55 protein-coding genes, 26 tRNA genes and 1 other RNA gene (1 of these 82 running past the window's edge) are annotated in these 57671 nt (G+C 36.1%); 67 read left to right on the top strand and 15 right to left on the bottom strand.

Annotation, left to right across the window (positions count from 1 at the left end; translation table 11 throughout):
• Nucleotides 1-91 precede the first annotated feature (91 nt).
• The 29 genes from U8519_RS09670 (at nt 92) to U8519_RS09810 (ending at nt 6693) form a co-directional block, all read left to right on the top strand.
• A tRNA-Val gene (locus tag U8519_RS09670) sits at nt 92-164 on the top strand.
• A 4-nt stretch (nt 165-168) separates the two neighbouring features.
• Nucleotides 169-241 (top strand) — tRNA-Lys (locus U8519_RS09675).
• 23 nt (nt 242-264) lie between these two features.
• Nucleotides 265-347 (top strand) — tRNA-Leu (locus U8519_RS09680).
• 66 nt (nt 348-413) lie between these two features.
• Nucleotides 414-486, top strand: a tRNA-Thr gene (locus U8519_RS09685).
• Nucleotides 487-491: 5 nt separating this feature from the next.
• Nucleotides 492-563: transfer RNA gene (locus U8519_RS09690), tRNA-Gly, on the top strand.
• A gap of 14 nt (nt 564-577) precedes the next feature.
• Nucleotides 578-663: transfer RNA gene (locus U8519_RS09695), tRNA-Leu, on the top strand.
• A gap of 13 nt (nt 664-676) precedes the next feature.
• Nucleotides 677-750: transfer RNA gene (locus U8519_RS09700), tRNA-Arg, on the top strand.
• Nucleotides 751-761: 11 nt separating this feature from the next.
• Nucleotides 762-835 (top strand) — tRNA-Pro (locus U8519_RS09705).
• A 33-nt stretch (nt 836-868) separates the two neighbouring features.
• Nucleotides 869-942, top strand: a tRNA-Met gene (locus U8519_RS09710).
• Nucleotides 943-950: 8 nt separating this feature from the next.
• Nucleotides 951-1024: transfer RNA gene (locus U8519_RS09715), tRNA-Ile, on the top strand.
• Between the two features lie 34 nt (nt 1025-1058).
• A tRNA-Met gene (locus U8519_RS09720) sits at nt 1059-1132 on the top strand.
• Nucleotides 1133-1148: 16 nt separating this feature from the next.
• Nucleotides 1149-1222 (top strand) — tRNA-Asp (locus tag U8519_RS09725).
• A 46-nt stretch (nt 1223-1268) separates the two neighbouring features.
• Nucleotides 1269-1339, top strand: a tRNA-Gly gene (locus tag U8519_RS09730).
• A 14-nt stretch (nt 1340-1353) separates the two neighbouring features.
• Nucleotides 1354-1428: transfer RNA gene (locus U8519_RS09735), tRNA-Ile, on the top strand.
• An 8-nt stretch (nt 1429-1436) separates the two neighbouring features.
• A tRNA-Ser gene (locus U8519_RS09740) sits at nt 1437-1524 on the top strand.
• Between the two features lie 8 nt (nt 1525-1532).
• A tRNA-Glu gene (locus tag U8519_RS09745) sits at nt 1533-1604 on the top strand.
• Nucleotides 1605-1657: 53 nt separating this feature from the next.
• Nucleotides 1658-1747 (top strand) — tRNA-Ser (locus U8519_RS09750).
• 31 nt (nt 1748-1778) lie between these two features.
• Nucleotides 1779-1852, top strand: a tRNA-Met gene (locus U8519_RS09755).
• Nucleotides 1853-1876: 24 nt separating this feature from the next.
• Nucleotides 1877-1950, top strand: a tRNA-Asp gene (locus U8519_RS09760).
• A 5-nt stretch (nt 1951-1955) separates the two neighbouring features.
• Nucleotides 1956-2028 (top strand) — tRNA-Phe (locus U8519_RS09765).
• Between the two features lie 4 nt (nt 2029-2032).
• Nucleotides 2033-2115, top strand: a tRNA-Tyr gene (locus U8519_RS09770).
• Nucleotides 2116-2121: 6 nt separating this feature from the next.
• A tRNA-Trp gene (locus tag U8519_RS09775) sits at nt 2122-2192 on the top strand.
• Nucleotides 2193-2210: 18 nt separating this feature from the next.
• Nucleotides 2211-2283: transfer RNA gene (locus U8519_RS09780), tRNA-His, on the top strand.
• Nucleotides 2284-2289: 6 nt separating this feature from the next.
• Nucleotides 2290-2361, top strand: a tRNA-Gln gene (locus U8519_RS09785).
• 19 nt (nt 2362-2380) lie between these two features.
• A tRNA-Cys gene (locus U8519_RS09790) sits at nt 2381-2451 on the top strand.
• 24 nt (nt 2452-2475) lie between these two features.
• Nucleotides 2476-2560 (top strand) — tRNA-Leu (locus tag U8519_RS09795).
• A gap of 371 nt (nt 2561-2931) precedes the next feature.
• Nucleotides 2932-3249, top strand: a complete 318-nt coding sequence (locus U8519_RS09800; protein WP_334330131.1) for a carboxymuconolactone decarboxylase family protein — start codon at nt 2932-2934, stop codon at nt 3247-3249.
• Between the two features lie 108 nt (nt 3250-3357).
• On the top strand, nt 3358-4836 hold the full coding sequence (locus U8519_RS09805; protein ID WP_334330132.1) for a DUF6056 family protein: 1479 nt from the start codon (nt 3358-3360) through the stop codon (nt 4834-4836).
• Between the two features lie 51 nt (nt 4837-4887).
• Nucleotides 4888-6693: a DUF2207 domain-containing protein gene (locus U8519_RS09810; protein WP_334330133.1), complete on the top strand. Its 1806-nt coding sequence runs from the start codon at nt 4888-4890 to the stop codon at nt 6691-6693.
• A 70-nt stretch (nt 6694-6763) separates the two neighbouring features.
• Here the strand turns inward: U8519_RS09810 and U8519_RS09815 are convergent, their stop codons facing one another.
• On the bottom strand, nt 6764-9070 hold the full coding sequence (locus U8519_RS09815) for a SpaA isopeptide-forming pilin-related protein (RefSeq protein WP_334330134.1): 2307 nt from the start codon (nt 9068-9070) through the stop codon (nt 6764-6766).
• A gap of 116 nt (nt 9071-9186) precedes the next feature.
• Nucleotides 9187-9507 carry a DMT family transporter gene (locus U8519_RS09820; protein ID WP_334330135.1) on the bottom strand — a complete coding sequence of 107 codons (321 nt, stop codon included), beginning with the start codon at nt 9505-9507 and terminating at the stop codon, nt 9187-9189.
• Between the two features lie 166 nt (nt 9508-9673).
• On the opposite strand from U8519_RS09820, the gene U8519_RS09825 reads away from it, so the two are divergent.
• Nucleotides 9674-10102: a GNAT family N-acetyltransferase gene (locus U8519_RS09825; RefSeq protein ID WP_334330136.1), complete on the top strand. Its 429-nt coding sequence runs from the start codon at nt 9674-9676 to the stop codon at nt 10100-10102.
• Nucleotides 10103-10121: 19 nt separating this feature from the next.
• Here U8519_RS09825 and U8519_RS09830 read toward each other — a convergent pair whose 3' ends face one another.
• From U8519_RS09830 to U8519_RS09845, 4 genes are all read right to left on the bottom strand, one after another.
• A complete protein-coding gene (locus U8519_RS09830; protein WP_334330137.1) occupies nt 10122-11306 on the bottom strand; it encodes an MFS transporter in 1185 nt (394 codons plus the stop codon).
• Nucleotides 11307-11577: 271 nt separating this feature from the next.
• Complete coding sequence (locus U8519_RS09835; protein ID WP_334330138.1) at nt 11578-12297, bottom strand: DUF3862 domain-containing protein; 720 nt, start codon at nt 12295-12297, stop codon at nt 11578-11580.
• A gap of 145 nt (nt 12298-12442) precedes the next feature.
• Nucleotides 12443-13813, bottom strand: coding sequence for an FAD-dependent oxidoreductase (locus U8519_RS09840; RefSeq protein ID WP_334330139.1), 1371 nt, complete (start codon nt 13811-13813; stop codon nt 12443-12445).
• A gap of 143 nt (nt 13814-13956) precedes the next feature.
• Nucleotides 13957-14316, bottom strand: a complete 360-nt coding sequence (locus tag U8519_RS09845) for an ArsR/SmtB family transcription factor (protein ID WP_334330140.1) — start codon at nt 14314-14316, stop codon at nt 13957-13959.
• Nucleotides 14317-14359: 43 nt separating this feature from the next.
• On the opposite strand from U8519_RS09845, the gene U8519_RS09850 reads away from it, so the two are divergent.
• Nucleotides 14360-14929 (top strand): cadmium resistance transporter, encoded by a 570-nt coding sequence (locus tag U8519_RS09850; RefSeq protein ID WP_334330141.1) that lies wholly within the window; start codon nt 14360-14362, stop codon nt 14927-14929.
• Nucleotides 14930-15176: 247 nt separating this feature from the next.
• Here U8519_RS09850 and U8519_RS09855 read toward each other — a convergent pair whose 3' ends face one another.
• On the bottom strand, nt 15177-16343 hold the full coding sequence (locus tag U8519_RS09855) for a site-specific integrase (protein ID WP_334330142.1): 1167 nt from the start codon (nt 16341-16343) through the stop codon (nt 15177-15179).
• 44 nt (nt 16344-16387) lie between these two features.
• The gene (locus tag U8519_RS09860) at nt 16388-16984 is read right to left on the bottom strand and encodes a helix-turn-helix domain-containing protein (RefSeq protein WP_334330143.1); all 597 of its coding nucleotides are present in this window, start codon (nt 16982-16984) and stop codon (nt 16388-16390) included.
• 136 nt (nt 16985-17120) lie between these two features.
• Between U8519_RS09860 and U8519_RS09865 the strand changes: the two genes are divergently transcribed.
• The 16 genes from U8519_RS09865 to U8519_RS09940 all read left to right on the top strand — a co-directional run bounded on the left by U8519_RS09865 (nt 17121) and on the right by U8519_RS09940 (nt 26649).
• Nucleotides 17121-17312 carry a helix-turn-helix domain-containing protein gene (locus U8519_RS09865; protein WP_334330144.1) on the top strand — a complete coding sequence of 64 codons (192 nt, stop codon included), beginning with the start codon at nt 17121-17123 and terminating at the stop codon, nt 17310-17312.
• A gap of 12 nt (nt 17313-17324) precedes the next feature.
• Complete coding sequence (locus U8519_RS09870) at nt 17325-17588, top strand: hypothetical protein (protein WP_334330145.1); 264 nt, start codon at nt 17325-17327, stop codon at nt 17586-17588.
• 80 nt (nt 17589-17668) lie between these two features.
• A complete protein-coding gene (locus U8519_RS09875; RefSeq protein WP_334330146.1) occupies nt 17669-17866 on the top strand; it encodes a hypothetical protein in 198 nt (65 codons plus the stop codon).
• Between the two features lie 244 nt (nt 17867-18110).
• Nucleotides 18111-18407 carry a hypothetical protein gene (locus U8519_RS09880; RefSeq protein ID WP_334330147.1) on the top strand — a complete coding sequence of 99 codons (297 nt, stop codon included), beginning with the start codon at nt 18111-18113 and terminating at the stop codon, nt 18405-18407.
• Nucleotides 18408-19220, top strand: a complete 813-nt coding sequence (locus tag U8519_RS09885) for a bifunctional DNA primase/polymerase (protein WP_334330148.1) — start codon at nt 18408-18410, stop codon at nt 19218-19220.
• Nucleotides 19220-20632, top strand: coding sequence for a virulence-associated E family protein (locus U8519_RS09890; protein ID WP_334330149.1), 1413 nt, complete (start codon nt 19220-19222; stop codon nt 20630-20632). Before U8519_RS09885 ends, U8519_RS09890 begins: the two co-directional genes overlap by 1 nt.
• 422 nt (nt 20633-21054) lie before the next feature.
• Nucleotides 21055-21414: a hypothetical protein gene (locus U8519_RS09895; protein ID WP_334330150.1), complete on the top strand. Its 360-nt coding sequence runs from the start codon at nt 21055-21057 to the stop codon at nt 21412-21414.
• A 2-nt stretch (nt 21415-21416) separates the two neighbouring features.
• The gene (locus U8519_RS09900; RefSeq protein ID WP_334330151.1) at nt 21417-22028 is read left to right on the top strand and encodes a hypothetical protein; all 612 of its coding nucleotides are present in this window, start codon (nt 21417-21419) and stop codon (nt 22026-22028) included.
• 15 nt (nt 22029-22043) lie between these two features.
• Entirely contained in the window at nt 22044-22526 is a 483-nt protein-coding gene (locus U8519_RS09905; RefSeq protein ID WP_334330152.1) for a hypothetical protein, read from the top strand.
• 82 nt (nt 22527-22608) lie between these two features.
• A complete protein-coding gene (locus tag U8519_RS09910; RefSeq protein ID WP_334330153.1) occupies nt 22609-23049 on the top strand; it encodes a hypothetical protein in 441 nt (146 codons plus the stop codon).
• Between the two features lie 665 nt (nt 23050-23714).
• On the top strand, nt 23715-23960 hold the full coding sequence (locus tag U8519_RS09915) for a hypothetical protein (RefSeq protein ID WP_334330154.1): 246 nt from the start codon (nt 23715-23717) through the stop codon (nt 23958-23960).
• A gap of 29 nt (nt 23961-23989) precedes the next feature.
• Nucleotides 23990-24229, top strand: coding sequence for a hypothetical protein (locus tag U8519_RS09920; protein WP_334330155.1), 240 nt, complete (start codon nt 23990-23992; stop codon nt 24227-24229).
• Between the two features lie 179 nt (nt 24230-24408).
• Entirely contained in the window at nt 24409-24870 is a 462-nt protein-coding gene (locus U8519_RS09925; protein ID WP_334330156.1) for a hypothetical protein, read from the top strand.
• 42 nt (nt 24871-24912) lie between these two features.
• Complete coding sequence (locus U8519_RS09930; RefSeq protein WP_334330157.1) at nt 24913-25140, top strand: hypothetical protein; 228 nt, start codon at nt 24913-24915, stop codon at nt 25138-25140.
• Between the two features lie 101 nt (nt 25141-25241).
• Complete coding sequence (locus U8519_RS09935; RefSeq protein ID WP_334330158.1) at nt 25242-25952, top strand: hypothetical protein; 711 nt, start codon at nt 25242-25244, stop codon at nt 25950-25952.
• Between the two features lie 100 nt (nt 25953-26052).
• Complete coding sequence (locus U8519_RS09940; protein WP_334330159.1) at nt 26053-26649, top strand: DUF4429 domain-containing protein; 597 nt, start codon at nt 26053-26055, stop codon at nt 26647-26649.
• A 620-nt stretch (nt 26650-27269) separates the two neighbouring features.
• Here U8519_RS09940 and ssrA read toward each other — a convergent pair.
• Both ssrA and U8519_RS09950 read right to left on the bottom strand, forming a co-directional pair.
• Nucleotides 27270-27637, bottom strand: a transfer-messenger RNA (tmRNA) gene (ssrA, locus tag U8519_RS09945).
• Between the two features lie 137 nt (nt 27638-27774).
• On the bottom strand, nt 27775-30279 hold the full coding sequence (locus U8519_RS09950) for an isopeptide-forming domain-containing fimbrial protein (RefSeq protein WP_334330160.1): 2505 nt from the start codon (nt 30277-30279) through the stop codon (nt 27775-27777).
• A gap of 245 nt (nt 30280-30524) precedes the next feature.
• On the opposite strand from U8519_RS09950, the gene U8519_RS09955 reads away from it, so the two are divergent.
• Both U8519_RS09955 and U8519_RS09960 read left to right on the top strand, forming a co-directional pair.
• A complete protein-coding gene (locus tag U8519_RS09955) occupies nt 30525-32456 on the top strand; it encodes a Dam family site-specific DNA-(adenine-N6)-methyltransferase (protein WP_334330161.1) in 1932 nt (643 codons plus the stop codon).
• 82 nt (nt 32457-32538) lie between these two features.
• Nucleotides 32539-33165 carry a DUF3862 domain-containing protein gene (locus U8519_RS09960; RefSeq protein WP_334330162.1) on the top strand — a complete coding sequence of 209 codons (627 nt, stop codon included), beginning with the start codon at nt 32539-32541 and terminating at the stop codon, nt 33163-33165.
• A gap of 50 nt (nt 33166-33215) precedes the next feature.
• Here the strand turns inward: U8519_RS09960 and U8519_RS09965 are convergent, their stop codons facing one another.
• Complete coding sequence (locus tag U8519_RS09965) at nt 33216-33830, bottom strand: YitT family protein (RefSeq protein WP_334330163.1); 615 nt, start codon at nt 33828-33830, stop codon at nt 33216-33218.
• A 235-nt stretch (nt 33831-34065) separates the two neighbouring features.
• Between U8519_RS09965 and U8519_RS09970 the strand changes: the two genes are divergently transcribed.
• The 13 genes from U8519_RS09970 (at nt 34066) to U8519_RS10030 (ending at nt 48342) form a co-directional block, all read left to right on the top strand.
• A complete protein-coding gene (locus U8519_RS09970) occupies nt 34066-34680 on the top strand; it encodes a LysM peptidoglycan-binding domain-containing protein (protein WP_334330164.1) in 615 nt (204 codons plus the stop codon).
• Nucleotides 34681-35374: 694 nt separating this feature from the next.
• Nucleotides 35375-36199: a MetQ/NlpA family ABC transporter substrate-binding protein gene (locus tag U8519_RS09975; protein WP_334330165.1), complete on the top strand. Its 825-nt coding sequence runs from the start codon at nt 35375-35377 to the stop codon at nt 36197-36199.
• Between the two features lie 30 nt (nt 36200-36229).
• Entirely contained in the window at nt 36230-37060 is an 831-nt protein-coding gene (locus U8519_RS09980; protein WP_334330166.1) for a MetQ/NlpA family ABC transporter substrate-binding protein, read from the top strand.
• Between the two features lie 27 nt (nt 37061-37087).
• Complete coding sequence (locus U8519_RS09985) at nt 37088-38425, top strand: M20/M25/M40 family metallo-hydrolase (protein WP_334330167.1); 1338 nt, start codon at nt 37088-37090, stop codon at nt 38423-38425.
• A gap of 2 nt (nt 38426-38427) precedes the next feature.
• Complete coding sequence (locus U8519_RS09990; RefSeq protein ID WP_334330168.1) at nt 38428-39489, top strand: methionine ABC transporter ATP-binding protein; 1062 nt, start codon at nt 38428-38430, stop codon at nt 39487-39489.
• Between the two features lie 3 nt (nt 39490-39492).
• Complete coding sequence (locus U8519_RS09995) at nt 39493-40182, top strand: methionine ABC transporter permease (protein WP_334330169.1); 690 nt, start codon at nt 39493-39495, stop codon at nt 40180-40182.
• A 330-nt stretch (nt 40183-40512) separates the two neighbouring features.
• The gene (locus tag U8519_RS10000; RefSeq protein ID WP_442892148.1) at nt 40513-41334 is read left to right on the top strand and encodes a MetQ/NlpA family ABC transporter substrate-binding protein; all 822 of its coding nucleotides are present in this window, start codon (nt 40513-40515) and stop codon (nt 41332-41334) included.
• A 189-nt stretch (nt 41335-41523) separates the two neighbouring features.
• Nucleotides 41524-42606, top strand: coding sequence for an ABC transporter ATP-binding protein (locus U8519_RS10005; RefSeq protein WP_334330171.1), 1083 nt, complete (start codon nt 41524-41526; stop codon nt 42604-42606).
• A complete protein-coding gene (locus U8519_RS10010; RefSeq protein WP_334330172.1) occupies nt 42599-43540 on the top strand; it encodes a carbohydrate ABC transporter permease in 942 nt (313 codons plus the stop codon). The genes U8519_RS10005 and U8519_RS10010 overlap by 8 nt, the downstream gene beginning before the upstream one ends.
• Entirely contained in the window at nt 43540-44370 is an 831-nt protein-coding gene (locus U8519_RS10015; protein ID WP_334330173.1) for a carbohydrate ABC transporter permease, read from the top strand. The genes U8519_RS10010 and U8519_RS10015 overlap by 1 nt, the downstream gene beginning before the upstream one ends.
• Nucleotide 44371: 1 nt before the next feature.
• Nucleotides 44372-45730 (top strand): ABC transporter substrate-binding protein, encoded by a 1359-nt coding sequence (locus tag U8519_RS10020; protein WP_334330174.1) that lies wholly within the window; start codon nt 44372-44374, stop codon nt 45728-45730.
• Between the two features lie 129 nt (nt 45731-45859).
• Entirely contained in the window at nt 45860-46279 is a 420-nt protein-coding gene (locus U8519_RS10025) for a CopY/TcrY family copper transport repressor (protein WP_334330175.1), read from the top strand.
• Complete coding sequence (locus U8519_RS10030; RefSeq protein WP_442892149.1) at nt 46279-48342, top strand: heavy metal translocating P-type ATPase; 2064 nt, start codon at nt 46279-46281, stop codon at nt 48340-48342. The genes U8519_RS10025 and U8519_RS10030 overlap by 1 nt, the downstream gene beginning before the upstream one ends.
• Nucleotides 48343-48454: 112 nt before the next feature.
• Here U8519_RS10030 and U8519_RS10035 read toward each other — a convergent pair whose 3' ends face one another.
• The 3 genes from U8519_RS10035 to U8519_RS10045 are packed head-to-tail and all read right to left on the bottom strand — an operon-like array spanning nt 48455 to nt 50365.
• Nucleotides 48455-48742, bottom strand: a complete 288-nt coding sequence (locus U8519_RS10035; protein WP_334330323.1) for a type II toxin-antitoxin system Phd/YefM family antitoxin — start codon at nt 48740-48742, stop codon at nt 48455-48457.
• A complete protein-coding gene (locus tag U8519_RS10040) occupies nt 48684-49679 on the bottom strand; it encodes a sensor histidine kinase (RefSeq protein WP_334330177.1) in 996 nt (331 codons plus the stop codon). Before U8519_RS10040 ends, U8519_RS10035 begins: the two co-directional genes overlap by 59 nt.
• Before the next feature lie 11 nt (nt 49680-49690).
• Entirely contained in the window at nt 49691-50365 is a 675-nt protein-coding gene (locus tag U8519_RS10045; protein ID WP_334330178.1) for a response regulator transcription factor, read from the bottom strand.
• 72 nt (nt 50366-50437) lie between these two features.
• On the opposite strand from U8519_RS10045, the gene U8519_RS10050 reads away from it, so the two are divergent.
• Nucleotides 50438-51214, top strand: coding sequence for an ABC transporter ATP-binding protein (locus U8519_RS10050; RefSeq protein ID WP_334330315.1), 777 nt, complete (start codon nt 50438-50440; stop codon nt 51212-51214).
• Nucleotides 51195-53201 carry an FtsX-like permease family protein gene (locus tag U8519_RS10055; RefSeq protein ID WP_334330179.1) on the top strand — a complete coding sequence of 669 codons (2007 nt, stop codon included), beginning with the start codon at nt 51195-51197 and terminating at the stop codon, nt 53199-53201. The genes U8519_RS10050 and U8519_RS10055 overlap by 20 nt, the downstream gene beginning before the upstream one ends.
• Here U8519_RS10055 and U8519_RS10060 read toward each other — a convergent pair.
• Nucleotides 53194-53637: a hypothetical protein gene (locus U8519_RS10060; protein ID WP_334330180.1), complete on the bottom strand. Its 444-nt coding sequence runs from the start codon at nt 53635-53637 to the stop codon at nt 53194-53196. The two genes, U8519_RS10055 and U8519_RS10060, sit on opposite strands and share 8 nt — an antisense overlap.
• A 42-nt stretch (nt 53638-53679) precedes the next feature.
• On the opposite strand from U8519_RS10060, the gene U8519_RS10065 reads away from it, so the two are divergent.
• The 3 genes from U8519_RS10065 to U8519_RS10075 form a co-directional block, all read left to right on the top strand.
• A complete protein-coding gene (locus U8519_RS10065; RefSeq protein ID WP_334330181.1) occupies nt 53680-54402 on the top strand; it encodes an MBL fold metallo-hydrolase in 723 nt (240 codons plus the stop codon).
• A 258-nt stretch (nt 54403-54660) separates the two neighbouring features.
• Complete coding sequence (spxA, locus tag U8519_RS10070) at nt 54661-55059, top strand: transcriptional regulator SpxA (RefSeq protein ID WP_025023189.1); 399 nt, start codon at nt 54661-54663, stop codon at nt 55057-55059.
• 259 nt (nt 55060-55318) lie between these two features.
• Nucleotides 55319-57671: the 5' portion of a BspA family leucine-rich repeat surface protein gene (locus tag U8519_RS10075; RefSeq protein WP_334330182.1), read on the top strand. 116 nt of this gene lie beyond the right edge of the window; 2353 of the gene's 2469 nt are visible here — the first part of the coding sequence; the start codon lies at nt 55319-55321; the stop codon falls past the right edge of the window.

Consider the following 57671-nt stretch of genomic DNA (forward strand, 5'->3'; position numbering starts at 1 on the left):
CCGAACACAGAAGTTAAGCTTCTTCACGCCGAAAGTAGTTGGTGGGAAACTACCCGCGAGGATAGGAAGCTGCCACGCTGTTCATCATTATGGAGGATTAGCTCAGCTGGGAGAGCATCTGCCTTACAAGCAGGAGGTCACAGGTTCGATCCCTGTATCCTCCATATTGAGTCGTTAGCTCAGTTGGTAGAGCATCTGACTTTTAATCAGAGGGTCGACAGTTCGAACCTGTCACGACTCATTTGCAACAAATATATATCCCATGCGGGTGTGGCGGAATTGGCAGACGCGCTAGATTTAGGTTCTAGTGTCCTATGGACATGAAGGTTCAAGTCCTTTCACCCGTATTTCAATATTGTTGTTGCAATATTGAGAAGTTTTTATTAAAATTGAATAAGCATAATTCATTTTATGCCGACTTAGCTCAGTTGGCAGAGCATCTGTCTTGTAAACAGGGGGTCGGAGGTTCGAATCCTCTAGTCGGCATTAATGCGGAAGTAGTTCAGTGGTAGAACATCACCTTGCCATGGTGGGGGTCGCGGGTTCGAATCCCGTCTTCCGCTTTCATTATAGTAACGCCGGGGTGGCGGAACTGGCAGACGCACAGGACTTAAAATCCTGCGGTAAGTGATTACCGTACCGGTTCGATTCCGGTCCTCGGCACTATAATGAATATGCACCCATAGCGCAATTGGATAGAGTGTCTGACTACGAATCAGAAGGTTGTAGGTTCGACTCCTACTGGGTGCATTGCTTTATTTCGGGAAGTGGCTCAGCTTGGTAGAGCACCTGGTTTGGGACCAGGGGGTCGCAGGTTCGAATCCTGTCTTCCCGATAGCAGCAAATTGTTGCAAGTTTTATTTTTTTTGGCGGTGTAGCTCAGCTGGCTAGAGCGTCCGGTTCATACCCGGGAGGTCGGGGGTTCGATCCCCTTCGCCGCTATTTATTCCGGACCTTTAGCTCAGTTGGTCAGAGCAGGCGGCTCATAACCGCTCGGTCGTAGGTTCGAGTCCTACAGGGTCCATCGCATGGAATAAAGCTTAAATTCATATTGTTATCGCGGGATGGAGCAGTCTGGTAGCTCGTCGGGCTCATAACCCGAAGGTCGTAGGTTCAAATCCTGCTCCCGCAATTGAATTATTTTACATGGTTCCTTGGTCTAGTTGGTTAGGACGCCTGCCTGTCACGCAGGAGATCGCGGGTTCGATTCCCGCAGGGACCGTTAATATGATTGCGCCTTGTCATATTAATCTTTCAGAGGCTTTAATGCGGGTGTAGTTTAGTGGTAAAACCACAGCCTTCCAAGCTGTTGTCGCGAGTTCGATTCTCGTCACCCGCTTTGCCGCTTGTTATGGGCCTATAGCTCAGCTGGTTTAGAGCGCACGCCTGATAAGCGTGAGGTCGATGGTTCAAGTCCATTTAGGCCCACTATGTCTGGAGAAGTACTCAAGTGGCTGAAGAGGCGCCCCTGCTAAGGGTGTAGGTCGCTAACGCGGCGCGAGGGTTCAAATCCCTCCTTCTCCGTTTTTTATGACCCGTTGGTCAAGTGGTTAAGACACCGCCCTTTCACGGCGGTAACATGGGTTCAAATCCCGTACGGGTCATTGATGCCTTTGCATCAATACATACAGTTTCATAAGTTTTAATTTTAAGCAATGGAGGATTACCCAAGTCCGGCTTAAGGGAACGGTCTTGAAAACCGTCAGGCGGGTCAAACCGCGCGTGGGTTCGAATCCCACATCCTCCTTAACTAAGATTTAAAGTTTCATTTTTATTATCGCGGGATGGAGCAGTCTGGTAGCTCGTCGGGCTCATAACCCGAAGGTCGTAGGTTCAAATCCTGCTCCCGCAATTAGCTTTATAATAATTATTTCTTGGTTCCTTGGTCTAGTTGGTTAGGACGCCTGCCTGTCACGCAGGAGATCGCGGGTTCGATTCCCGCAGGGACCGTTAATGGCTCGGTAGCTCAGTTGGTAGAGCAATGGATTGAAGCTCCATGTGTCGGCGGTTCGATTCCGTCCCGCGCCATTTTGGAGGGGTAGCGAAGTCTGGCTAAACGCGGCGGACTGTAAATCCGCTCCTTCGGGTTCGGTGGTTCGAATCCACTCCCCTCCATAGTTTAGGGATATAGTTTAAAGGTAGAACTACGGTCTCCAAAACCGTCAGTGTGGGTTCAATTCCTACTATCCCTGTTTCTACCTTTTATCATGGCGGTATTGGTGAAGTGGTTAACACACCGGTTTGTGGCACCGGCACACGTGGGTTCGACTCCCACATACCGCCCTTTATTGGGTTATAGCCAAGCGGTAAGGCAATGGACTTTGACTCCATCATGCGCTGGTTCGAATCCAGCTAACCCAATTGTTTTAAATATCAATATGGCGGTATAGCCAAGTGGTAAGGCAGAGGTCTGCAAAACCTTCATCACCGGTTCAAATCCGGTTACCGCCTTTGGATATGCTTAAGTATTAAAATGCCGGTGTGGCGGAATTGGCAGACGCGCGGGATTCAAAATCCCGTTCCTGTATAAGGAGTATCGGTTCGACCCCGATCACCGGTATAACAAGAGGATAACTCTTAAATAGTCGAAATTATTAAACATCAAAAGCTGTTAAATCAGCATTTGATGTTTTTTTATTTTGTTTAAAAAGTGTAAAAATCATATTTTGGGCACTTATCGGGCACTTATTTAACTTCCATAAACACAAAAAAAGCCGCCTGCTGAGAACAGGCGACTCGGTATTGCTTAGTGTATTTGCGGGACCAATCCACGCGTACGCTTTAGTATACTATACAGTGTGATTATTATAGCGTTTATTTTAAAAATAAAAATTTAAATGACCAAAGCTATTGACTTAAAGTTAACTTCAAGTGATTTAATAACAACTGTTGAAACGATTAAACATTTGGAGGAATTTGGAGGAAATAGATATGAAAAAGCAAACTGCTGGACAAGAGCAACTGGGCGATTTTGCACCTCAATTCGCTAAGTTGAATGATGACGTATTATTTGGAGAAGTATGGAGTAAGGAGAATGAACTATCAGCTCATGATAGATCCATGATCACTATTGCAAGTATCATCTCCGCAGGAAACCTTGAACAATTGGATGCTCACTTAAAGATCGGTAAGAAGAATGGTATTACTAAAGAAGAAATAGTTGCTGAAATAACACATCTTTCGTTTTATGCTGGCTGGCCCAAGGCTTGGTCTGCATTCAATCGTGCTAAAGAAATCTGGACAGATTAATTAAATATTTTATGGCTTAACGTCTAAGTTAGGCCATTTTTTTGTATCTGCAAATAATCCACTGCTAGGTTATACTGTAAGAGGTATTTTTGATTTTGGAGGAACCTTATGCAAAGCAAAACTAGTAAGGGTTGGGAAAAGATATTTTTCCCAATAGTTTTCGTTTATTTCTTTATATTTAGATTTTTAGTCATTCCATCGGGTGACGACTTCTTTTGGGGCGGGGCTCAAGGTAAGTATTTGATGGAGCATGGCTTTTATGGTCCACAAAAAATATACGGTGGTAGTAGTAACGGCCGGTGGATAGGTAATCTTTCAGAAATTTTTACAGTCCATCATTTGATTTTTGCGATGCTGGCTTATGCAATTTTTTGGACACTATTATTATGGTGTATTTGGAAGTTAACGGGTAAATCAAAACTGGCTTTGATACTTAGCGGGTTATTTATTTTCACATTTCAAGATGGATATATCAGTACGGTTCTAGCTTGGAATGCTGGGTTTATTAATTACATTCCGCCGTTGGCCTTAATGCTGCTATTTTTAACGTTTATCAAAGATTTGTACGATGGTGATAAATTATACAATCCATTGCTTTTAGCTGTTTTTACGTTCTTTATGAGCCTTGTAGGCGGATTATTCGTTGAACATTTAACTCTATATCAAATTTTTATTGGTGTGGTAGTTATTTTGATGGGACGATATGTTTATCAGACTAAGTTTGAATGGTTCGAAGGCAGTTATTTATTGGGAGCGATTATTTCGGCAGCCATTATGTTTAGTCACCCGGCTTACCATGAAAAATCCACGTATCGTAACACTAATTTTGATATTCATGGAATTATAAATAATTATTTCTACATCACACATTATTGGTTTAATACTTTGAATTTAATCGTTAATGTTGCCTTATTGATAGCAATTATTATTATTGCTACTAACAAATTAAAACAATCAAGCAAAATTAAATTCGGTATTAATACTGTCTCAACATTATTTATTGTTTATTATTTTGTCATCAATTTTTGGTTATCAAAACATAATTATGATCAATTCTTTATGTATCGTGGTCTCAGCTCCAAAATCACCTTGATCGATGGTGTGATGACAATTGTCTATTGGCTGTTTTTGATTTTTTGTACAATCTATTTATTCAACCCTAAGAAAAACTATGTCCTATACTTTAGTTTATTCACGTACTTTGCCTTGATTTCGCCATTCATTATAATTATTTCACCGATCAATTCGCGTGAATTCTTTACAGCTTATGTTTTCTTGTATATTGCTGCGATTTTGTATATTTTGAAGGCCACTAACTATTTTGCGAGACCTACGGTCAAAAACTTGCGTCTGGTTATGGCAATTATTATGATGGTATGTGCAGTCAATGTTGGATATAAGATGACGGCGAATTATCATGCTAATTTGGTTAGAGTTCAGGATGAAAGATTCTTATCTGGTCAAGCTCAGTTGCCTAATCACGTGCCTTATCGTAAATATGTTTTATCTAACGATGCGTTGTTACAGCAGTCTTCCAGTTATTGGCAAGAATTTTTAAAGGAATCTTGGTTACAACGGTTATTCTAAATTAAAATCCACTACAATTTTGCAGTGGATTTTTTTAATAAGGGGGTCTATATGAAAAAAATTATATTAAGTGTTTGGCTAACAGTAGTTGCCATCATTTCAGTAGGAATTTTTCAGACTAATGTTCACGCTGACGGAGACTACGAAATAACTGATTACTCGGTTAATATTGATGTGGATCAGCAAGGAAATGCTGATATGACACAGCGAGTTACTTACAACTTTGATGGTGATTTTCATGGAGTTTATTACAACCAGGCTCTAAAGGGGATAAAGGGTGCTGATGATCCTGAAGTAGCTGTGATTACTGATGGTAATTCTACTGTGTTGCAACGATCTAATTTAGGATCGGATAATACTTTTTCAGTTGATAAAACTGAAGATTATATGAAATTAAAAGTTTATCATGCAGTGGCCAATAAAAAAGTAACTTTTGTTTATCGGTATAAATTATATGGAGTTATTAAGAATTATCGGGATACGGCTGAATTAAATTGGAAAATTATCGGTGGTGGCTGGGATCACAACTTGAATAATGTCAAAATTACAATTAATTTGCCGGCTAAGAATATTAAATCTCTGCAAGCTTGGGCGCACGGAACGTTAGATGGTTTCAATAAGGTCGATAAAGCTAACGGTCGAGTGATCTTGACGGTCAGTGAGGTTGATGCAGGTGACTCAGTCGAAAGTCACATTATATTTCCGACAAGTGTGACGCCGTTAAACACTAACAAGATCGATAAGAACGCTAAGAGTCGTATTTTGAAGCAAGAAAAAAAGTTAGTTCAGGAGGCTAACTATCGACGCCAAATGCCAGGACGTGTGACTAAAGTTGTTATTTTGATGATGATTTTAGTTGTCATAATAATAATTATTTTTAATTATATTCAATTAGTTAGACATCCCATTAATAAGCATAAGATGCCGACGCCACTTCATCACTGGTTCGATGCTCCGGATGTTTCTCCTAGCATGGCTAATATTATCTTAAATAAGTCTAATGTAGGTGATAGTAAGGGATTTACTGGGGATGTCCTGGTGGAAGTGAATAAGCGTAATCTAAAAATCGACAAGGAAAATAAAACGTTTAGGATTACAGCTTTGAAAGCACCTCAAGATGCTCTGATCAAATTCATGATTGAAACCATTGGTGACGGTGAGAGTGTAACTATCAAGGAAATCAACAAATATGCCAAGAAAGATAAGAAGGGCAAATTGTATGGCAAATTTGAAGATTGGAAAGAGCGAGCTGCTGAACACAATGATCGATATATTGATTTAGAGAATAAAGGTACTATTTCGAGGATGTTGGGCTCAGCAATCGTAAGTTCTGTTTTGATGTTACTCACAGTTAGTTTGGCTTGGTTTTTAGTGAAAGCTTGGGCGATACCATTGTCCATAATATCAGCTATAACGATTTTTATAATATGGTTAGTGTATTTACTTATAAGAAAGCAAATAAGCTATTATACGGAAAATGGTGAGCAAATAGCCAATGAATTACAGGCTTTTAGACGAATGTTTGAGGATGTTGACGATTTGAATCTAGCCGAAGTCGGAGACTTGATCCTTTGGGAACAGATTTTACCATATGCAGTAGCGTTTGGAATTTCTAAGAAGGTTGTCAAAGCCTTAAAACTTAAATTTGGTACTGAAGCCTTTGAAGCTAATCCAGGTATGATGTATTACTATTGGGGAATCGGTAGTTTGAGTAATAACATGAATCTTGATCATGCATTCTCTAGTTCCTTTTCATCTAGTCACTCAGCTAGTTCCAGTGTATCCGGTGGCTCTGGTGGTTTCTCAGGTGGGAGCTCTGGAGGATTCGGTGGCGGATCCGGCGGTGGAGCATTCTAACAAAAAAGGACCCAACATTTACTTAGTAGATGTTAGGTTCCTTTTTATTTATATTCATAAATTGATATTTTTATGCTTTACGACGTTTGAAGTAAAGGAAACTTGTTAATGCTAATAAACCGATGATACTTGCCAAAGCACCTGATTGTGCACCTGTTTGAGGTAGGTAAGTTTGTGATTCATCAGTGCTGCCTTCATATGGAGGTTTTGGACTTGATGGATCGACAGCATTGTCTGTTGATCCATTTCCGCCGTTATTATTACCATTATTATCTGGGTCAAGTGGGTTAGTGATCAAACCGCCGTCGCCTTCGTTTCCACCGTTATTTTCGTTATCGCCGTTGTTCTCATCATCTTTACCGTCATTCTCATCGGTGTCAGGATTTTCACCATCGCCACCGCCATTTTCGTCGGTGTCGGGATTTTCATCATCTTCACCGTCATTCTCATCGGTGTCGGGATTCTCACCATCGCCACCGCCAGTCGTGATCTTAGGATCAGAAGTGATCAAATGTCCCAATCCTATATCCGAATCGGTAATTGTGAATTCGATTTTATCGTCGTTGATATCATAGCCATTTGGTGGCAATGTTTCTTGGAAATAGTAGTCTCCAGGAACTAAATCATTAACGGTTATGAAGCCGTTCTTATCAGTCATATAACTACCAATGATATTGCCATCGGCATCATACAATCCATAAACAGCACCGGGAACTCCGATATAATTACCGTTTGCCATTTCATCAGTATCGAATTTTACAATGGATGCTGAGAAATTGGCATCGTCAATTTCTGATTTTTCATTTTCGAATGTGATCAAACTGTGTGTAGGGTCTTCAGAAGTTATATCAAATTCATACGTCTTATTATTCAACGTATATCCGTCTGGAGCACTAACTTCTTTAATAATATAGTGACCATATGGCAGATCAGAAACATGAGCAATACCATTTTCATCAGTCGTTACTTTTTTAGGTTCAAACTTGGGATTTGAAGTACTCTTGATGACAAATGTTGCTCCAGAAAGTTTTTCACCGGTATTCAAATCTATTTTTTGAATAATGGTTGATCCAAGATTTTCACCTAGAGGATCGTCACGACCTTCGATTTGAACTGGTGTAGTTGTATTTCCGGAGATATTAAATGGTATTTCGGTATCATTCAATTGATAGCCATCTGGAGGAGTTGTTTCTTTGAAGTAGTAATTTCCAGGTGCTAAATTAGAAACATTGATTTTTCCATTGGCATCAGTAGTTAAACCAGTTTGAATAGGTGTATTATTGCCTTCCATGTACAGGTCATAAACCGCACCAGCTAGGGAATACTCACTGTCATCACTTATCTTAGTAAGTGTAACAGCCCCTTTAACGTTACCGGAACCAGAACCAGAGTTATCACCGACTAAGTCAGAGGTAACACTACCGCTAGCTGATTCACGAGGAGTTTCACCGTCAGAACCAGGTACACCCCAAGTTATTTGTGCTTGGTTCTTGAAGACGTACTCGCCATTAGTTGCTAAATCGGCAGGTACACGTGTTTTCATAGTGATGGCGTACATTTGGTTAGCTGAGTCTGGAACGTTCAAGTGAAAACCATTGTCATTTTCAGTCAAATTATATTGGCTGCTTGGAACAGTTTTTCCGGTAGCATATGAATTCTTACCAGTCCAAGTTGCTTCTTTGACAACTACTGAACCAGGGATGTATTCCAAGTTCTTATCACGTTGAGTTACATCTTCATAAACGTTCATATTATTAAGGTCTAACTCACGACGATTAGCAAGAATTGTCCAAGTGATGATGTGATAACCATCTTCGTCAGTACCTAGAGAACCTTTTTTACTGATATTGTTCTCAGACTCGATAACGGTCAAGTTACTGGATTGATTACCGTTCATAGTTGGAAATTGAACGGTATTGTCACCAACAATAGCTGAATCGCTAACACCAACACCATTACCGATAATTATTTGTCCAGAAGTTTCGTGGAATTTTTCAATGTTTTCATTGAAAGTTACCTTAATAGTATTGTCAGAATTAACTACTGCTTGACCAATGATATTACCATCAGCATCTTCAACGTTGAATGGTACCCCAGCGGTACTCTTAGCACGAAGTTGTTCAGGTAATTCCATAGTTAGCGTATCGCCAGCTTGGAGTTGGATACCTGTACCAACAGTGCTCCAATTGTATTGCAAACCAACTGTACTTGAATAAGAATAAGTCTTATCTTGATTAGTTATTTGAGCACTTGTGATCATATCTTCACTAGTGTAAGCTGCCGCAGAAACTTCAGTAGTGTGAAAACACAATGCTGCTACAAAAATCCCCATGGCCGCAATTACAATAGTAAAAATATTTCGTAATTTTTTCCCCATATTTTTTCCCCTTTCATAGATTCGTACACTGTAATTATAAAATCATATGATTAGTAAAAACAAGTAGATATAAAATTTAATTAAAATAGTTGTATTTATGAATATTTAAAAATTACTTAGCTGCTAGTGGTGAACTTGATCCCAATTATGCTTACTAAGAGTAAGATTATGAACATCCATGTTATTGGTGAAATTTTATCGCCAAAAATGAAAAATCCAACTAAAATGGATCCCAACGCACCGATTCCTGTCCAGATCGGATAGGCAATACTTAGTGGTAATGTCTTAGTAGCTTTTGCCAGTAAGACAAAGCTTATTACCATTCCGATGATAGTTAAAATAGTAAAATTCAGTTTCGTAAATCCATGACTCAACTTCATCATTGAAGCCCAAACGACTTCAAACAATCCTGCAACGATCAAATAAATCCAATTCATAATATTTCCTCCATTTTTTTGTAAAAAAATAAAGTATTCCCAGCAATTCCTTCTTTGGCCTAACGGAATTGTTAAGAATACTTTTTTTAGTGACACCCGGCGGTGTATTGATTTATCATAGAATAATATCACATTAAATATTTTATGGCTAGGGGATTGTTTAAGAATGATTGAAAGAATGACACTGGATGAAATGAATCAAGTCGCTGACATTTGGCTTGAGGGGAATTTGGATGCCCACAATTTTATTAGTGCAAAGTATTGGACGAATAGTTTAGAACCTGTAAAAAAAGAATTAGCTAAAGCAGAAGTGTATGTATATAAGGTCGATGATGCAATTGCTGGATTCATTGGTTTAAACGGTAATTATGTGGCTGGGGTCTTTATTAGACGTGAATATCGTAATCAAGGCATCGGCAAGCAATTATTTGATTATGTTAAAAAGGATCATGATGATTTATTAGTAAGTTGTTACGTTAAAAACTTTAAGGCACTGAATTTTTATCGAGTTAATGGTTTTTCTATTAAATCTGAAGGAATCGATAAGGATACTGGTGAGTCAGAAGTAACTATGATGTGGATGAAAAAAAGCTGAGAAAATTTTCTCAGCTTTTTTAGTTCTCCGCTGCTACGATTGGGAAACGTTTAACAATAAATGTAAGTAAGTATGATGCGGCTAGAATTATTGCCACGACCATGTATGGATAGTGGGTATTCCAATCCATTAGAGCACCTGACATCAAAGGTCCGATGACGTTACCAATACTAGTCAATGACATATTCATACCATTGATAAGTCCTTGGTTAGCCTTACTAGACTTAGTAAGCAAGGTTGTGATAGCAGGGCGTAGTAAATCAAATGATGAGAAGATGATAAGTGTTGCTACAATTACCGAAACGTGTGAATGTGCTTGAGTGATCCAAAATACACAGACGGCACTTAGTAAGAAACAATAACTGATCAATCCCACTTCACCGATCTTGTTGATAAGCCAGTTAAAGGCAGCAACTTGTAGTATCAATGAAATAATACCGTTCAAAGTCAAAACTAATGCAATCGTTCCCAAGCCGAAATTAAAAACTTGGTTTACATAGATACTGTAGATACTTTCGAATCCTTGAAGTCCAAATGATGAGACCAGAATCATTCCGAATAAAACGATCATTGGCCCCGTTAGGATCGACATGATAGAAGATTTGTTCTTATTGAGTTTTGCTTCTTCTTCACGTTCGACTTCGATAGTTTCCTTACTCTCTTTAAGGAATATTTGAGTAAAGATGCAACTGGTGATGGCTAAAATACCAGCAACCCAAAATGGTGTCTTGTAACTGATCCCCGCTAGGATTCCACCTAATCCAGGTCCTAGGATCAGTCCACCACTGAAGGCGGCTGAGAGCCAACCGATGACCTTAGCACGTTCTTTAAGGGTAGTTAAGTCTGATCCTAATGCCATTGAAGTAGGAATTACCATGGCTGCGGATAGTCCACCTATGATACGTGATAGGTTAAACATTGGTAGAGTTGTAGCAATGGCAAAAATAAATTCTGAGATCATATAAGTGAATAAGCCAAAAACAATAACTGGTTTACGACCTATTTTGTCAGACATTCTACCAACGATAGGTGATGCCACAAATTGTGCAAAGGCAAATAATGAAGTCATGACACCCATTTGTGACGTTGTGTAATGAAACTCATTCTTGATAAATGGCGTTACGGGAATAACTAAACCAATTCCCAAACAAATCAAGAAGTTACTAAATATTAAAATATAAATGGACTTTCTATTCTTTTCCATGTTAATCCCCCTCTCAAAACCACGCGAAAAGCGCTTAAAAAAAACCACCGCCGTGGTTGGCGATAGTTTACTAGTTCAATCCATGTTAGATGAAAAACGTTAAAAAAGCAATATATTGTTTATATTTTCATCATGATATTAATAATTGTTATAAACAAAAAGGTCATCCCCATTCGTGTTTCCCGGAGATGACCTATACTGATTCCACCAGAAAGAATTGTACCATTGTGAATATCAGTGTTATCAAATATTAAGAAAATTTAAAAAATGCTTACTTAACACCACTTTGCGTCTGCTCAGTAACTTTATCATTTGTGAGGGTGATTACGATTTTAGCTCCAGACTCTCCATTTATACCTGAAGTATAAGTTAGTTTGTTGATGGAGGTTCCGTTGACAGATGAATCGTCGTAACCGTTAGGTTCACCCAATAGCTTAATAATATCGCTGCTATTTTGATCACTCTCTATTTGAGAATATTTCTGAATATTGATTTTTTCACTACGATTTACCTTTAACCCGGAAATAGTCTTGCTTATAGCGTGATTATTAGCGAAGCCGACTGAAACAGAAGCTCCTGCGTTAGCGTTAGCGACTTTATCCCACGTCTGCACATCGACATCAACACCTTGAACGTTGCTAGTTGAATGACTAGTAGGAGTACCGAAGATCGGTTTGATCGTATCCCAGGAAGTACCGTTGTCCGAATCTAGAGCAACATTGTTGAATTGATCGAGTGTAATACCGTCAGTACTAGAAGTAGTAGTGCTTTTTTTCTTTTTAGTGGATGATTTAGATTTTTCGACTTTTTCAGTTTTATCAGCCTTGTTAGATGAGCTATCGTTTTTATTATTAATGTAACCAAATAATCCGAATCCCACACCTGCTACAACAATTATTACAATGATCAACCAAAACCACCATTTTTTGAAAAATGGTTTTTTACGTGAACGGCGAAGTGCCATTCGGGACATATTTTCGTTATTATTCATTTTTCCACCCCTGACTCATAAGCTGGTTATGGTTCTATAATACCAATTTTTTGAGTTAAGTCGTGTTTTTTAGAATTTATTAAAGAAAATTCAAAAAAATAGCGAGATCCAAAAAAATTTAGATCTCGTTAATTAGTGAATCAGTTTAGAATTTATCTTCATGCAAGGCATGTTGAGCAGCTAAGTTCAATAGGCTCCATTGACGATCGAATCCAGGTTGGAAGAAGAAGTCAGCTTCTGCTAAGTCTTCAAGCTTTAATTTGTTTTCGATTGCTAAAGCCAGAACATTGCCTTGAGCAGTGATGTCATATTTAGAAAGAACGGCGCCACCAAGAATTTGATGACTATCAGGATTGTATGCTAGATAGACATGAACTTTGGTATTTCCCTTGTCAGCAGGAACGTAAATCGGACGCAATGTATCACTGTAGAATGATGTTGCAATATTCACACCGGCACGTTTGGCTGTAAATGAGTTCAAGCCGCTTTCAGCAAAGTGATAATCAAAGACGCTCAATGCTGATGAACCAACGACACCCTTGAATGGAAGAGCTGGAGTATCTTCAAATAAATGTTTAACGACATATCTAGCTTCACGACGGACAACAGTTGCCAAAGCTATTGGAACATGTGTCTCAGCAGGGATGGAGTAGGCAAGTGTAGCATCTCCCATGGCGTAGACGTCAGGTACGTTAGTTCTTAAGTATTCATCAGTCTTGATCCAGCCACGGTCATCCAGATCGACAACACCCTTGAGCCAATCAGTATTAGGCTTTACACCAGCAGCTTGAATTACTAGGTCAGTTGGGTATTCACCCGTCTTAGTTTTAACTGCAGTTACTTTGTCATCGCCAATGTATTTTTCAATTTGAGCGTTCATGACAACGTCAACACCATTCTTGATCAAGTGTTTTTCAAGAATTGAAGTCATATCTTCATCAAGATAAGTTCCAAGTGGACGATCAATGACATCCATCAAGGTAACTTCCTTGCCAGCTTTAGTTGCTGCTTCAGCGGCTTCGATACCAATATAGCCGGCACCAACAACGGTGATGTGTTTAGTTTCAGGATCATTTAACTTTGCCTTGATCTTAGTTGCCCAGTCATATCCTCTCATGAGATAGACGTTCTCTAAGTCGTTTCCCGGAATAGGGAGTGACTTAGGAGTGACACCGGAGCTAAGAATCAATTTGTCATATTCATAATCTTTGGTTTCGTTAGTAGTTGAATCTAAGACCGAAACAGTCTTGTTGTCCGCATTGATCTTTTGAACCAAATGGTTATTTAAAATGTGAACATTATCTTGTGGAAAACTCTTTTCACTGAAGTTTCTAACGTCGTTAACGTCAGTAACACTGTCTTCCAAGAATAATTCCATACCGCAAGACATGAATGAGATGAAATCTCCAGCCTCAAATAAGGTGATATCGACATCATTATATCTGTTTAATAACTCAATAATAGATTGATGACCACCATGTGATGCACCGACAATAACAATTTTCTTCTTTGACATGCAAAAGCCTCCTGTATATTAATAAAAATATTTTTAATTAAATATAATGTACATCTTTAGGTTATGTCATTTTGAAAACGTTATCAACAGATTACTTGTATATTGTTAAAATTGAGCAAAATTATATTAATAATTGTTTTGGATTACTCACCATGTTTTTTACCACGCATGACGTGATCGGCATGTTCTAGAGTTTCATTGATAACGTCTAAAATATGTGGATCATTTAGTTTATAATAACTAGCTTTGCCATTTTTGCGGAAGCTTACTAATTGATATCGACGTAATAGAGCAAGTTGATGTGATACAGCTGATTGCTCTATTCCTAGTAATTCAACGATTTGACTGACATTTAATTCTCTTTGCTCGAGAATATTCAGCATTTGTAATCTAGTTGGATTATTTAGTATTTTAATAATTTTTTGAGTTTCATTAAGTAATTCAGGTTCAATTAATTTAATCTCGTCCAATTCAATTCCTCCTAAATATGTTGAATTATTCATATGATAGTATTATCATATGAATTGATTTGAGTGGAGTGATAATATGATAAAAACAATTTTGACTGGTGTAACGGCCTATATATCTACTAGTATAGACTATTTAATAATTTTAATGATTATTTTCGGGTCTACTAAACATAATCAAAAATGGTTAGTCTATATCGGGGATATTTTAGGTACATCGATCTTGGTAATAACCAGTTTAATATTGGCATTTGTTTTGGGCTTCATCCCTGATGAGTGGGTTTTAGGATTGTTAGGTATTATACCGGTGCTTATGGGACTTAAACTATTATTCTTTGGTGAGGATGATGACGATGCTGAAGTGGAGAATAGTCTCAAGAAACGATCGAGTGTGGTTTTGAATGTAGCGATGATCACCATTGCTACTTGTGGAGCTGATAATATTGGTATCTATGTGCCGATATTTGTACAATCAAGTTTGAGTAGTTTGATAGTTATTTTAGTTACTTTTTTCTTTATGATGACGCTGTTTTGTTATATCGGATATTTGTTAGTTAGAATTCCTAAAGTGGCTGCTATATTAGAAAGATGGGGAAGATATATTACTGCGGTCGTATATATTGGCCTGGGGTTATTTATACTTATTTAAAGTGGAACTTTTGCGCATATTTTTTGATTACTGTGGATCTGATTTATTAAGGTATTGGAAGTTTTTAGTATAAACAAAAAGCCAGTTATACCAGTGCTTTCAGCACTCAATATAACTGGCTATTTTTTAATTAGTGGAGATGAGGGGTATTGCACCCACTAATTTTAATAACGTTGTTATAGCAAGTCTGATAAGACTTTTTAACTCATTAAAAATATGCTTGACTACCAAAATGACTACCATACACCTAAAAATCTAGAAAATTAACCAGTTTTTGTACGGCCTGTTCGTCTTGCTGTTGAGTAACATGAGTATATATATTCAAAGTTGTTTCAGCGTCCTCGTGTCCTAAACGTTCTTGAACTTCTTTAATGGTTGCACCAGCCGCAAACAGAGCACTAGCGTGGCTATGTCTAAAGCCATGTATACTTATATAAGGTAACTTTACGCTATCCTTTTTTATACGTTCGTTGATAGTATCAAGCCACTTTTTAGGTGTGTTAAGTGATTTAAACGTGTTTTTAGTTGTAGCAAACATTAATTGATCTGGATCATTGGAATTAAAACCAAGCATAAATAAATTGCGCTTTTGTTCCAATTTCCATTTTTTAAGATAAAATAAAGTAGTAGAATCTAATGAAATTGTGCGATTGCCTTTTTTAGTCTTAGTTGCTTGTATGATTTGTTTGCCTCGTTCACTTTGAGTAAGTGTTTTATTAATACTCAAGGTGTTTTTTTGTGTATACAAGTCATTCCATGTAAGAGCTAAACACTCACCACGTCTGATACCTGTGAATGCCAATAAGCGAAATAGGGTATATCGCTCTAATTCTTTATCAGGATTAATGTAACTAAAGAAGGTCTGAAGCTGTGACTTATCCCAAAAGTTTGGCTTCTTTTTACCAGGATTAGCATGTTTTTTAGGCATAATCGTACGACTTGCAGGGTTATCAGTTATATAACCTTGTCGTATGGCGTATTCAAACACTGATTTTGTGTAGTTGTACCATACAGTATAATTATGGGTTGTTATCTTAAACCACTTGTTAAGAGACGTTTGACATTGTGCGGTTGTAATCGTTCTAATGCGATAACGTCCCAGTGCAGGTAGGATGTGATTTTGGAACATCCCGTCTGTTCTTGCCCAAGTACTTTCACGAACGGTATTAATATAACTTTGATACCATTCAAGGTAAACTTGTTCAAATGTTTTGTTACACTGTTGAACGGTTGTGATTCCTTGAGTAGCTTCAAACTCAACCCGTTTTAATTCCATTTTTGCAGCTCTTTCAGTATTGAAACCACGCCGGGTTGTTCTTTTAGCTTTGCCGGTCTGTGGATCAATACCAAGATAAGCACGAAACATATAGGCGGTTGTACCGTCTTTTTTTGTGTACTTTTTTATTTTAGTCATTACTATTTCTCCTAACGCTGGTGGGCGGGTTAGAGAAAAAATGATTATTTTTTCTTACTTATGGTTATGCTTGATATTTCTTTACGTGCGTTACTTAATACATTTTGAATTTGTTTGTAAGTAGCTGGATTCATATCATCATAAAAAGTTGATTTTATTTCTGTTTTTGTTCTATTTGAAATATCACTAGGTAAATTAGCTACTTTTTTAGGATCTTGATATTTGATAGTAACTTCATTAGTTAAGTGAAGTAATTGACTGTCTACGAAGCGTTTAACGCCTATATCACTTTCACCATCCTCATTAAGGATAGTCACAGCTTTATTTATTTGGTCATATAATGGTTCATTACCTGTTAAGTGCCGTGTGCTAATTAAGTAATCAATTTCGGCTGTTAATTCATTTTTGGAATAGCCTGTATTTTTTTCCCACAGTTCCCAGCCGTTGGGGTCGTCTGATACCCCCATTAGATAAGGAGTAGGTACTTGTAAAATATCTGCTAGTTTTTCCCAAGTATCTAATTTGGGTTCACGTTGTCCTTTTTCATACAAACTAATAGATTGTGGAGTAGTGTCTAGCATTGTGGCAATTTTAGCTTGACTTATATTTTTGGCTTTACGAATTTCACGTATTCTATTCAAAATTATTCACATCCTCTTTTCTACAATATTAAGATAAAACAGATGGAACTGCAACAAAATGTTGACTTGTAGAAAAAATAAGCTTATATTATCTATATCAACAAAATGTTGATATTGGTAAAAGGATGTGAGCACAGTGAAACTACCAAGTGACTTACCGAAAGCATTAGGGCGTAAGCGTGGAGAGCTTAATATTTCAGTTTTGGGACTTGCCAAAGAAACGGGTGTTAGCCGTTGGACGTTAGATAAAATTTTGAATGGAACGGCTGAAAATATTAATCCTTCAACGTTAGAAAAAATAAATTATTGGCTGTATCAGCATATTTAGGAGGTGAATAGTATGGCTCAAGGAATAACAGTAATGCTAGATGAAAATGATTCAGCAACTTTACGTAAACAAGTGTACAAAATGATCACTGATGAAATTGAAAAGGCTAGACGTGATGCGGGTTTGGACAAGCAATATTTAAAACGCAAGGATGCTATTAAGTTTGCGGGCGTATCAGGTAGTACATTCGATTCGTGGCTAATACCGTCACATAAGATTGAAGGCATCACGCTTTATAGTAAAAAGGATATTCAAGAATTTATAGAATTACATTAAATTAAAGTCTGGTGGGCGGAGTTAAGTAATTCTATAAATATGGATAAAAGATGAATAAAAAATAATGGAGATAAACAATTATGTGGAATGAAGAGGAACAGGCTAAAGCAATTCAAGAACGTATTAATGATATTGATATATATTTAGATGCTTTAAAGGGAAATAGCACAATTACAATTTTTGATGGTAATAACAAACGTGTAGTACCTCAATGTGATTTAGCAAATAAAATTGCTCAAGATGCGAAAGATATCGCTGATATTATTTTATGGAAGTAAGATATTGCAAAAAAAATGGCAAAAAAATAATCATTACTAACCGACCAAGTAAGTAATGATTATCGTGTATTTTCACAACAAATACTTTGTCATTTTAACACGTATGAAAGATTTTAATCAGAAATAATGAGGAAATTCAGCAATGATCGTACAAAAAAAAGACGTACCCCCCTGTGAGATAAGTCTTTTGGTCAAGCTGTATGTTTGCCCTCATTATATAAAAATTGAGGGAGATTTTCAATAAATGACAAAGAGTATAGATTCACAAGAAGTTGAGGAACAGTCTTATCAAGTTGGTTTAATTAATAGTCTGATTGACATTGCCCAGGATAGTGTCAATGATCTCGGTGAAAGTTTAATTAAGTATAACAAACATGACATTACTAGTAATGAGCTGATAGGTGACATTGAATATTTTCTTCCTAAGATTGATACCTTATTATCAGTTGCTTTTGAAAAATCGGAAGTTACAAAAAACCAATTGTATAAGCTGGTTCTTGCTGATATACATACGGACATTCATAAGAAAGACGGTGATTAGTTGAATACTTATGAAATGGCTCTAAAACTAGCTAAAAATAAAGTTTATTACTATCCTACAATTTCTAATGGTAAGGGTGGCTTAAAGGGTAGCCACGGTATGAAAGATGCTGTTAATGATGAATCAATGGCAAAAAAATGGTTTTGGGGTACCAATAACAATATCGCTATTAATCTTAAGAAATCTAAATTAATAGTTGTTGATGTGGATCTAGGTCATGCAAGCGGGGTTAATGGTAAGAATAATTTAGTGAGGGTGTTTAAAGAATACGGAAAATTGCCGAATGATACTTTGATTGAAAAAACACCACATGGTGGTATCCATTATTTTTTCAAGTTGCCTAAACGTATTCGAGTAAAAAATATTATTAGTGCTTTTTATGATAAATCTGGTATTGACCTAATGACAACTAATATACTAATTTATCCTAGCTCTATTGATGGCAATGGTTATCAGCAGGTATCGGGCTCTTATGATGATATAAAGCCCATACCAAGTTGGTTATTGGAATACCTTAGTAAACAAAGCAATAGTGTTAGAGGTAGCAACAATATTATTAACGGTAACTATAAAAAATATACTGGTAAGTTGTTAGATTCAATTGTTCGGGGTGCTGGTAAAGGAAGTAGAAACGATTTTATTACTCGTATTGCTGGTAGCCTTCTAGCGGTTGGAACAGATGCACAGAATGTATATGAATTATTGATAGTAATTAATCAGCACTTTGTTACACCATCTCTTTCAACTAAAGAACTTGATAATATTTATTATTCAATAGTTACAAGAGAGCTCAATAGATTGAAGGTGAAGTGATGGAGAAAGAATTACAAAATAAAATTAAAGAGCTATCACAGAGCCAAAACGATACTAATAAAATTATTGATCTGTGGAAAGAAAAATTTCTTAAGACCGATAAAGGAACACCCCGTTCAAATTCTAGTAAAAATGTCTATTTAATACTTCAAAATGATGCCAGGTTAAAAGGGTTACTTCAATACAATGAATTTTCTGAGCAAATTGTTAAGAGGGTTCCTAACGAATCATTAAATACTCTACCGGGTGATTGGCAGGATAGTGATGATTCTAAACTTAAATTATTTATTGAAGAAAATTATGGTTATGTAGCTACTCGTGATGCTATCGGTGATGCAATTATTAAGTTTAGTATGGATCATTCTTTTAACCCAATCAAAGAGCGAATCGAATCAGTGGCCTGGGACGGTACCCCGAGAGTAGAAACGTTTTTTATAGACTATCTAGGTACAGAGGATAGCGAGTACGTTCGGGAGATTACTAAGCGTTGGTTAACGGGTGCAGTGGCAAGAGTTTACCGGCCTGGTATCAAATTTGAAATTGTTCCCATTCTATTTGGGGGGCAGGGGATTGGGAAGAGTACTCTTGCAGGTTCTATTTACCGTGATTATTTCTTAGATGAATTAGATTCAATGGGGAAACAAAAAGATGACTTTCAAAAGTTAAAAGGTAAGTGGATCGTGGAAATTGGTGAACTATCAGCAATGAGACGAACAGACGTAGAACATGTTAAGTCATTTATATCAGCACAGAGTGATAACTACCGCCCTAGTTTTGGAAAATATGCGACCGATCACCCCAGAAAATCGGTTTTCATTGGTACATCAAACCCACCTGAATTCTTGAAGGATAAGACAGGTAATAGGCGTTTTTTCCCAATTGAATGTGATATTCAAGAAAAGAAAAAAGACCCGTTTAATATTGATGATGCTGATGTTCTTCAAGTTTTGGCAGAAGCTAAAGTGATGTACGACAACGGCGTAAAAATATTTGTTGATACAGAATTACAAAAGGTTTCAGAAAAATATCAAAAAGATTCAATGATTCAAGATCCAACTGAAGAACAAATTTTGTCTTACATTGATATGCTGGTACCCATTAACTGGAATGATTACACAGTTTTTAAAAAGGAACGGTATTTCGATAGATTTAATAAAAATGAAGGCTTCATTGATAAATCTGGAAACACATTATCTAATGATGAATTGGTACAGATTAATCAAGTAACCACAAATGATATTTTACAAGTCGCCTTTAATATTAGTAGCGATCAGTTACTTTCAGCATCACGTGGAAACGTGGGCAAACAAATTTCTGATGTTATGAACAATTTAGATAATTGGAAAAGAAATAAGCATATTTATAGAACAGAAAATCGCCCTAATGGTACACGGGGTTATATTCGTAAATAAAACCTTGGGACATGTGGGGGCATGTTTGGGACATGATAAATTGCTGACATGCCCCAAAGACAATATCAGTATTATCAAGGCTTACAGACATAATGGGACATGTGGGGCATGTAAATCACATAAAGTTATAAATAAAGTATTTGTATATGTGAGATATTACTTTTTTTGAAAGTTTGAAACATACATGTATCATGCCCCAGATTGGTAAAATTTATTCTAAACGCTTGAGTGACAAGGGTTTATTAAGTGGGGCATGTAAAAAATAATTGGCTATGTGATGCCCCATTTAATATGGCGTTTCCCAATTCAGTATGTAATAGACAGAAAATAAAGTTCCACAATCATCAATAATCGTTTTTTCTGGTACTAGCAATTGGAAAATACGGTGCATATTCATATAATTGCGAAAGGTAAAAATAAAGGTGAATATCAAACAAATTGACGAACAAAAACAATTAATAAAAAAAATACACTTCCCTTTGGTAGGAGAGTGTACTAAATATGATGATCCAAAACGATTTTTGGAACTTCCTTTGTGGAAACAAAATAAGTTAGTTGATTGGATATTGAATAAATTAGAGCCTAGCAAAAGTATTAATCATGCGTGTAGTTCTTATGGATTAAAACACTATTTTAGTAATGATAATGGTGGCTTTTACATTAAGAACGGTGCATTCAAAGGCGCAATGATAGTAGCTGGTTTTAAAGTTGCTAATAAGCAATCTCAAAATTGGAATTTTAATATCAAACAGAAAAGTATTACAAATTTAAGGAGAATATAAAAATGACTAAACTAAATGAAATTGAATCAAAATTATCAAATATCCTAGAAAGTAATAAAAATGAAATTCAAAATTATGTAGTAAAAATTGGTACTGCTGATGAAGCTATTCATGATGCTAATGATGAGTTAAAAAACGCTGAAATGAATGTGAATGTTAATGATTACAATACCGCTAAAAATAATATTTGGTCAGCAAAACACGCCAAAGAATTATATGAAAAAACAAAAAATAAATTGGAAAATAAACCTCTAATTGATCGGGAACAATATAAATCCTTATTAATTGAAATTAAAGAAACCGCCGATAATGAACAGGATGAATTAAATAAAAAGGCTATTGATCTTATTAAGAATATTCATACTATTGCTGATGAATCAAGGGAAATCACTAGTAAAGCTAATGAATTGATAAGTAAGTTGCAACGAAACATTTATAGAGAACCAGAGGGCAATATAGATAATGCCAATGGTGGTACAACTTGGTCTAGTGATGAAACGTATAAGGCTAATGTTTCAGTAGGTGGATTCTATACGAGCCGTATCAAAGGAACCCGACTATCTAAACTAGCCGGTGAAGAACCACAACGCGAACGCAATTCTTACTGGGGTTAATAGGAGAATATAAAAATGACAGAAAATAAATATATTGATTTAAATGCAATGCAGGAAAAAGCTGATAAAGAGTTTGCTGATAAGGTTCGTGAACACAATAAGAAAATTGACGAACAAAGAGAAAAGAAGGCCGAAAAGGAACATCAGGAAATGAGCCGCTTATTTAATGGTTTATCAAAATCAATTGAAAATGATGCGAAAATTGACCGTGAAAAAGAAATGAACAAAGAAAAGTCTAGAACTATTAAAAAAATTGAGGATAAGTATGATAAACAAGGCTTGGTTAAATCGGATAGTGAGAAAGAAATAGATAAAGCATATTCAAAACTGTTAGGTAATGAAGATAAGTCAAGTGAGCCGGATTTATTGAGCGTAGATAGGGAAACATATAATCATTCTTTAGGTTTTGATGAGGTCAAGAAAAGTAACCCTGATAAGGTATATTCAGGTCTTGTAAAGAAACTTAAATCAAAAGATGATGATACTTCAATACTTTAAATAATTATTTAAGTTAACATCTGAAATACTTAATTTACTTAGGTGTTTTAGATGTTTTTTTATAGATGGGGGAGTATGTTAATTGACTTATTTTGAGGAAAATAAAAAATATTTTGGTCGCTATCAAAGATATGTTAATCAGATTGAAAGACTTACAGAACGATTTAATGAGCTTAGTAAAAAGATAAGCTCTACTCATAGTAATAATCTAGATGGCATGCCTAGGAGTAGTAAGGTTCATTCATTAGATGATGATATTATTGAATTAGATGAGTTAGGTCATAGAATTAATTCAATAAAGAAAGAGAGCAGAAGCCTTAGACATGAGATAACAAATACTCTAGATCACTTGGATAATCCTGACTACTCAGCAATACTAGAGGAGCGCTTCATACATAACAAACCAATGAATGTTATTGCTGATGAAATATATAGGTCTGAGAGACAAACAGCACGCTTATATTCTAAGGTCATGAATGAATATAGGTTTGATAAAGATAGTGATGCCCCTCTATCTAATTAGTATGATGGATGTATTAGCATACCACCATACCTCCAATGTGGTGGATTCAGGCAATTGGTATGACTATCTTAAGTATAAGTAACTACTCTTTATGTATTAAGTACTACGCCATACCAGGGGTAACTGTCGTATGTGATGGTATGTGGCTTATGGTATTAGTTATTTATAGTGTGATTGCTAAGGTGATTGTATGTATTAATACATTAATAACAGTCATGGTTATCTATTAATAGAGAGAGACTCACATGGATTATTATTGATTGGTAAATATATTTTACTCACATTAATCCTTGATGGTTGTACTCATAGATAGATACAATGGCGAGCGGTGGACATGGCAGGTATGGAGTGATGGTATGTGTGTGCTGATAACTATTTTAAAATAAAAATAAAATAAATATTTTTTCTTTCATTCATCAGTATAATAAAAAATGATTCTTAAGAGACTATATTAAGCCTGTATCATGAGTTTTAAACAATTTAATAAATCTGATTGAGTCAAGAATTCAAAGGGGGCATAAGACCCCCTACGGCCTCACAGCCGGAGTTCACGCCGTCACTGTACATTTTTTCTCATGAATTTAATGGGGTGGTTTGATATAGTGGAGTTTATTATTGATTTGGTATAAGAATTACAAAAATGCTGGGAAAATAAGGTGAACCAGATGAATATGGATCAATTAAAGTTCAAAGTTATTGATGAAATGTGTGGTTACACATTTAATTATGAGAATCAACCTTGTGGCATGGAACCAGAGGTTGAAAATGGAGTATTTACTTTTGGTGCTTGGTCAGGTGATAAGAATAAAGATTATACGGATATTGATGAACTAATGATTGATAAGTTTTATTCAGGAAAATCAATGATAGAGTTACTCAATAACAATGAAATTGAATTAGATTTTATTTGATTTTAAGACGTTGAAAGTTGGTAAATAATATGAATATAGATCAGCTGAAAGCCAAGATATTAGATGACGGTTCTGGTTTTACTTTTACGTTAGATGGAAAACCATGTGGTATGGAACCAGATTCAAAGGATGCAAAGACTTATTACCCAGCTTGGTGTGGTGATAAAAGTAAGGATTTTAGTAATCTTGATGATCTAATGAATGATAAATTCTTTAGTGGCAAGTCAATGATTCAATTGATTAATGATATAGCATTGGATTTTATTTAAATGGATAGGGTGACTTTATGTTTAATTTGTTTTTAAAACCATTATTCAATGTAATTTATTGGGTATTTCGTTGAGATTGGAAAACAATAGCCAATATTTCAGTACCGATTACATTAATTGCTACTATATGGTACTGGAGATATGAAAATAGAATAAAATTCATTGTTAGAATTCGTACTTTGGTAAAAATAGCTAAAAAGGGATTTGAAGGGTTTGCATCAGGAATACAGTTAGAAATAATTAATTCAAGTTCAGAAATAATATTTATTGAGTTGTTAGGTATCAGTAGAAGAATCAATCCAGTAACTAGATTTTGTTTTTATGTTTTAAAACATATAGGAATTGATAGAAGAAAATTTTATTCGCTTTCATCTAAACCTAAATCAGAATCTAATAGTGAAAACCTAATTAAACTGATGTCAGGTGGAGAAACTAGTTATGCTATTTATGGTGCTAATTATATAAATACTTTGTCAAATATGGTTATGGATAGTAGAAAACTAACTAGAAAAATGGAAAACGATAAAGCAATTAAATTCTTTATTTCAATAAAGGTTTATGACAAAAGAATATGGGATACTATTTTTGAAGTTTCTCATGAGGAAAAAACTTATACTGATATAAAAAAGCAATTAAAATGATTTGAATGTGATTCAATGGTATAAGAAAGAGATGAATTCATAATGTTAACTTTTAAATTAATTGAGGTTCAGAATGGATTTTATCATTATGAAATCTATCCTGAAGGAGTTAAAAAGGACAAGGGAACTTTAATATTCAATCCAGAGTCAATGGAAGTAAAAGAACGGATAGAACCTAATAGTCCATTTGACTGTATTGGACATTTTTTGAATAATGTTGAAGATGAAAATGGTAATTATAAAAAATTAGGTAAAGTAGCTTGGTACTAGTGGAACCTAATAATTAAGTTGAGTTTCATTTTTGTATTATGTTATAAACTTGCAATTTAGTTTTAATTGTATGTACTTAAAAAATGATAAGAGGTACATTATTGAAATTTCTAAATGGTAGATTATTGATTAAATTTGTTGATGAAAAGTTTATACCATCAACCATGAATGGTAATATTCATTTTTCGTCATATGAATATTTCAAAAAGTTAGAAGAAGGAACTAATGACAAAGGGAAAAAGGATAATAAGGAGAATGCCGAATATGATCCTATTGATTTAAATAGACACGCTTTTTTTATTAGATTTCCTCAAAAAGGTGAACCACCCTTAAGTGCAGAGAATCAGAAAGAACGCTTTAAAGAAGCAAAATACCTTCCGTTATTAAAAGCAACTGAAATAATTAATTTTCTTGATGAAGATAAGAAATATGGTATATCAAGTTTTACTATTATGGATCCAGATAAAGACATGGAAAATGGAAAAATTAAAGCCAGTTTTATTAAAGATGTTAGTGAAATATCTAATAGTAGGAAGATATTATTATTTTCGGAGTATGATTTAATAAAATCACTTATTAAATTTGAGCAGGATAATAATTTTTATGATATTACTTGTCAGAAGGTAGAATACACAAAGAGCAACAAAGGTATAAGGAATGGTTTTCAAAAAGATCCTAAATATTCTAGACAGCATGAGTGGCGAATTAGAATAAATATGAATATCCTTAATGACAACGGGGATATATATTTACCTAGATTAGATATTGAAATTGTAAATAAACTTGAAGGAATAACAATTATTGATAAGTAAATTTGTTTACCTTTTATTTTTCACGTTAAAACATCTATATGATGGTACTCTTTAAAACTCGCTTTAATATACTTTATCTATAAATATATAGGGGATCATAATGGAATTTAAAGAGATCATTTTAAAGCATCCAGGCAAAACTATTATCAGTTATGATAATGATAAAATTACTATCACTAGAAAGGGTGCATTAAATTTTATGAATCAAGGCATTAAAGGTGCAAAAGCAGTACCTTTGAAGTTGATTACATCAATTCAACTTAAAAAGTACGGTATGACAAACGGTTATATTCAATTTGGTGTTTTGGGTGGTTTAGAATCAAGGCCGGGCGTCTTCAATGCCACTCAAGATGAGAATACTGTAATGTTTTCAAAGAAATACTATGATAATATGGTTGAATTAAAAGAAAATATTGAAAAAATTATTTTTAGTAAATCATCTGATAATCAGTCAGTTTTAAGTACAGCAATTGTGGAAAAAACAAGAGGAGTGAGTTTTATGAATTTAGAACAATATCTTGGAAAGAAAATTAAAGTGGTATTTATTGATAACCAAGTACTTGAGGGAGTTTGTAATACTTTCACACCCAAGTTTGATACTGATGATGAACTTTATAATGAAATAACAATTCAGACAACAAGAAGTAAGTACGTTGGTTTTAATGAAAGTGAAATAAAATCTATTGAAGTAATTTAAAAGCACTTAATCGTGAACTTGATTGAGTGCTATTTTTTACATCAGGAAAACAAGTAAGGAAATAGTATCGTTGTTATTTTTTGTAGCCGTGTTAGTGTTAATCGTTATTAATTAGCGTTAGTGTTAGGGGTAATGTAAAGCTATAAAAGAGCGTAATACAATACTGTTATACGTGATATATGACTAAGTACATTGAATAGTCAGGAAAAATTATATGTAAGAGATATTGTAGACTGTAATTGAAAGCTTTTGTATTAGTCGCAATATTTAATCATTGTTATGGTTATCAGAAATAAAGTACAATTGGGTATGATAGATTTTCTTGATATCTATCCAATATACATAAATTCATGAGAAAATTTAGTGTAGTTTTTTAATAGTATCGGGGGATATTATTTTAGGTCTGGTTAAGGTACCAGACTTATTTTTTTTTATTAAAAAAGCCACCACATAAAAATGTGATGACAACCGCCCGACCAGTAATATTATTTTTAATCTAATTGACTACCATTTTGACTACCACGAATCTAATTTATTATGATATTGAAAATTCTTAATATAAACAAAAAGCCAGTTATACCAGTGCTTTCAGCACTCAATATAACTGGCTATTGTTTAATTAGTGGAGATGAGGGGAATCGAACCCCTGTCCAAGCATAATGCTATGTAAGCTTCTACACTCATAGTTGTACTATTTGAAATTTCGCCACTATGAACGCCGCACAACCTGGCTAGCCACAGCGGCTAACCCCGATTAATCTCTTTTTAACTTGTTCAGGCTGGACAAATCAAACGTAGCTCAATTAATTTGAGACCCGGCTCTGACCCTTGAGCAAAGTCAGACGGATCACGACTAGACTGTTTTTAGGCAGCTAGTGCGTAAGAATTATTATTTTTTGCAGTTATAATAAACTGTGTGTTTTTACGGAACACGAAAACCGAAGTGCAGCCCACACGCTATTACACATGTCGAATCCAGAACATCCCCAAGATGTTCTATACAATAATAACGAATTTATTGGAATTTGGCAAATATGTATACTTTTTAAATGTTTAGAGAAAATAAAAAGAACTAGTTATATCAACCTTATAACTAGTTCTTTTAGTATATCCATTAGTAAATTGTCATAGTGTATCTGTCATTGACCAAGTTATTGTACCGTTGTACTGTCCGGCCTTACTATTTCCAGGTACACGTAACTGCCACTTATTTGCAGCAACGTAATTAGTTAAATCAATATCATTTGGTGAACCTGTGAAACCGTTGGTGTCTATTGGAACAGGGGTCGATGAAAGAGGTTGCCAAATATTGCTGTCACCTTGTTTTTGACTAATTAATAGAGTATCTCCTCCATCTTGTACTAACTTGTTGCCATTGCTTGACATAGAACCATCACCGTCATTGTCATAACTGACACTTACTTTAAATGGGGTTTCCTGAGTGTGAGTGACAGTTAATTTACCAGTTGTGCTGACATTCTTTAGCATACGTTCGGAATCCAAACTATTGATACTTCCAAAACTGATCTTGGAAGGAACGTCATTGATTGCAGCGGTTTTAGGTGAATTCTTGACGTTAACTATGGCCGGCTCTTCAGTGTTTATACGATTATTTGCAGTACTACTACCATTAAGTCCATATAGCAGAGTAGCAGTATTTGAAAGAGACTCTTCAGTTTGACTTGTAACTTCTGCCTGATAGTTAATTGTATAAGTTGTATTATTTGTGAAAGATGATCCCATTGGGAAGTACAAATCATCAGTACCGGTACCATTATTCCATGTAACACTATTAGGAACCACTTTTAGACCATTTGGAAGTACGTTATAAAAATAAGGACTGCTTACAGTACTAGTACCATTGCTTACAAAATTAACTTGGTAGTCAATTTTATCGCCAGGCTTAGCGTCTACTTGACTTTTAAATTCGCCATTAGGATCAGTGGTATTATTTCTTACTTGTTGAGTAAAACGATATTTGAAGGCAGGAGCCTTAACTGGAATCTTAACACTGTCAGTCAGTGTTCTAGTGTCACTCAAACCTTGACTATAACCAGTGACACTTGCCTTATTAGTTAGATTACCATCTGAATCGAGATTGTATGGTGCAGTGTTGTTGATCTGAGCTTTGATAGTGTATATAGCTTCTTCCCCGTCGCCAAGAGGCGATTGGGGAGTATAGTCTATTGAGTTATTTGAAAAATCAGTTGAAGCACTAGTAATAGTTAAACCTTGAGGCATATTATCCAAAAGTTGCTTTATTATCCAATTTGAATTATAACCATCATTTCTAATTTTGATTGTAAATGTTAAATTGTCACCGACTGTATATGGTCCACTTTTACCTGATGGGCCAGTATACGTCATTTTCATTGTAGGAATTGCATAATGTTCAATAGTGGCACCAATATTAGATGAAAAACCTGCTATTGATCCAGGAGTCAAAGTTATATAAGGCCATCTTAATGTATAGGCGGAATCTTGTTTACCATCGCCATCGACAACTTTATCTTTGTTACCATTATAGTCAGTTAACAGATCGGTACCTGCTGCTGTATTAGTATCACCATTTTGTGTTGACGTTGGATCTGACGAGAAGACTAGAGTGGGGTTGCCTATTGCAGGGGCAGTACTACCTCCTGATTTACCCTTAACCCCCCAGTTACCTGGGTTTGTTAGAACTCTTCCCATAAAATCTTTGAATCCACCGTTAAGGTCATTGGTAATGAATAATTTGGAAGCAGGATCAAAAGCATTTCCAGATGCATCAATCCCACTTAATAGATACAATCCTGATTTGTTACCGATTGAATACATTGGTACGTTGTCCACAGTTTGAGTAGGGTCATTATAGGGGTCTAATCCAGTATCTTCACCATAAAATGTCTGGAACTGGGCGTTACTAGTATTGGTACTTGGATTGTAAACGTATAATTCACGTTGTACCACTGGTGCACCGCTAGGTGCTGGTCTTAAAACTATTTCTGCATAAATTGACTGTTTATAATAGTATCCAACTATTTTATATACGGCTCTATTATTTGCATCCGTCGATTTGTAAAGTATCTTGCTATTTGTACCGTCATAGGCTGAAAATTGTGCCAATAGATTGTTGTCACTATAGAAATTGGAGTCGCCTTGGCCAGTATTTAAAGCATAGTCGATTGAAGTATCTGAAGCGTTTTGAGGTTTTCCGCCAGGGCCAATGAATGAGTCTTCTCCTTGGTGTAAAATTCCGTAATATTTTCCATCATTATCCAAAAAAACATTTATTTTTGAATTAGTTATACCAGGTGCAGTACTGTTTTGGCCTAATTTAACGGTAGTGGCGCTACTTTTTTTTGTAACAGTTGTATCTCCACCTACAACCTTACCATTTGAATCACGTGCAGCACCAAAAGTATAGCCAAGTGAGTAGTTGCCACCGATAGGAATCTTTCCTATTTCGTTAGCGGTGATTTCCTTCCAGTTACTTATTCCATCATATTTTTGCATAGCTATTCCGGCATCGACAATATTTTGTTTCGAAATGGCCTGAACAGTAGTTAAAGTATGACCAAACATCAAGAACATTACCAAATTAATAAAAAAAGCGAACAATATTTTTGAAATCGTTTTAAGTGTTTTCATTTTATCCCCCTGCGAAAGAACGAAAATAAACTAGTTAACAAATTTCACATAAATAAGTCAATTATAAATATTTCTCTTAACCCAATTATAACTCCTGATAATTATATTAATAACCTATATAGCATGTTATTTTTTACGAAAATTGACATTAAAGCCTTTTTTAATAAATAGATATGCGTTTTGTCATGTTATCATTATTATATAGAAGAAACAGAGTTGGAAAATGGACGACAGAGGGTAAGAATATGAGATTTATTGGCAGTAAGGCAAGGTTATTAGAACAGATCGACGAGTTACTTACAAAGCACTTAGATGGGTCAGAAAAAAACTTTGCGGATATTTTTTCGGGTTCGAATGTTGTAAGTGAGTATTTCAAGTCAAGATATTCAATTATTACGAATGACTTGCTTTATTTCTCATATGTTCTTTCCAGAGGGGAAATAGTCCTCAACAGTCAACCAGATTTTACAGGACTGTTTAAATTGGGAATCCATAATCCTTTTGACTATTTCAACCAGTATGATGTATCTAATTATAAGGGTGACTTCATAACGAAGAACTATTCAGAAGCGGGTAAGGATAAGCGAATGTACTTTACCATTGCTAACGCGAAGAGAATTGATTTTGTGAGAACGACAATTCAGAAGTGGCGTGATGACAATGATATTACTGATAATGAATATTTTTATTTGTTAGCTTGTTTGATTGAAGCGGTACCTTATATTTCTAATACAACTGGTACTTATGGAGCTTACCTTAAGAACTTCAATGATAAGCGAGCAAGTAAACCATTAAAGTTGCAGCCGCAAAAGATTCATAATAATAAGAAGCAAAACCATGCTTACAATGAGGATGCTAACGAGTTAGTTAGAAAGATCCACGGTGATATCGTCTATATTGATACACCGTACAATATCAGACAATATGGCTCTAACTATCATTTATTGGAAACCATAGCACGGTTCGATGATCCTAAGATCCATGGTGTCAGTGGAGTAAGAGATTATACTGACCTTAAGTCGGAATATTCTGCCAAGAATAAGGCTAAGGATACAATGAAGGATCTGTTGAATAATCTACAATTCACACATGTTTTGTTGAGTTACTCGACCGATGGGATCATTCCTGAAGATGAATTGACGGAAATGATCAAAGAAGTTGCAATCGACGGCAGCGTTGAAATCATGGAGATCCCATTTAAAAAATATAATTCTAAAGTTTCTAATAATAAGAAGAAACAACTTTGCGAACTCCTCTATTATTTCAGAACGAAACACCAAGAAAACAATGACTTGTTGCAGATTCAATCTGTAGAAATATCTAAAGAAGAACCTAAATACATTAAGAGTCCGCTCAATTATGTGGGTGGTAAGTACAAGTTACTATCACAACTGATTCCTGAATTTCCCAAGAATATTGATAATATGGTCGATCTATTCAGTGGCGGGGCCAACGTTGGTATTAATGTGAAAGCTCAGAAGTATTACTTCAATGATATTAATGATCGGGTGATCGATATGTTCAAGTATTTCCAGACACATAAGTTTGAAGATATTCTTGATCGGATCAATTCCCAAATCGATAAGTATCAATTGAGTAAGGAAAATGAGCAAGGATTTTTGAAGTTGAGGGATGATTATAATAAGGATCCTAATCCATTAGATCTTTATATCTTGTCTTCGTTTAGCTTTAACTACCAGATTAGATTTAATCAAGATATGAAGTACAACAATCCTTTTGGTCGCAAGCGCAGCCGCTTCTCTAACAATATGCGTGAGAATTTACGGGAGTTTGTTACTAAGTTGCACCAGATCGATGCTACATTTACGTCTGATTATTTTAGTAACTTTGATACTTCTCAACTGACTCAAAACTCACTAGTCTATGTCGATCCACCATATCTTATCAGTGATGGAACTTATAATGATGGTGATCGTGGTTTTGGTAGTTGGACGCAGGAGCAGGAGAACGACTTATATGATTTCTTAGATTCCTTGAATGATCGTAATATTAAGTTTGCGATGTCGAATGTCTTCAGACACAAGGGACACGTCAATCAAGCGGTGATCGATTGGGCAATCAAGTACAATATTCGCCACTTGAATGCTAATTACTCCAGATCATCGTATCATCCTAATCTATTAGGAACAGATGAAGTGCTGATAACTAACTATTGATACAGTATATATGCTTAAATAATGCTAAATACCTCGGTAATTGTTAGAATTATGATGACTAACGATTATGGAGGTATTTTTAATGAACAAACCTTTTTACAAGAAAAACTGGTTTTGGTTAACAGTGATCGCTGTGTTTTTGGTAGTTACTGCCACCGGGTATGTAGTTGAAAATACTTATGATGACAAGGCTGATGAAGGTAGTTATAGCCAACAGAACTTATTCAAGAAGACGTCTGGATCCAAAACTTCTACTATTGATAAGTTCAATTCAATCAAACTTGGTGCTGGAGGTAGCAGCTTAAGAAAAGTTGAAAGAAAATTGGGCGAGGCGACCTTTATTAGTAACAATGAAGATAAGGATAATTCAACGATGACTTGGAACAATATCAAGGGCTTAGATGATGACGTCAGTATCAATATCACTTTTGAGCGCGGAATTGCGGCTACGAAATCAATCAAGGGCTTGGATATCGATCGTAAGAATGATCTAACTATGAAAGATTACAATCGTATCAAGAATGGTGACAGTTACGATCAGGTGATCGATAAGCTAGGTAATCCTGACAATTATTCAGAGTCGAATGGTGATATGACATTGATCTATACTTCAGATGTTGAAGATAAAGTTGATGATGAGACTACCTATATAAAGATCCTACTTACTAATGATGAAGTTACTGGCAAGAGTCAGGTAAATGTACAATAAAAAAAGAGGCCTATTGGCCTATACTCTAAAACGTTGCTTTGGAGCATAGGTCATTGGACCTCTTTTTGTGTTACTATTCGGTTTTCGATAACAGTACAAAGCTTGATAGCTAGGCTAGAGATTGCTACAGACATAACTGCTAGGAAGAACGACAATAAACCAGTTAAGGCAATATTTCCTAAACAGACGATGCCATCGATAATAAATAAGCTGATGTATTTATCAATTCCAAAATTCTTATGAATGATCATCGGCGGAACAGTCGTACCACCGCTAGACATATCTAAGGTATATAAGACGGCTAATCCAATACCAAAGGTTATACTTCCGATAATGATAGCGAGAACTTTGTTACCAGGAACCAGATTGTAAACTGGTGTGATGAATAACAGTATTGGTAAGAGGAAACTACCAAAGGTTAACTTAATAGTAGTAATCTTATCCAGATGGAAGTAAGAAAAGATCAACATAATGATATTAATGATAAAAACTGATAAAGATGTGGGGATCGACCACCCTTCGTATAGTAAGATTGCTATACCAGTGGCACCACCTGCAGCGACCTTATTGGGTTCGAAGAACATATTCAAACTGAATGCAATTAGCTCTAAAGCAAGGACCATTATTAGGATTTTAAGATAAATCTTATGTCTTTTATTCTGCATAACTAATATTATAGCATAGAAAATAAAATATAACAATTAATATAAGTGTTTTCATAAATTTAAGAAACCTATCAGATCAAGGATTGTAGCGTTCATTGTTGCAGAAGTGTTACCAAGGTTACAAAAATCGGCCAAACTGTAACTCTGAGGTGGTGGCTATGTAACATAGGGCTGTTAGTATAGCACCATAGCAATGAGAGCTAAACAATCTAAATATAAGGATGTAATTAAATTTATGAAAAAAGTATTATCTATCGCATTAGCAAGTACAATTATTTTAACAGCATTAGGAGCAACAACTGCAAACACAGTCGACGCTGCTACTACAGTTGACAGTACACACGTTACAGTAGAGAAAGGTGATACATATAAGAGCATCGCTGCTGAAAACAACACAACAGTCTCAGCACTAGAACAAGCAAATGGTAGAACAGTTGGTGGATTTGATTTGATCTACCCTGGTGAAACAATCACATTACCATCAGCTACATCAAATACAACATCAACAGATACAACTACACAAGCAGCCGCAACAACTGCTACTGCTTCTACACAATCAACAACAACCGCTACAACAGGTACTTCACAAGGAACATTCAAGATCAGTTTCTATGATCCAGCTGTATTAGGATCAAGCATGGGTTACAGCGGTGTTGCTGCTAACTTATCAGTCTTCCCTAAGGGTACACAATTGAAGATCACATTGGCTGACGGTACTGTAATGTACAGAACAGTTAATGATACAGGTACATTCGCTAACTCTAACTCACAACAATTAGATGTCGCTATGCCTAGTTCATCAATTCCATCATACGGTGTTACAACTGCTTCAGTTGAAGTAATTTCATAATATGAATTTTAATTAAGTCGTCCATAGGGCGGCTTTTTTTGTTTTCATTAGAAAATAGTAGTTGAATTTCTAATAAATATTTCAATGCTAAATAATTCAATAGTTATATAATGATTATCATTTAATAAATTAAATATCACAAATGTTGATTTAGCAGCATTTGATAACCGTTATAACGGTACGAAATAAAAAAATACTTTTCAAATTAGAAAAACTGGCTATAATGAAGTCATAGTTTTGAAAGAGGTAATATTAGAAAACAAGCAAAAATAATTTAATTTTATTTGTTGACATTCTTGTTTTCACATTGTATTATCATTTCAACGATTAATAACAAATAACTATTTCAAACAATTTGATCAGGGGAAGTAGTTCAATATCCAAAGTACAGAAAGCCTCAGTAGCTGAGAAGGGGACGCGGACTTGAACGAAAATGACCTGTGATTGGTGCGCTGAGTCCTAACGGATAAAGAGGCAATGGTTGGTACCCTTTACAGTACACGCGTATAGAATTCATATTCCGTACGTTGTAAAGGGGGTAAGTGTAAGTTTATCCTGAATTAGAATGGTACCGCGAGAAGTCGCTTCTAAAAATGAACAATTAATGTTCGTCTTTAGAAGCGACTTTTTTTGTTTGTTAGGAATAGTTATTTGTTATTGATCACCAGAAAATATTTTTATCGGGGGAATTATCATGGCAAGATTCAAAAAAGTAACAAGAATTCTATTATTAGCCTGTACGGCACTATTAGTCTTCGTACTAGCGGGCTGCGGAAGCCAAAATAAAGAAACAACCGTAAAAGTTGGTATCAATCCAACTGATGCTCCAATTTGGAAAATTGTTAAATCCAAAGTTAAAAAAGAGGGTATCAATCTTAAAATCACTGAATTCAGTGATTACAATCAACCAAATACAGCTCTATCACAAGGTGAGCTAGATATTAACGCATATCAACACAAGTATTTCTTAGATTCATGGAACAAAGCACATCATACAGACATCGTTCCAATTGGTAATACAGTTATCCAACCAATGTCAATTTATTCAAATAAGATCAAGAACTTAAGTGATTTAGCAACAGGTTCCAAAGTAGCATTGCCAAATGATGCATCTAACGAAAGTAGAGCCTTAGTATTACTTGAAAATGCTGGACTTATCAAACTTGATAACAAGACAAAGCTTGCAACAGTTAAGAATGTTTCAGAGAACAAATTGAACTTGAAGTTTACCTTACTAGATGCAGCACAAACAGCACGTTCCTTAGATGATGTAACAATTGCCGTTGTTAATGGTAACTTCGCTAGTGATGCTAAGTTGAAACCATCAGCAGCTCTATATACAGAAAAAATCAATAAGAGTACTAAACCATGGATCAACTTCATTGCAGCAAACAAGAAAGACAAAGATAACAAGACATACAAAAAAGTTGTAAAGGCCTTCCAAACAAAGGCAGTCGCAAATGAGATCAAGAAGGTTTACGGTGGTGCAGCCGTACCAGCTTGGAATACAAAACTATGAGTTAGACATAAAGATTAGGCGGGGAAGCGTATGAAAAATTTCAAGAAATTAGGCAGAGTATTACTATTAGCAGTTACAGCATTATTTATCTTTGTATTAGCTGGTTGTGGAAACCAAAGCAGCAAAGAGCAAACCGTAAAAGTCGGTATCAGTGCATCAGATGAGCCAATCTGGAAGGTTGTTAAACAAAATGCCAAAAAAGATAATATCAATATCAAAATTGTGACATTCAACGATTACAATCAACCAAACACCGCCCTAGCTCAAGGCGAACTTGATATCAATGCATATCAACACAAATATTTCTTAGATGCATGGAATAAGGCACATCATACAGATCTTGTTTCGATCGGTGTAACGATCATTCAACCAATGGCACTGTATTCAAACAAGGCCAAGTCACTAAGTGATTTGAGTAATGGTGCAAAAGTCTCACTTCCAAATGATACGACTAATGAAAGCAGAGCTCTTGAATTACTACAGTCAGCTAGACTTATTACCCTCAAGAAGGGCGTTAAGTTGGCATCAGTCAAAGATGTAACTAGTAATAAGCTTAACTTGAAATTAACATTGCTTGACGCTAATCAAACGGCTCGTTCATTGAACGATGTCGATGCATCAGTAGTAAATGCTAACGTTGCTAGTGATGCCAAGTTGAATCCTAAGACAGCAATTTACAGAGAAAAAGTAAATAAAGCTTCGAAGCCATGGATCAACTTGATTGCAACACAAAAGAAAGACAAAGATAACAAGACTTACAAGAAAGTCGTTGCAGACTTCCACAAGAAGAATGTTGAGAAGGCTATTGATAAGGTCTACGGTGGTAACGCCGTTCCAGCATGGAAGGTAGATCTTAAGTAATAGAAGTAATAAATGGGAGGAATTCAAATGTCAAAGCTAACAGATCCATTAATTCAAGAATCGATCGAAGAACTGAAGCAATATATTGCTCTACCATCAGTATCAGCGAAGCATCAAGCAATTGATGAGACGGCGGAATTCCTCAAGAATTTGTTGACGGACTTTGGAGCAGATGCAACTATTTGGAATGACTACCAACATCCAGTAGTATTCGCAGAAGCTAAACCTAATAAGCCTAGTAAAACAACAATTCTTATTTATAATCATTACGATGTTCAACCAGAGGAGCCAATAGAATTATGGAATTCAGATCCATTTGAATTAAAAATCACTGATGATAAGTTTATCGGCCGTGGAGCTTCAGATTGTAAGTCAGACTTGATCAGTCGAATCACAGCATTGAAGATCTATCGCCAAGAACATGGTGATCTTCCTTGCAATATCAAATTCTTAATTGAAGGTGAAGAGGAAGTTGCCAGTGAACATCTAGTCAATTATCTCAAGAAGTACAGTGACAAATTAGCAAGTGATTTAATTATTTGGGAATCCGGCAGTAAAAATGAATATGAACAATTCAGTATTACCGGTGGTAACAAGGGAATCCTTTGTTTTGAACTTTCAGCTCTATCAGCTGATATCGACCTTCATTCTTCATTTGCAGCAGTCGTCGACAGTGCTACTTGGAGATTGACCCAAGCAATCGATGCCTTACGTGATTCAGATGGAGCTATAAAAGTTCCAGGGTTCTATGACGATGTTATCGAGCCGAGTGACCGTGAAAAAGAATTGGTCGCCTCGACAATTGAACCTGATCTAACCAAAAAATGGGGGCTAAAGATACCTCTATTACAGAATGAATCGGTGAATTATAGTCTGACTTTTAAACCAACGGTTAATATAGAAGGAATTAGCAGCGGATGGGAAGGAGAAGGTGTAAAAACCGTCACCCCTAAAGCTGCAGTCGCAAAGTTAGAATTCAGATTAGTACCAAATCAAGATCCAAAAGATATATTTGATAAATTAACGAAGTATTTAGAATCACAAGGATTCAGTGATGTGTCAGTTAAGTATTTATTAGGTGAAAAAGGTTATCGTTGGGATCTCGATAGTCCAATTGTCAATACTCTGATCCAAACCGCTCAGAACTTCTATGGTGGTGCGGACAAGGTTGAGACGTTGCCATCAAGTCCTGGAACTGGTCCAATGTATTTAGTTAATAAATATGCACAAGCTCCAATCGTCTCTATTGGTGTAGGTTATGCCAAAGGTGGAGCACATGCACCTAACGAAAATATTCGTATCAAAGATTATTTGGACTTTATCGATTTCTTCGATGAGTTTTTAACCAAAGTAAATAAGGAGTAATTATGGTAGAAAAAAATGGGATAGTACAACTAAAGAATATTGATGTTACCTTTCATAATGAAGGCAAAACCATTGAGGCCGTCAAAGATGTTTCAATCAACGTTCAAAAGGGCGATGTCTTCGGTGTTATTGGATATTCTGGAGCTGGTAAAAGTACTCTAGTACGTGTTATCAACTTGTTACAGAAGCCAACAGCCGGTGAAGTTATTGTCAATAATCAAAAGTTAACCGAGTTGAGTGCAAAGGATTTGCGTAAAGCTCGTAAGAATATCGGAATGATTTTCCAGCACTTTAATTTAATGAGATCTTTAACCGTTTTTGGTAACGTAGATTTTCCATTGCGGGATTCAAAACTTTCCAAATCAGAACGCAAAGATAAAGTTAATAAATTATTAGACTTGGTCGGATTAACGGATCGAGCTAATAATTATCCATCACAATTATCTGGTGGACAAAAACAACGTGTTGCTATTGCTCGTGCCTTAGCCAGTGATCCAGAAATATTGATCTCTGATGAAGCTACTAGTGCCCTTGATCCAAAGACAACCACAGAAATATTGAGTCTGCTAGGTAGATTGAACAAAGAACTTGGTATCACGATTGTGATCATCACTCATGAAATGGACGCAATCAAGCAAATTTGTAATCGTGTTGCGGTCATGGAAGAAGGTAAGCTGATTGAGGAAGGTGATCTATTAACGATCTTCGCCAATCCTAAGAAGAAACTTACCAAGGACTTCGTTAATACATCTACTCAGATCAGCAATGTCTTGGATGAAGTTAAAGAAAGTGGCATTATCAATTCTATTTCGGGACACTTAGTAGAATTGAACTTCATGGGGGATGTTACTAACGAACCGATAATCATTGAGTTGTACAAAAAATTCAATATTGAAGCTAATATTTTGTTCAGTAATATTGAACGACTACAAGGTACGACCGTTGGTATCATGCTCTTTGATCTTGAAGGTGAACAAAACAAGATCGACAAGGCAATTCAATATCTAACTGATTTGAAGATCAACGTTAAAGAAATTGATTTAAACGAAAGTGAGGGTAAATAATTTATGACACATTTTTTAAATACCTACTTGCCCAATGTCGTAGCTAATTGGGAGGGTGATAACGGGTTCGTTGTTGCCATTCAGCAAACATTGTATATGACATTTGTCAGTGCAATTTTTGCCGGTGTTATCGGTATTATATTAGGAATCTTGTTAGTCATAACGACTGATGATGGAATTACTCCACACAAGGTTTTCTATACGACTTTAGATAAGTTAGTCAATCTATTCCGTTCCATACCATTTATTATTTTGTTAGCGGTCATCGGACCGTTTACCAAATTGATCGTCGGACAAACGATTGGACCGACAGGGGCTTTAGTGCCGTTGGTTATTGGTACCGCACCTTTCTTCGCCAGACAAGTTCAATTAGCTTTGGTGGAAGTTGATAAAGGTGTGATCGAAGCTGCCGAAGCAATGGGGTTGTCACCAATTCAAATAATCTTCAGAGTTTATTTGAAAGAAGGACTTCCAGAGCTTATTCGTTCAGGAACTTTGACGATAATTAGTTTGATTGGTTTAACTGCCATGGCTGGTGCCGTTGGTGGTGGTGGTCTTGGTAATATGGCCATTTCCGTTGGTTATCAACGATTTGAAAATGATGTTACCATCGTATCTATGCTTTTGATCTTAGTTTTAGTTTTCGTTATTCAAGGTCTTGGAGATTTTGCAGTAAGAAAATTGGAACATTAATTCGGGTTTCATTTAAGCTTTATAAATATTGAAACAATATGATCAGGGGAAGTAACTTGATGATTGCGTACAGAAAGCCTCAGTTAGCTGAAATGAGGACACAATCACTGGCGAAAATGACCTGTGATTGGTACACCGAGTCGTTAAGATTAGGATGTGATGGTTGGTATCCATTATCGTACTGGGAGAGTGCGTGTAGCGCTCCCTGGTGAGGTGATAAGTGCAAGCTTGTTACAAATTAGAATGGTACCGCGATCAGTCGCTTCTATAAGTAGGAGCGGCTTTTTGTTTACAAAAAAATCGGAGGATCGGATAATTATGAATAAAAAAATTAAGAGTATATTAGCTATTTTATTTACGGCATTATCAATTTTTGTTTTGGCAGGATGTGGTAAGAGTGCTTCAGCATCAGACAAGACAACGACTGTAAAAGTTGGTATCACTGGATCAGATAATCGTATCTGGGATGCAGTGGCTAAGAAGTTGGAAAAAGAAAATATCAAAATCAAACTAGTTGAATTCTCAGATTATAGTCAACCAAATACCGCTTTGGACCAAGGACAAATCGATTTGAATGCGTTCCAAACGGTTTACTTCATGGATAATTGGAATCAAACTCATCATACAAATATCGTTGGTATTGGTGATACAGCAATTGCCCCAATGGCCTTGTATTCTAAGAAGATCACTAAATTAAGTGAATTAAAAGAAGGAGACGAGATCGCCGTTCCTAATGATGCAACAAACGAAGGTCGTGCCTTGGATCTACTTCAAAGTGCTGGTTTGATCAAGCTGAATAAAGATAAATTACCAACTAAGAGATCGATCGTCGAAAACAAATTGAACTTGAAAATCTCTGAATTGGACGCTGCACAAACGGCACGTTCACTAGGTGATGTAACTGCTTCAGTCGTTAATAGTGGTGTCGCTAGTGATGCAAAATTGAATCCTAAAAAAGCAGTTTATGTTGAAAAAGTAACTAAAGCCTCAAAACCATACGTTAACGTTATCTCCGCTAACAAGAAGGACAAGGATAATCCTGTCTATAAGAAAGTTGTTAAAGCATACCAAACAGACGATATTGCTAAGTTATATAAGAAATATTACGGCGATTCAGATAAGCCAGCATGGAATTATAAAATTCTTCAATAAATTTGTTTGATTTTTATATTTCTGCAAATTTGAAAAGAGTATCACGACATTTTGCCGTGATACTCTTTTTACTATTAATTTATTTATGACAAATTTCTGAAAGTTTACACAAACTTTACATTAAATAAAAAAGAAATATACATCTTTCCAACATACTATACGTACCGAAATTTTTATGGGGTGAAGAAGATGTCTACAATTTTGAATCAAGTATCTAAGAATTACGGCGATACAAATATTATCTTGAATAATGTTTCCGCTGAAATCGAAACAGGGGAATTCTTTGTTATCGTTGGACCTTCTGGATGTGGTAAGAGTACTTTGTTGCGTATGATTGCTGGATTAACAGAAATTTCTGACGGTGAGATCAGCATTGACGGTCAAGTTGTTAATGATTTGCAACCTAAGGATCGTAAGTTAACAATGGTTTTCCAAAGTTACGCACTATTTCCATTCTTAAATGTATGGGACAATGTTGCCTTTGGTCTTAAAGCAAGAAAGCTCGATCAAGCTGAAGTTCATCAACGTGTTAATGATGCCTTAGATATGGTTAGTTTGAGTGAATTAAAGGATCGTAAACCACGTGAATTATCTGGTGGACAACGTCAACGTGTTGCACTTGCTCGTGCAGTTGCCAGTGACGCTAAGATCTGTTTGATGGACGAACCATTATCAAACTTGGATGCACAATTGCGTGTTAAGATGCGCCAAGAAATTTACCAACTACAAAGAAAACTTGGTATTACTTTGATCTATGTTACTCATGATCAAGTTGAAGCTATGACAATGGCTGATCACATTATGGTTTTGAATAATCATGAAGTTCAACAAATTGGAACACCAACAGAGATTTATCAACAACCAGCTAACGAATTTGTGGCTAATTTCTTTGGAACACCACTTATCAACGTTATGCCTGCACAAAAGTCGGATGACTATACATTGAATGTTGACGGAGATTTCGAGATTCGCATGGATCAAAAAATCACTGACAAGGCAGCAAAAATTGGAATCCGTCCTGGTGAATTAGCCATTGAAGCAGCTGATGAATTATCTGCCAATGCAACAGTTAAGAGTACTGAATTCTTAGGCGATGAAACAATTGTTTATGCAACAACGAATAGTGGACATGACATTCGTATTTTGTTACCAGGTAAGGCAGTTCATCCAGCTTTTGAAAAGATCAAAGTAAGTTCAAGCAATAATATCTTCTTGTTCGATGCTTCTAATAAGCGTATTCCACTTGAATTGGGGGACTTGATCAATGCTTAAGTCGACAACACCTACGATGGTTGAGTCTAAGGCAAAGTCAAAGACAAAACATCGTACTTTTTCATTAAATGCTAAGGATAAGTATTATGCCTTACTTTTCTTAGGGCCGTCACTACTTATCTTGAGTGTCTTTGTTTTTTATCCAATGTTAAGAACGCTATATATCAGTATGTTTTTAACCAATACTCTTGGTAAGACGACTGTTTTCAATGGTTTGGGTAATTATACAGATCTATTAAGTTCTCCTGAATACATTGCGAGTTTAGGTTCGACATTAGTTTATGTATTTGCAGTAACTGTTTTAACTGTAGGGATCGGCTTGTTATTGGCCAATCTTGCAAGTAAGAGACTACCTGGTATTGGAGTATTTAGAACTCTCTATTCAGTAACAATGGGTGTTTCCGTATCGGTTGCCGCTATTTTCTGGCTATTTATTTTTAATCCATCTACAGGATTCTTTGCACTACTAAGTAACATGTTAGGCTTGCCGGTTATTAACTGGTTAACGGATCCAACAATGGCAATGTGGGCAGTTATTATTACAACTGTATGGATGAATTTAGGATTTACTTTCTTGATTCTATTAGGTTCTATTTCTGCCGTGCCAACTACATTGTATGAGGCAGCAAGTATTGAAGGTGCCTCAGAACGTCGCCAATTCTTCAAGATCACTGTTCCAATGATCTCACCAACACTTTTCTTCGTTTCAACGATCACTTTGATTGAAGGTTTCAAGAGTTTTGGCTTGATCGATTTGATCACTAAGGGTGGTCCTACTAATTCAACCAACATGTTAGTTTATAGAATCTATAAGGATGCCTTTTATAGTGGTAATTATGCTCAGGCTAGTTCTGAAGCAATTATTTTAACAGTTATCATTGCTTTCTTCACATTCTTACAATTCAAATTCTTAGAAAAACGGGTGAACTATTAATGATTAGTACAAACAAACCAAGCCGTTTGAATAAGATTGTTAGCTATACATTGCTCTTGCTATTAGCATTTGTAATCTTAGCTCCATTCTTTATTGGTATTTGGACAAGTTTCTTACCAACTATGGAAATTGCCAAAGGTAATTTCTTAAGTACAGATTTATCATTTAACAACTATGTTTCAGCTTTTACTAAGACACCAATTCTTCGATACTTAGGAAACAGTTTGGTAGTTTCTGCTTTAACAATGGCAGCACAATTAATCTTCTGTTCAATGAGTGCTTACGCTTTTGTCTTTTTGAAATTTAAGTATCGCAATGCAATTTTTGTTTTGTTCTTGATCACAATGATGCTTCCATTTGAAGCAGAAATCATCCCTAACTTTACAACCGTGAAGAATTTAGGAATGTTAGATCACTATTCAGTTCTTTTGATTCCATTTTTAACATCGGCTTTTGGAACATTTATGTTACGTCAATCATTTATGCAAACACCTAGCGAGCTAAAAGAAGCTGCTGATATCGAAGGATTGAATCATTTCCAATTTTATTGGAATATTGTACTTCCATATAACAAAGTTAGTTTGATTACTTTAGGTGCTTATAGTTTCTTAGGTGCTTGGAATCAATATCTATGGCCAATGCTTACTACTTTCAGTAATAATTCACGCTTGATCCAAAATGGTTTGCGTCAATTACAATCAGAAGAAACATTCAACGACTGGGGTATGATTCAAGCCAGTGCAGCAATTATTGTTATTCCAACAATTCTTGTATTATTTATCGGTCAACATTATTTCAAATCTGGTATGAATGAAGGAGCTGTTAAGTAAAATGAGTAAACGACTAAAAAACTCGCTGATTTCATTAACCTTAGTTATTGCTGCAGTTTTTGTAGGTATCTTTACAACTAACAAACCTGTTAAGTCTTCTAGTTCGTCAGATAGAACACAAATTGTTTTCTGGCACGAATTGGGTGGGGCTTCTGAAGATGCCTTGGAAGAAGTAGTTAATGGATTTAATAAATCACAATCTAAATATGAAGTTGTTCCTAAGTATCAAGGATCATACGACGAAGCTATCCAAAAGATCCTTCAAACACACGGAACTAGTACTTCACCAGCAGTATTCCAAGCTTTTGATATTGCTACTGCTCAAATGATCCACAGCAAGTACACAACACCAGTTCAAAACTTCATCGACAAAGATCCAAGTTTTGATATTGAAAAAATTGCTCCAGCCGCTAGATCTTTTTACTCAAACGGTGGTAAGCAACAAGCAATGCCATTCAATACATCACAACCAGTTCTTTATTACAACGCATCATTATTGAAGAAGTACAATATTACACCACCACCCGTATCACCAACATACTCAGATATTACACGTGTAGCTAAGCAGTTGTATGAACGCTCAGGACACAAGACAAAAGGTATGACAGTTCAAATTTACGGTTGGTTACTTGAACAAGCAACTACTAATGCTGGAACAGCCTTAGCTAACAACAACAATGGACATACAGGAATTCCAACAGCTGTTAATATGGATAATCCTTCAACTGTTAAATTTCTAGAATGGATCCATGAAAATATTAAGTCAGGCGACTTCATTAATTACGGTTCAGGTGCCAGTGCTGGTGCTAACCAAACAGCTGGTTTTTTGGCCGGTAAAGTTGGTATCTTTATTCAATCATCTGCAAGTATTGGTGAATTAACAGCAAATAACAAAGACAAGCTTGGTATTACATATTTCCCACATCCAGATGGACAAAAGGCTAATGGTGTATCTATTGGTGGTGCCGCCTTGTGGATTTCAAATGATAAGCCTAAGGCAGTTCAACAAGGTGCATATGAATTCGCTAAATATGCTCTAAGTCCAGCTGTTCAAGCTCAATGGCAAAAATCAACAGGTTACTTGGCACTTAATAAGGATTCACAAAAAGAAAAAGTACTTACAGATCTTTATGCGAAGAATCCAGAAGCCAAAGTTCCTGGCCAACAACTTGCTGATGCTAAACCTAATTATGTGAACTCAGGTATCCTTCTTGAAGGGATGCAGGTTACTAGACAACTTGAAGAAGTAGCCATGGAAGAATCATATAATGGTGGAGATATTCACAAAGCGTTGAAGAAGGCTACAAAGAACGTTAATCAAAATATCACGACATCAAATCGTGCTAATGGCTATAAATAAGCATTTCCGTAAAGTGTATTCAAAATATTAAGTTTGAATATGCTTTTTTCTTTACAATTATCGATTACAGTTGTAAACTTCTAGTTGTAATAAAGGATTACAAATGTAAACGAGAAGGAATTAAATATTATGAAAGAAATTGAAAATATGACAAAAGCTGAGTGGCAAGTAATGAGAATTGTTTGGACACTCGGGGAAGTAACTAGTAAACAGGTCATTGAAGTTCTGACACGTAAGACTGATTGGAAGCAAGCTACTATCAAGACTCTAATTATTCGACTTCAGAAGAAAAATTTCTTAAAGGCTGATGAATCAAAGAGACCATACGTCTATCATCCTCAGATTTCAGAGAATGATGCGATTCATCAAAACGTTAATAATATGTTTGACAACCTTTGTTGTATGAAAAAAGGAAAAGCTATTGGAGATCTAATTCAAAATTCCGATATATCAAAGGGTGATATTCAAGATCTTATCAGTTTGTTACAGGACAAAGAAAAAACCGCACCAGAATCTGTTAAGTGTGATTGCTTGGAGGCAACGGCATGATGAAAGATATGAAGAGTGAAAAAATGCAAATGCACGATATGAAAGATATGGATCACGGTAACATGGGTGATATGCATGGCGATGATGGTCATATGATGATGATGCATGGCGGCATGATGATGGACATGGGGGATCTGCGGAAGAAGTTCTGGATCTCATTAATTCTAGCAATTCCGGTCTTTATCTTGTCACCATTCATGGGATTACATCTGCCATTTCAATTTCAATTCCCTGGTTCAAGTTGGATCGTAATGATCCTCAGTACTATTCTCTTCTTCTATGGTGGTAAACCATTTTTAACTGGTGCTAAGGGTGAATTAAAAGCTAAACAGCCAGCCATGATGACCTTGATCACAATGGGTATCAGTGTTGCTTATATTTATAGTATTTATGCTTTTGTGATGGTTAACATTGTTCGCACTGGTCAACACATTATGGACTTCTTCTGGGAGCTAGCCTCATTGATCGTTATCATGCTCCTAGGTCACTGGATCGAAATGAAATCCACAATGAGTGCAGGTAATGCATTGCAAAAAATTGCCTCACTTGTACCTAATCAAGTCCATATGGTACACGGTGAAAAAACAATGGATCACGATATTTCCATGGTAAAAACTGGCGATGTAGTTGAAGTTCGAGCTGGTGAGTCTATTCCGCTAGATGGCGAAATAATTAGTGGTGAGAGTTATATCAATGAATCATTGATCACTGGTGAATCAAAAGCAGTTAAAAAATCTCTAGGTGACAACGTTGTTGGTGGTTCGATCAACGGCGAAGGTACTATTAGAGTTAAGGTCGCCAAGACTTCTAGTGAAGGTTACTTGTCACAGATCAGTAAGTTAGTATCCGACGCACAGACTAATAAATCTAAGACACAAATGTTAGCTGATAAAGTTTCTGGTTGGTTGTTCTATGCCGCAGTTACAGTTGGTTTGATAGCATTCATTTATTGGTTGATATTTGGTGACATGAACTTAGCTTTAACTAGATTAGTTACAGTTCTAGTCATCGCTTGTCCGCATGCTTTAGGTTTGGCAATTCCATTAGTCATGGCACGTAGTACTTCTATCGCCGCTACAAACGGTTTGATTATTCGTGATAATCAAGCAATGGAGAACAGTCGTAAGATTGATTATGTTGCAATGGATAAGACCGGTACTTTAACCGAAGGCAAGTTCACTGTTAATGGTTTGAAGTCATTGGGTGACATGGACGATGATCAAGTTCTATCATTGATTGCTGGTATTGAAAGTGGATCAAGTCATCCGATTGCTAATAGTGTTGTGGAATACGCTAAGGAAAAGAAAATCGAAGCCGCACAATTAGATGATATTCAAGCGATTAAAGGATATGGTATGAGTGCCAACAAAGACTCACATAAGTACCTCTTGATCAATATGAAGTATCTTCAAAGCCACAAGATGGATTTTGACAAGTCAGTTGCGCAACAGTATTTGGACAAAGGAAACACAATCAGTTATTTAGTTGCTGATGATCAAGTAGTTGGATTTGTTGCTCTAGGTGACACTATCAAAGCCAACTCAGTTCAATTCATTAAGGATTTAAAGGCTAGAAATATTACACCTATCATGTTGACAGGTGATAACAAGGAAGCCGCAGCATCTTTCGCAAAGCAATTAGGGATTGATGAATTCAAAGCCGAATTGCTTCCTGAAGATAAGCATGAAGTGATTAAGAATCTTGAATTAGAAGGACATCATGTCATGATGGTCGGCGATGGTATCAACGATGCACCAAGTTTGGCAAGTGCAACAATTGGTGTTGCCATCGGTGCTGGTACTGATGTTGCCATTGATTCGGCGGATGTCGTACTGTACAACTCTGATCCAAGTGATATTACTAAGTTCTTGAATCTATCCGCTAAGACATATCGTAAGACAGTTGAAAACTTATGGTGGGGAGCTGGCTATAATATCTTAGCTATCCCACTAGCTGCCGGAATTCTTGCTGGAATTGGTTTCGTACTCAGTCCAGCCGTAGGTGCAGTTATCATGTCAATGTCAACTGTTATCGTTGCATTGAACGCAATGACATTGAAGTAAAAAAATAAAGTGACTATCAACAATTAAGTTGGTAGTCGCTTTATTTTTTGTTTTTATATTCGATTGTAGCTTTTTCAAAAAACTCTATAGAATAAATATCATTTTTCAAAGGTTATTCCCACCCGTCATTGGGATCAAGATGTGGTGTTTTATTGGCAATTTCTCCACGTACTTCATAATAAGAAAGAGAAATCCCTGGATTTTTTAATCTTTTAGCAGCGTTTAATTCAAAGACTTCTTCTTTTAGACGGTCATTTTCTTTTACTAAATTTTCGTAATCATCTACAGATATTACTACACCAGCAGGTGTATCACGACTGAATACATATAAGCCGGTCTTTTCACTGCTGATAATAAGGTAGATCCAAGAAGGTAATAATAATCTCAGTACCGACCCCAATCTCGGATTTGATCTCGATTTTATGACCAAGTTTGTCAATCATCTTCTTCACCAAATACAAACCGATACCAGTAGAACGGCTGCCTGAACGGCGACCATTATCACCGGTAAACCCTTTATTGAAGACACGGCTGATATCCTTGGCAGCAATTCCCACACCGTTATCCTTAATGTGGAGCTCGATATTGCCATTATTATTAGTCGTAAAAATTTCGATCTTTCCACCTTGATCGGTGTATTTCAAACTATTAGTAATAATTTGATTGAGAATGAAGCTCAACCATTTTTCATCAGTTAGAACTTTTTCATCAGTCACATCCAAATTAATACCGATGCGCTTGGAAATAAACATGCGTTTATTAGTCCTAATCGATGATTTGACGATGTTGTTCAAATCTTGTTCTTGAATAAGATAATCGTTGGAGAAATTATTCAGTCTAGCAAAGTACAATGCTTGATCGACTAAATAATCGATTTGATCGATCTCTTCGTCGACGAGTTCTTTATCTAATTCACTATCTTGTGATAATTTCAAGGCGGCGAGTGGAACTTTGATATCATGGACCCAAGACTCGGTGTATTCTTGCTGGTCATGCTGATTCTGGTACAGTTCAGTCAATTCATTGCGATATTCTAAGGCAATATTATTGATCTTATCCTGAATGAATCGCTGTTCATTATTAGAAGCACCGTGCAATTCTTTGGATAGGTCTTCAGTATAATTATTTAACCGCTCGTACCAGCTTCTCTTGCGCAAGTAGGCGAAGATCAATCCTAAAAAGGCAAACAAGACAGCAATTCCCCAAGAGTAAATCAAAGTTCCAGTTTGAAATTTGACTTTGGGATCTAAGAACAGGATTGCTTCGATGAATGTCACACTTATCAGGATCGATAATAGTGACAGCAGGTGATCACGCAAGTATTTAAAAAAATTCATATTAGCCTCACTTAAGGGATGATGTATCCTTGTCCCACTTTAGTTACGATATAATTCTTCAAGCCGAATTTTTCGATCTTACCACGCAGACGATTAATATTGACAGTCAAGGTGTTGTCGTCAACGAAACGCTCATCGTCCCACATGAAGTTTAACAGTTGTTCACGAGTGACGATTTTTCCTTGATCACGTAACAGGCGTTGTAACAGCTTGTATTCGTTCTTGGATAAGTCGATCTTGTCTGATCCGATCTCAACGGTTCCACTAGAAAGGTTCAGTTTCAAGCCGTTGTGTTCGATGACATCACTAGTATTCTTAGTGAAGTCGTAAGTTCTGCGAAGTAAGGCATTGATCTTGGCGACTAAGATATCGACTGAGAAAGGTTTCTCAACGAAATCGTCAGCACCCATGTTCATTGCCATGATTTGGTCCATATTTGAATTTCTGGATGAAATAATTATTATCGGTGTTTTAGAAACCTTACGAATCTCCTGATTCCAATAATAGCCGTCGTAAACAGGTAGGTTGATATCTAATAATACTAAGTCAGGCTTGTATTCATTGAATTCTTCCATTACCTTATTAAAGTCCTCAATAATATGTGTATCGATTTGCCACTTCTCAAGATTTTCACTGATCAGTGTAGCAATTGAATGATCGTCTTCAACAATCATAATTTTGGCCATTGTGAAACCCCCTCGTGCTAGAATGAAGACACTAACTATTATAATAACAATATTATCTTAATTATTGGAGAAATTAACGTGCAAATTATCGTAAAAAATATTGCCAAGGATTACGGCAAACGTCTGAATGCGGTCCACGCAATCAAGGATATCAGTCTGGAAGTAAAAAAGGGCGAGTTCTTAGGTATCATGGGTCCGAGTGGTGCTGGCAAGTCGACGCTGCTCAATATGATCTCAACTAATGAGCGTCCAGATCACGGACAAGTCATTATCGATGACATTGACATGACACAACTACATGATCGTGAATTAGCCAAATATCGCCGCAATAAGATGGGTTTTATTTATCAGAGTTTTGAGTTGCTGGACTCATTGAATGTCAAAGAAAACATTATTCTACCACTAGCGCTCAACCATGCGAATAAGAAGTTTATTGAAGCACGTGTCAAACATCTGAATTACTTGCTCAATATTGAAAAACTCAGTAATCGTAACGTTGATGACTTATCGCTAGGACAGAGACAAATTGTTTCAGCGGCACGAGCTTTGATCAATAATCCTGAGATTTTGTTTGCGGATGAACCGACTGGTAGTTTGGATTCTAAGTCAGCAACGATCTTGTTGAATTATATGCAAGTCATTAATCAGCGCGAGGATGCGACGATCTTAATGGCAACACACGACGCTTTCACAGCTAGTTATTGCAGTCGAGTGGTCTTCATCAAAGATGGGACGATCTTCTCTGAGATAGTCAATTCCGGTGAGCGTGAAGACTTCTTCGAACAGATCATCAATATGCAGAGAACGATTGGAGGCGGAAGTTATTTCAATGTATCTCAAGATAATTAGACGCAGTCTCGCCAAGATGCACGATAGTTATTTGATTTATATTTTGTCATGTAGTTTTGCTATCGGTATCTTTAGTATTTTGATCTCACTGACGAGTAATAAGATCATGAAGCACGACATTAGTTTATGGCGGACGTCCTTAATGCCGATCGTCTTCTCACTTAGTATCGTCTTTGCCATTTCAGCCTTTGTCTATATGGCGTATGTCGGTGGTTTCTTTATTAAGCAACAGCGGCATGAATTCTTGACCTTCCAAAAACTCGGCATGTCAAAAGCCACGATCACGATCATTGGTTTCTTACAAACGTTAGTTATTCAATTTCTCGCTTGGGTCTTGGGCTTTGTGGAAGCAGTTATCTTTCAGAAGTTCTTTGGTATGTTACTGCTATATCTAATGCGCGTTCGGATCAGTTTCACCGCAGACTTGAAGCTCGATGGGTTAGTGGTGCTATTGCAAATAGCCGCTTACGCTATCGTCATTTTCAGTTTGATCAATGCTATAAGAACTTATCGAATCGTTAAGAACGATGGCTCTAAGCGGCGTGAAGCTAGTTTCTGGTTGCGTATACCAGCAGGAACATTGGGAATCGTCCTATTTGTCAGTGCTTTAGTTGTTGTCATCAGTATGTTTACTGACATCGAGAGCTACGGATACAGCAATTATGATAATCAGATGATCCTTCAGATAATGTATATCTTTGTAGGCTTTTTCTTTGGGACTTATTTGATCTACTTTGGTTTTTTACCAGTACTATTGACAATTTTGCAAAAAATAAAACGGCTTTCGTATTCGGGACTGAACATGTTCAGTTTCAAATATCTCAAAAGTCGTTTGAAAAAAAATACCTCAGTCTTGTGGTTTGTGACTGAGCTGTCAACGATGGCGTTGATGTTATTGACGGTTTGTTACTTTGGCTATCAATTGATCTACGATAATTATCATTCGGAGTATCCGTTTGCCTTAACTGCCAATAGTGATACAGCAGATGACGTTAGGAAGACGATCAACGAGAGTAAAACGCAGGTCAAAAAAGAATATCATTCCAATATTAAAATAACGTTAGTCTCTACCTTGGATACAAGCGGACGTGTACTGGTCCAGCGACCGGCATCGTTTATGTCGTATTCTGAGTATATGAGACTCCCTAAAAAGATCCGAGACAATAATCCGCAAATAAATTCCAAACAATTCATGCGGATCGGCTTCGGGAATGATGAGACTTTTGGATTTTCTAATCGAAAGATAGAATGGAATGTTAAAGGTGCCAAAAAAATCGTCACTAGAAAGAATGGTTCGTCATTTCCATATGGTGGTGGAATGTTTGCTGGTTCGTTGATGATCGTACCGGATCATTATTATGAGAACCTACCCACAAAAACGACAGACACGTTCTATGGCTGGTATTTCAAGCATGGTGATAAGTTATCCAAGAAGCAGGTAAAAGGGCTTGATAAGCTGCGACATGCGTATATGATCAGTGTTGACGCCAAGTCTAGTTTGAAAGATTCAACATTTACTATCAAGAAGTACGATTCCATGAATCGCACTGAGAATGATTACATTCAGTCAGGTTTCGTTAGACAGGAGAGCGCCAAACGACACTTGAATCAAATCGTAGGCTTCTTCATCTTTATGATCGCCATCTTCAGTATCGCTCTCTTGATTGCTTTAGGCAGCGTCTTGACACTGAGGATATTATTGCGAGATGATCATGAGTGGCGCCAGTTGAAGACGCTCAAAAAAATCGGCGTTAGCAATCGAGAAGTTAGAAGCATTGTCCGCAGTGAAAATGCCTTGACCTTCATGATTCCATTAGTCTTCGCAGTCTTACAATCCTATGCGCTGATTATGCTATCAGGGGATGGCGGCATGTCGCTTCAATATGAATTCGGTTGGATAGTTGCCAGCTATATGGTTCTATACGGAATAATTGGTATAATTACATATCTGATCTCATGGCGAAGCGTCAAGCGACGGATCAACTAATAACTTCGTATTCCTTAGTGAAAAAGCCGAAGGGTACTTTAGAATCGGAACGGATACCGTTATCGATCTCATTTTGGATATATTTACGGCCATCTTCCATGTGAGTTTGATTATCAAAAGTACTTATTATCAAGTATTCTTGCAAGTTATCGCGTAATTGATAAATAGCCGAATTATAGTTTATCTTATCGGTATCGACGAATTTACTTTGAAATATTGAAGATTGGTCTACATTAAATTTTAAATATGTCAACAAATACACCTCGTCGACAGAATCAATGGATCCCGTCAGCTTGCGGTATTGCCCATTTCTGGTTAATTCTTTTATCAAAAGATGGTCTGTTTTATCATCAAATAAGGGTTTTAATAAAGTATCAGCAGAATTCTGTTGATGCTTTAAAAAAGAATATGTGCCTAACTTTAATGTTATGTTCATAATTTTGAAATCCTTTCAATTAAAAATTTTTGGAGGTTTTCTATGTTAGTTACAGTATTAGGTTATTATGGAGGATATCCATACAAAGGTATTGGTACTTCAGGTTACTTATTGCGAAACGGTGACTTTGACGTCTTGATCGATTGTGGTAGTGGAGTTCTTAATGAATTATCGAACTTCATCGCACCAACTGATCTTGATGCCGTGGTACTATCGCACTATCACCATGATCATACCGCCGATGTTGGAGTTTTGCAGTATAATTGGCTCGCAGCCAAGGAACCTGAACCACTTCCAATTTACGGTCATACTCAAGACTTTGTCAACTTTGCTCAGTTAACGAGTGAAGGGGCAAGCAAGGGGATCGCTTATAACGATTATGAACCGACCGAGATTGGACCTTTCAAGTTTGAGTTCATGCGCACGATTCACCCGGTTCCAGCTTACGCAATGAGGATCACTAAGGACGACAAGACAATTGTTTATACCGCCGATACAACTTACTTCGACGGCTTGGTAGACTTTGCTAAGGGCGCTGATCTTTTGATCACGGATACTAATTTCCCAGAAGACGTTACAGGTCGAAAGTGGCATATGAATACCAAAGAATCAGGTACCTTAGCAAAGGAAGCTGGCGTTAAGAGATTGATGATCAGCCACTTGCCACAAACAGTTGATTCTAAGACTATGTTAGAACAATCACAAAAATACGCTGGAGATATTCCAGTTGTAAGTGCATTTGCTGAACTTGAAATCAACGTTTAAGTTGAATACTGATACCATAAGTTTTTAGTATATATCTATAAAATATAACTAATACAATAAATAATTTTATATTTATATAAATTGTGAACCCGTTACACAAACATTGATGTTAAAGGTGCTATTTTTCACAATATACGATTTGTAGAACAGTATTCGTAGTTTTTATACGAAAAAGTATAGATTTTATTTTCGTATTAAGGTAAAATATTTATGTGTTCAAATAGTATTGAATAATACACTAGAAAAGGAGAGATTATAATGGTAACTATTTATACATCTCCAAGTTGCACTTCATGCCGTAAAGCAAAGGCTTGGCTCGAAGAACATGACATTCCTTACAAAGAAAGAAATATTTATTCAGAACCTTTAAACAAACAAGAAATTCAACAAGTATTACAAATGACAGAAAACGGAACTGAAGAAATCATTTCAACACGTTCCAAAGCATTCCAAAATCTTGACGTTGATCTTGACGATTTAACGATCGATCAATTGTTGACATTAGTTCAAGAGAACCCTGGTTTGTTAAAACGTCCTATTATCATGGATGACAAACGTCTCCAAGTTGGTTTTAATGAAGACGAGATCAGAAGATTCTTGCCAAGAAGTGTTAGAACTATGGAGTTACAAAAAGCTCAACTTATGGCCGGTTTGTAAGATCGGTTAAATAGTTGATTTATATCCACTATACATCGTGTATGGTGGATATTTTTTTGTCCTTTTTTTGATAGGCCTAAATAGCATAAAAATGAAAGATAATACTCACTTTTGGTGAATATGAGTATTATCTCGATTGCTTACTTACTAAATGTCGATAATTATAAAAAACTTTTATAAAACATGACTGATATTGCTATGAATATATTGATAAAATTTTAATTATTAGGAAGATAACAATTATAAGGCGGCATCTATTATGACAGGGGTATATATCAACAAGATCAAACAATGCGCAGTGAGTATAATCGTTGTACTCGTGGGTGTATTTTTAACGTTAAGTGTTTCACAGACGGTTAAGGCAGATGATACTGATATTCAACAAGTATTGAATCAAGACAATAAGACATCTACTACTACCATAATGCCGTTAATAATCGCCATCACAAAAAATTCATCAGCAGACGATATAGCTAGTGGAACTTTTGGCAATTGTACTTGGAGTATTGATGCTAATGGTAGATTGGACATTGAGGCACCTGCTGGTGGTACTGGGCTAACAGGTGAGGTGGGAAATACTAGTAATGGTCAGATAACCGGACTCCCATGGATTGATTATAGAAAGGATATAACTAGTGTTTACGTTGGCACTGGAGTAATCGCTAACCAGAGTTCTTATAAACTATTTGCTAATTTAGACAATGTGACTGATATCGATGTCGGTAATTTGAATACTAGATATTTGAAATCCATAAATTCCTTCTTTACGACAGATCCTAAGTTAACTAATATTGTTGGATTGGAAAATTGGTCAACGTCACAAATGACAGATATGTCCAATCTATTTAGTTCTGATAGCGCAATAACATCAATTAACGGACTACAAAATTGGGATGTATCTAATGTTGTGAATATGAGATCAATGTTTAGTTCAGATAAAAAATTAGTAGTTACTGGTCTGGATAAATGGAATACATCTAATGTTCAGTATATGGATTCAATGTTTAATTACATTGCAAATACTGATTTAACTCAAATACAAAATTGGGATGTATCCAATGTTACAGATATGTCTAGTATGTTCGTCAGTAGTTCAGCATTAACTAATTTGGATATTTCAAATTGGAAAACTTCAAACTTAACAAATACTAGTTCTATGTTTAAAGGTTGTAGCGGTTTGAAGTCAATTACTGGTATAGGCTCCTTGGATGTTAGTAAAGTTACCACTATGGCCGGCATGTTCTCACAAGCAAAGGGTATTACCGAACTTTCAGGGATAGAGAACTGGGACACGAGCAATGTTAAAAATATGAACGGGTTATTTAGTGGCACGACCAGTCTGGAATCACTAGACTTGAGTAAGTGGAATACCACTAATGTAACTGATATGGGAAGTATGTTTAGTAATGATAGTAACCTCAATGAAGACAGTTTAATTGGTATCAGTAATTTTGATACAAGCAATGTAACTAATATGGAAAGTATGTTCAATGGAACTGGGTTTGTGAATTTGAATTTGGATAATTTTAAAACTGAAAAAGTACAAAACATGAACTCTATGTTTGCAGGGACTAATCATTTGAAAAAAATTAGTGGTAGTTTCGATACTGGTTTAGTCACGAATATGTCGTCTATTTTTAATGGTTCGAGTATTAGTGACTTCTCGGACTTCAATATTGCTGATTGGAATACTAGTAAGGTTACTAACTTTTCGTCCGCTTTTCAAAAGACACAATTTACTGACTATGGCTTCTTGACCAATTGGGATGTCAGCTCTGGAACTAATTTTAATTATATGTTCACCTATTGTTCTAATATGACTGTCGCCCCAACTGAAAAATGGATACTTAGTAATAAAAGTGGCAAAATTTATGCTTATCAAATGTTTTGTAATGATCCCGAACTTTTGACTGTTGATATGTCTAACTCGGGAACAGTTGTTGTGTTTTACTATATGATAGGTATGTTCAGTGGGGATAGTAAATTAGCAACTGTAAATCTATCAGGAGTCGATAATAGTTCTATGTCTGGTAGTCTTATGGCTGATATGTTCAAGGGAACGACGAGTCTTTGGAAGCTCCAGTTGGGTTCTGATTTTGTGATTTTACCAGAGGCACATCTTGAGGATCACGCTGCTGGTTCGGTAATAAATGATCCCGCAGATCCAAGTGGTGATTACAAAGCGGTAAGTTCCTATTGGCAGGCAATTGGTAATGGGACTGATCATGATCCTGACGGTGATTTTTATTCGAAAGATCAGTTATTAGATTTGTATTCCGGTAATGGTGCAACAGCTAATACTTATGTTTGGCAACAAAAAATGAAAATGGATATTTCGATGGATGTGCCGGATGTTAATTTTGGTACTATTTCTAATCTGAATGGATTGACCGAACGCAGTAATGATGACTGGGGAATTACTGTCAATAGCAAGACATTTCCGGATGTACCGGTTAATGCCAAGATAAGCGTATCCGCAGAGAGTCCATTGACCTCAGCTGATGGTACTCACACGTTGGACAATGCATTGATATTCAAAGATAACACTGGAAGCAGCAACGTCGTCAATAGCACACCAGTTCAAGTCTATGATAATTATTTGGACAGTGGAT

Source organism: Companilactobacillus sp. HBUAS59699 (genome assembly GCF_036913575.1).
Classification (GTDB): domain Bacteria; phylum Bacillota; class Bacilli; order Lactobacillales; family Lactobacillaceae; genus Companilactobacillus.

Excerpts from the sequence above, each read along its gene's own strand:
- U8519_RS09800 (WP_334330131.1), top strand. The coding sequence starts at position 2,932 with ATGAAAAAGCAAACTGCTGGACAAGAGCAACTGGGCGATTTTGCACCT.
- U8519_RS09805 (WP_334330132.1), top strand. The coding sequence starts at position 3,358 with ATGCAAAGCAAAACTAGTAAGGGTTGGGAAAAGATATTTTTCCCAATA.
- U8519_RS09810 (WP_334330133.1), top strand. The coding sequence starts at position 4,888 with ATGAAAAAAATTATATTAAGTGTTTGGCTAACAGTAGTTGCCATCATT.
- U8519_RS09815 (WP_334330134.1), bottom strand. The coding sequence starts at position 9,070 with ATGGGGAAAAAATTACGAAATATTTTTACTATTGTAATTGCGGCCATG.
- U8519_RS09820 (WP_334330135.1), bottom strand. The coding sequence starts at position 9,507 with ATGAATTGGATTTATTTGATCGTTGCAGGATTGTTTGAAGTCGTTTGG.
- U8519_RS09825 (WP_334330136.1), top strand. The coding sequence starts at position 9,674 with ATGATTGAAAGAATGACACTGGATGAAATGAATCAAGTCGCTGACATT.
- U8519_RS09830 (WP_334330137.1), bottom strand. The coding sequence starts at position 11,306 with ATGGAAAAGAATAGAAAGTCCATTTATATTTTAATATTTAGTAACTTC.
- U8519_RS09835 (WP_334330138.1), bottom strand. The coding sequence starts at position 12,297 with ATGAATAATAACGAAAATATGTCCCGAATGGCACTTCGCCGTTCACGT.
- U8519_RS09840 (WP_334330139.1), bottom strand. The coding sequence starts at position 13,813 with ATGTCAAAGAAGAAAATTGTTATTGTCGGTGCATCACATGGTGGTCAT.
- U8519_RS09845 (WP_334330140.1), bottom strand. The coding sequence starts at position 14,316 with ATGAATAATTCAACATATTTAGGAGGAATTGAATTGGACGAGATTAAA.
- U8519_RS09850 (WP_334330141.1), top strand. The coding sequence starts at position 14,360 with ATGATAAAAACAATTTTGACTGGTGTAACGGCCTATATATCTACTAGT.
- U8519_RS09855 (WP_334330142.1), bottom strand. The coding sequence starts at position 16,343 with ATGACTAAAATAAAAAAGTACACAAAAAAAGACGGTACAACCGCCTAT.
- U8519_RS09870 (WP_334330145.1), top strand. The coding sequence starts at position 17,325 with ATGGCTCAAGGAATAACAGTAATGCTAGATGAAAATGATTCAGCAACT.
- U8519_RS09875 (WP_334330146.1), top strand. The coding sequence starts at position 17,669 with ATGTGGAATGAAGAGGAACAGGCTAAAGCAATTCAAGAACGTATTAAT.
- U8519_RS09880 (WP_334330147.1), top strand. The coding sequence starts at position 18,111 with ATGACAAAGAGTATAGATTCACAAGAAGTTGAGGAACAGTCTTATCAA.
- U8519_RS09890 (WP_334330149.1), top strand. The coding sequence starts at position 19,220 with ATGGAGAAAGAATTACAAAATAAAATTAAAGAGCTATCACAGAGCCAA.
- U8519_RS09900 (WP_334330151.1), top strand. The coding sequence starts at position 21,417 with ATGACTAAACTAAATGAAATTGAATCAAAATTATCAAATATCCTAGAA.
- U8519_RS09905 (WP_334330152.1), top strand. The coding sequence starts at position 22,044 with ATGACAGAAAATAAATATATTGATTTAAATGCAATGCAGGAAAAAGCT.
- U8519_RS09915 (WP_334330154.1), top strand. The coding sequence starts at position 23,715 with ATGAATATGGATCAATTAAAGTTCAAAGTTATTGATGAAATGTGTGGT.
- U8519_RS09920 (WP_334330155.1), top strand. The coding sequence starts at position 23,990 with ATGAATATAGATCAGCTGAAAGCCAAGATATTAGATGACGGTTCTGGT.
- U8519_RS09930 (WP_334330157.1), top strand. The coding sequence starts at position 24,913 with ATGTTAACTTTTAAATTAATTGAGGTTCAGAATGGATTTTATCATTAT.
- U8519_RS09940 (WP_334330159.1), top strand. The coding sequence starts at position 26,053 with ATGGAATTTAAAGAGATCATTTTAAAGCATCCAGGCAAAACTATTATC.
- U8519_RS09950 (WP_334330160.1), bottom strand. The coding sequence starts at position 30,279 with ATGAAAACACTTAAAACGATTTCAAAAATATTGTTCGCTTTTTTTATT.
- U8519_RS09955 (WP_334330161.1), top strand. The coding sequence starts at position 30,525 with ATGAGATTTATTGGCAGTAAGGCAAGGTTATTAGAACAGATCGACGAG.
- U8519_RS09960 (WP_334330162.1), top strand. The coding sequence starts at position 32,539 with ATGAACAAACCTTTTTACAAGAAAAACTGGTTTTGGTTAACAGTGATC.
- U8519_RS09965 (WP_334330163.1), bottom strand. The coding sequence starts at position 33,830 with ATGCAGAATAAAAGACATAAGATTTATCTTAAAATCCTAATAATGGTC.
- U8519_RS09970 (WP_334330164.1), top strand. The coding sequence starts at position 34,066 with ATGAAAAAAGTATTATCTATCGCATTAGCAAGTACAATTATTTTAACA.
- U8519_RS09975 (WP_334330165.1), top strand. The coding sequence starts at position 35,375 with ATGGCAAGATTCAAAAAAGTAACAAGAATTCTATTATTAGCCTGTACG.
- U8519_RS09980 (WP_334330166.1), top strand. The coding sequence starts at position 36,230 with ATGAAAAATTTCAAGAAATTAGGCAGAGTATTACTATTAGCAGTTACA.
- U8519_RS09985 (WP_334330167.1), top strand. The coding sequence starts at position 37,088 with ATGTCAAAGCTAACAGATCCATTAATTCAAGAATCGATCGAAGAACTG.
- U8519_RS09990 (WP_334330168.1), top strand. The coding sequence starts at position 38,428 with ATGGTAGAAAAAAATGGGATAGTACAACTAAAGAATATTGATGTTACC.
- U8519_RS09995 (WP_334330169.1), top strand. The coding sequence starts at position 39,493 with ATGACACATTTTTTAAATACCTACTTGCCCAATGTCGTAGCTAATTGG.
- U8519_RS10005 (WP_334330171.1), top strand. The coding sequence starts at position 41,524 with ATGTCTACAATTTTGAATCAAGTATCTAAGAATTACGGCGATACAAAT.
- U8519_RS10010 (WP_334330172.1), top strand. The coding sequence starts at position 42,599 with ATGCTTAAGTCGACAACACCTACGATGGTTGAGTCTAAGGCAAAGTCA.
- U8519_RS10015 (WP_334330173.1), top strand. The coding sequence starts at position 43,540 with ATGATTAGTACAAACAAACCAAGCCGTTTGAATAAGATTGTTAGCTAT.
- U8519_RS10020 (WP_334330174.1), top strand. The coding sequence starts at position 44,372 with ATGAGTAAACGACTAAAAAACTCGCTGATTTCATTAACCTTAGTTATT.
- U8519_RS10025 (WP_334330175.1), top strand. The coding sequence starts at position 45,860 with ATGAAAGAAATTGAAAATATGACAAAAGCTGAGTGGCAAGTAATGAGA.
- U8519_RS10030 (WP_442892149.1), top strand. The coding sequence starts at position 46,279 with ATGAAAGATATGAAGAGTGAAAAAATGCAAATGCACGATATGAAAGAT.
- U8519_RS10040 (WP_334330177.1), bottom strand. The coding sequence starts at position 49,679 with ATGAATTTTTTTAAATACTTGCGTGATCACCTGCTGTCACTATTATCG.
- U8519_RS10045 (WP_334330178.1), bottom strand. The coding sequence starts at position 50,365 with ATGGCCAAAATTATGATTGTTGAAGACGATCATTCAATTGCTACACTG.
- U8519_RS10055 (WP_334330179.1), top strand. The coding sequence starts at position 51,195 with ATGTATCTCAAGATAATTAGACGCAGTCTCGCCAAGATGCACGATAGT.
- U8519_RS10060 (WP_334330180.1), bottom strand. The coding sequence starts at position 53,637 with ATGAACATAACATTAAAGTTAGGCACATATTCTTTTTTAAAGCATCAA.
- U8519_RS10065 (WP_334330181.1), top strand. The coding sequence starts at position 53,680 with ATGTTAGTTACAGTATTAGGTTATTATGGAGGATATCCATACAAAGGT.
- spxA (WP_025023189.1), top strand. The coding sequence starts at position 54,661 with ATGGTAACTATTTATACATCTCCAAGTTGCACTTCATGCCGTAAAGCA.